The following is a 57671-nucleotide window of genomic DNA, read 5'->3' on the forward strand; positions in this document are numbered from 1 at the left end:
AATTACTTTTTCCTGCAGACTTAATTTCCTTTCAATAAGCGCTTTCTGACTGATAATTTCTTAGTTTGTCTTTTTATTTTTATTTAGCTGTTCCTGGGTTTCTTCCAGTTCCCTTCTCAGTTGCTGACGCTCTTTTTCCAGTTCCTGCTGCTCTTTGGAAGCCTGGGCCTGCGCTGTTACCGCCGCACTGAAAATAAAAATGGAGAAAAGGATTACAACAAATCTGATCATGAGCTAAGTTTACTTGGATAAACAAAATTACAATACAGCGGTGCAAATGGTACGTTAACAAAGCTAACTATTGCATCGCTGTAAATAACGCCTAATTGCGCTTATAATTTTTAGGTATGTTGAAAATAATAGACAAATCTTTGTTAAACTCCCACTGCTTATAATTTAACTGGATGTCCAGTTTATTCTTTTCTGATACCGTTATTTCCCTGTAGGTAGAAAAATTGATACCGTTGTTATTTTCAAAATTACTGTAGGTGATATCCGCTGTTCTGTTCCGGTTGATATTTACATCATCAAGTTTGCTATGCGTTAAATAGTGATTGCTTTTATCAATTGTCAGCAGGTTTTTAAAAAATTTACCCAGCGTGGCAAGTAATATTTTTGATTCCGTTTCTTTATAGGAAATGACGCTGTCTTCAAAAAAAACAGGATTACCAATCAGCAGGTCCTGCAACGTTTTATAATCAAAAGGGATGGCGGTAACTTCCTGCAGGTAGTCTATCGACCGGTACTGTACCTGCTTGTTTATTTTATCTATCAAAAAAACACTGTCTTTATTGATTAACACCCTGAAGGCCTCTATATTGAAAACTGTGGCATAACCCGACACCCAAATCAGGCTGTCTTTTAAAATTCTTACGTAAGCAGTTATATTGGGTTGATTGCCTTTATTATTCTGGTAATCAACTTTTACTTTGGCAGAAAAAGTCTTAAAGTCCATTTTATGACTTTTTACTTCACTCATGGCGGCTCTAATTACTTTCAGTGAATCATCTGCCGAAGTATTGGTTATAATAACAGATACGGTATCTTTTTTTGCTACGGCTGTTTGTATCTTCTTTGCTGTTTTGCAACTGCTGACTGACACCACCGCAATCAGTGCATAAAAAAACAACTGCACCCGGATATCTTTGATTAGAAATTTCATTCTTTTTATTTTTTATTGTTTGCCGGTGTGACCAAAACCACCTTCGCCCCTTGCTGTAATGTTCAATTGCTGTACCAATATAAGATCTGCTTTGGTAACCGAAGCGACCACCATCTGCGCTATGCGATCGCCATGATGAATAGTTTGCGGCTCAGTGCTCAGGTTAATTAATATTACTTTTAATTCTCCCCTGTAATCGCTATCGATAGTACCGGGCGTATTTAAACAGGTAATACCCTGTTTAATTGCCAGGCCGCTTCTGGGTCTTACCTGTGCTTCAAAACCTTCGGGCAATTCAATAAATAATCCGGTGGGTATTAGTGCCCTTTCAAGAGATTGCAGAGTGACTGATTGCTGAAGATTGGCCCGGAGGTCCATGCCAGCCGATCCGGTGGTGGCATAAGCCGGCAACTCATTGCCAGATTGATTAATAATGTTTACAGGTATATTTTGCATGGGCGCAAAGGTAATGATGAGATGTGATTTTTATTTAACAACTACTAAAATGAAATAATAGCGGATCATTTTTGCAATAAGATAGTAGCATAAGCTATTAAACCTTCTTCCCTGCCAACGAAGCCCATCTTTTCTGTTGTGGTTGCTTTTATTGAAACATCTGTTACCTGCAATGACAAAATACCTGCAATTGTTTTTTGCATCTCCGGTATATAAGTTTTTATTTTGGGGGCTTCCAAACAAAGGCTGCTATCAATATTTACAATATTATAGCCTGCCTGCTGAATCAAAGCAAAGCTGTTGCGCAGCAAAATTTTACTGTCAATATTTTTAAAAGCTAAATCGGTATCAGGAAAGTGCACGCCAATGTCTCCCAGGCAGGCAGCGCCCAGCATTGCATCGCAAATGGCATGCAACAATACATCCGCATCACTGTGCCCTAAAGCCCCTTTGGTATGAGGTATTTTAACACCTCCAAGCCAAAACTCCCTGTCCGTTACCAATTGATGAAAGTCAATACCAAAGCCGATTCTTAAATTCATGTGCATTTATTTAAGCATTTATGAAGTGCGCAAATGTACGATTAAGCCAAAACAAAAAGCGTTCTGCTTTTTTGCAGAACGCTGATATAAAAGAGGTAATTAATTTAATTTATTTTTTTTCCTGTGTATCTGCAAAATCAAATACCAGGCTAAAACGCAAAGTGTTTGACAAAGGATTACGGTTAACACCATTACCGGATGGCAGCAGGTACGAAAAGTTTAAGCCAAACATTTCATATTTTAAACCGGCGCCCAATGTAAAATATTTCCTGTTTCCCTTCGCCGGATTTTCATAAAAATAGCCTGCACGCAAAGCAAATTGGTTTTGATACCAGAACTCGGCTCCTAAAGATGCCTGCACTTCTTTTAATTCTTCTGAAAAACCACCAGGCGCATCACCAAATGAGTTAAACCAGCTTCCTACAACTCCCTGGTTGCGGTACTTTTGAAGACCAGCGCTGTCTCCCAATGCCGGCGGCGTAGGTACCAATAGCTTATGAAGATCCAGTCCAAAAGTCATTTTACTATCCTGGTCAAATACCGTGGTGTAAGCAACCCCCAATCCAAGGTTGGCAGGTATATAATCTTTTTGAGTGGCATCGTTGGTATAGCTGATTTTAGAACCAAGATTACTCAACGTTACGCCGTAATTTAATCCGGAACCATCTTCCTTCAACCCGGTATGAAATATACTTATATCAGCGGCAATGGCTGTACCCGGCTTGTAAATAGTACCGCTGTTGTTTGGGTCCCCGCTTGCCAGGCTGGAATTAATGTAACGCATCGCAATACCTACACCCAGTTTATCTGATAACTTACGGGAATATCCCAAATCAAGTGCAAATTCACGTGGACGATACTGACCTAACTCAGAGCCATTATTATCTGTAAACTGAATATTACCCAAACTAAAATACCTTAATGAACCGGATATGGCAGAAAGCTCATCCAATTTATAAAAACCCGACAATGATGCTAAATAAACGTCATTTATATCAAGCCCCTTAAGCCAGGGCGTGTACGTTAAAGACATACCCCCTTTGTTAGTATTAAAAGGCGTTTTGGCCAGGTTCCAGAAAGCCGCATTTGCATCAGGGGAGGTGGCTACACCAAGATCTCCCATACCGCCGGCACGTGCGTCGGGGGAAATGCGTAAAAAAGGCACAGCAGAAGTGACTACATTTATAGGATCAGTTTGCTGGGCATTTACCAGACTGGAGGCAGTTCCCAGTAATAAAACCAAGGCAGTTAATTTAATAGTTGCTTTTTTCATTCGTAATTTTTGTCTTGTTTAAGTAGACATACACTCAATAAGCGCAGAGTTTTGGGGGTGTAAAATTATAAATTAACAAATAGTGTGCACAATTATATTAACTAATTTGTGAAATTAGAAGATTTTTGCCAATCGACCGCATAACCGTTATGGTAATAATTAATTTTTACAATTTTTATTTCCGCTTAACAGCCAATTTTTAAAGAACGGGTTTCAACGGTGTTTATTGTTTTAAAACAGTACTATCTATATAACGGGTAATATATTTCCACCTGGATTTCCACGTTAAAAAAAGATAAGGGACACGCCATATATGGCTGGAATTTTGCTTGTCATTTTTAGTAAATAAAATTTACACCACCCACATATACAATAAGTACAATATTTTTCGTTCCGGTAAATGGAAAAAGGGATGCTAACATTTTGATAAAATCCTTAAACCGGCATCCCGGTAAATTGTATATGGGGTAAAATATTTATATTCGCATTGAATTCCCCAAAACAATATTAAAGAAAACCTTTCGTTAAATAATTTGCAAAACGAACGCACATGCAAAAAACATTTTCAGTAAAAAATTTAATTATCCTGGCAGCAGTAGTCTTCTCGCTGGGAGCCTGTAAAAGTGGCGGCTCTTCCGGAAAGAAGAAGTCTAAATCGTCTGTAACCGGATGGAACTATGATGACAAGAACATGGGTAACTACCATGTATCTAAGATGAAGTATCCAAAAGCAGGGCCCGGATTGGTTTTTGTTCAGGGTGGTACTTTTGTTATGGGAGCTAAAGATGAAGATGTAATGGGAGACTGGAATAATATTCCCCGCCGTATTACAGTACCATCATTTTTTATCGATGAAACAGAAGTAGCCAATGTGCATTATCGTGAATATATCTATTGGCTTGAAAATACCTTTGCCGGTGATACAACAGTAATGGCGAAAGCATTGCCGGACACACTGTGCTGGCGTGAAGAGCTTGCCTATAATGAACCTTATGTTGAATACTATTTCAGGTATCCTGCTTATAATTATTATCCCGTTGTTGGTGTTTCCTGGCAACAGGCACATGATTTCTGTATCTGGAGAACAGACAGGGTAAATGAACTAACCTTGTTACAGAAAGGATATTTGAAAAAGGATTTTGCTAAAAAAGAAATGCGTGGCGGTGGCGCTGAAGGGTCATTTAATACAGAAACCTATTTGATGAATCCAGAATTGATACAGGGTAGAACCAAACCCAAAAAATCGGAATTGAAAGATGTAAGCGGTAAGCCAAGAGCCAATGTAAAAATGGAAGATGGTTTACTGAATATGGGTTACCGGTTACCAACTGAAGCAGAGTGGGAATATGCTGCTTACGGTTTATTGGATCAAAACCCAAATCCGCGTAAGAAAGAAGGAAAAAGTGGTGAAGAGTTAATATCAAACCAGCAGATTTATTCATGGAGCAAAAATCCAAATGGTCTTCGTGACAACCGCAGAGGCAGCTGGCAGGGTAAGTTTTTAGCTAACTTCAAACGTGGTAGTGGTGATAACATGGGCGTTGCCGGCGGTTTGAATGACCGTTCTGCGATTCCTGGTAATATCAAAGCTTTCTATCCTAATTCATTCGGTATATACAACATGAGTGGTAATGTGGCTGAATGGGTTCAGGACGTTTACCGACCATCTACTCCAACAGACGGTGAAGACTTCAACTATTTCAGGGGCAACAAGTTTGATAAGTATTATAAAAACAGCAGCGGTGAGTTCGAAAGAGATTCTTTAGGACATTTGAAGAAAACTGCTGTGAGCGATGAAGAAGTAAAAAATCGCCGTAACTACCAGCACAACAGCCTTTCCGGATACCTGGACGGAGATTCAACCAGCGGAGCTTTTTACCAATATGGTGTTACCACACTGGTAAGTGATAAATCAAGGGTATTTAAAGGCGGTAGCTGGAATGACAGGCCTTACTGGTTATCTCCCGGTGCACGCAGATTTTTGGAAGAAGATCAGTCTTCCAGTACGATTGGTTTCCGTTGTGCACAAACTTATATGGGCTCTCCTGAAGGTGCCGGATTTAAAGAAGGTAATATCTTTGGAAAACGCAAGCAGAACAGTAGAAAAAAACAATAAATTATTTGCAATAAATTAATCGAGCCCTTCACTAAAAAAGTGGAGGGCTTTTTTTATCTGTCCATTTTATACTATATAACAATCACTTCTCCTATTTTTGACAAATGGAAATACAAGATTTATACACTCTCTTTTTGAAGCATCCGTCCATCCAAACCGATACAAGAAAATTACAGGAAGGCGATCTCTTTTTTGCATTAAAAGGGCCGAATTTTAACGGCAATAAATTCGCACGCCAGGCTTTTGACAGCGGTGCTGCATTTGTGGTAATGGATGAGCCTGCGGACTTTGCAGATGAAAGATTAATCCATTCGAATGATGCGCTTGAAACACTGCAACAACTGGCCAAATATCACCGTCAGCAATTTACCATTCCCTTTATTGCTATTACCGGAAGCAATGGCAAAACAACCACTAAGGAATTAATACACAAAGTACTTTCCACGACATACAAAACCTACACTACCAAAGGAAATTTAAACAACCACATTGGTATACCGTTGACAATTTTATCCGTTAGGAAAGATGCGGAAATTGCTGTAGTAGAAATGGGTGCTAATCATCAGAAAGAGATAGAAAGTTATTGTGAATATACACTGCCTACTCACGGCCTTATCACCAATTGCGGCAAGGCGCATCTGGAAGGCTTTGGCGGAATTGAAGGTGTAAGAAAAGGCAAAGGTGAGTTGTTTGATTACCTGAAAAAAAATAATGGAACCGCCTTTATTATGGCTGATTACGACTATCTGAAGGAGATGAGTGCCGGCATCCCCGAAATTAAGACTTACGGCACCAGTCGTGCGGAAATTACAGGGGTTGCTGCAGCTGGTCACAATGAATTTTTAAAGATGAGGATGATTAGTGGAACAGGATTAGGCGACATTCAAACTCATTTGGTTGGCGATTACAATTTACCCAATGTTTTGGCAGCAATTACTATAGGCAAATATTTTAAGGTAGATGAACAAAAAATAAAAACTGCTTTAGAGCAATACTTGCCTACCAACAGCCGCTCTCAAATGATGGAAAAAAATGGCAATAAAATAATTCTTGATGCTTACAACGCCAATCCCAGCAGCATGAAGGCTGCTATAGAAAACTTTGCAGCCATGGAAGGAAATAACAAAATATTACTGCTGGGAGGAATGATGGAACTGGGACAAGAGAGCGTGGACGAACACAAAGCGTTAATAGAACTGATAAAAAAATATCACTGGCAACAGGTAGTTTTGGTAGGCGGGGATTTCAACATCATTCCTCACCCTTACCTCAATTTTGCTACATCCGTTCAGGCACGCGAATGGTTGCAGCAACAGCGGCTTAGCAACGCAACCTTACTGATTAAAGGATCACGCAGTATGCAAATGGAAAAGATACTTGACTGAAATATTAAAGAGAGTTATCGAGATACATTTGCAGATCGGCTTCCGTCTTAATCAACACATCTCTTACTTTACTTCCCTGGTTGGGACCGACTACGCCAGCCGCTTCCAGCTGGTCCATTAAACGGCCTGCACGGTTGTATCCAAGTTTCATTCTGCGTTGCAATAAAGACGTACTTCCGCTTTGGCTGGCAACTATCAGCCTTGCCGCATCTTCAAACAAAGCGTCCTTATCGTTCAGGTCAAAATCCTTTCCTTCCATTTCCTTTTCATCCACATATTCCGGTAATAAAAATGCCTGCGCATAACCACGCTGATCGCCGATGAAGTCAACAATTTTATCTACCTCCGGTGTGTCAACAAAAGCGCACTGCAAACGTACCAGCTCTCCGTTGTAGCTGATCAGCATGTCTCCTTTTCCAATTAATTGTTCTGCACCGCCCGCATCTAATATAGTCCGGCTATCTATCTTGCTACTCACTTTGAATGCAATCCTTGCAGGAAAGTTCGCCTTTATGGTTCCTGTTATAATATTTACACTGGGGCGCTGCGTTGCTATAATTAAATGCACCCCTACCGCCCTGGCAAGCTGCGCCAGCCTTGCAATTGGCATTTCTACTTCCTTGCCGGCCGTCATTATCAAATCAGCAAATTCATCTACCACCAAAACAATAAACGGTAAAAACTGGTGCCCTTTTTCAGGATTTAGTTTACGGGCAACAAATTTTTCATTGTACTCCCTGATATTCCGGCAGCCTGCTTCTTTCAGCAAATCATACCGGTTATCCATTTCAATACAAAGGGCATTTAGAGTATGTACTACTTTCTTTGTATCGGTTATAATAGCATCTTCTTCACCCGGCAATTTTGCCAGAAAGTGTTTTTCAATGGTTTTATAAATACTCAATTCCACCTTCTTGGGATCTACCAAAACAAATTTTAATTGTGATGGATGTTTGCTGTAAAGCAACGATACCAGTATGGCATTTAAGCCTACCGATTTACCCTGGCCAGTTGCTCCTGCCATCAGCAAATGCGGCATACTGGCAAGATCAACTATAAAGTTTTCATTGTTGATTTTCTTACCAATGGCAATAGGTAAAGAAAAATTATTTTGCCGGAACTTATCTGTATCCAGCAAAGTACGCATGCTTACGATTGTTTTTTTCGCATTGGGCACTTCTATGCCTATGGTGCCTTTTCCCGGAATGGGTGCGATGATGCGGATTCCAAGGGCCGCAAGGCTCAATGCGATATCGTCTTCCAGATTTTTTATTCTTGATATCCGCACACCAGCTGCAGGAATAATTTCATACAAGGTAACTGTAGGTCCTACAGTTGCATAAATTTTCTGAATATTGATATCATAATTTTTCAGGGTATTGATGATCTGGTTTTTATTGGTTTCCAGTTCAGCAGGATCCTGTACTATTTTTTCGCTGCCATGCGCATCCAACAAATCAAGCTGTGGATATTTGTAATCCCGCAAATCCAGCACCGGATCATAAGGTGTATTTATACCCGAAGACTTTGTTTGAGTGGCTACAGCATTGCCTCCTTCAAAAATGGGTTCCGGAACTGTTTTAATTTCCAGTTCAAGCAAAGGGTCATTTTCAATTTTTGGCTCCTTTTTTAAATTACTGGCTTTATCGACAGCGGCATCCTGTATAAATAGTTTGGCTTCTGCAAAACGGTCTTCTTCATTTACCGGATTTATTGCTGGCTTAGTGACTATGGGCAGATCCTTTTCAACAATGTGTAAATCGTGATTCAGGCCATTATTGACTTCCATAGGAATATTCAGCATTCCGGCATCACCTTTTACTTTATTTCCCCTGTTTGTTTTGACAACCTCTTCCGGCGCCTCTGTTACGGCCGGATCAATATCTACCAAGGCATCCTCTGTTTCTTCATCATCAGTGGCAGCTGTATACATTTTTTTGGATGGCAGCGCAAAAACCGGGTTAAACCGCCAGATAACATATACAAGTACTGAAACTGCCAACACGGCCAGTGTTCCTACTTTACCAATGGTTTTATACATCCAGTCCCTTACCATATTACCTACCGCCCCGCCCCATGGAAAACCTTTTCCATTCATAATAACGGCTGCTGTCACGCTCAGAATAACCAGGCCGGTAATAACGTATTTGACATTGCGTCTTACAGAAAATATTTTCTTTCCAAAAAACAAATTACATCCTGCTACAAAAAATAAACTGCAGATAAAATAAGACGCGATTCCAAAACCCTTGTAAATAAAAAGGTGAGAAATAAAAGCTCCGAAAGTGCCTAACAAGTTGCTCACTTTGGCATCGGTACCCAACAGTAACTTGTAGCCGTGCAGAAAAACTTTATCCTGGTCTTCCTGCCATGTAAACAGGTAAGAAGTAAATGCTATAAAAAAAAGAAATGCCAGCAACAACAATACTGTACCCGTTATTTTACGTGTACGATCATCCTTAAGCAGTTCTTTCATCACTACTTTTTCCTCTGTTTCTGCTTTTAACCCTTCCTTGCCAGAGGCTTTGGATTTACCTGATTTAACTTTACTTGCCATTACTGACAAAGATATATAAATCCCTTACTGTAACATTACAGAATTTGATTGCCGGAGTATAAAAAGATATCAACGAAAAGCTGTACGTTTGGTAAAACCTACGCAATTGAGGAGACTAATTTGCATTTTTGTATTTACATTTTCTTATGGTTGCATGATGGGCCAATCCCTTGCTGATAGCTTTGCGATAGATGTTTCATCCTTTAAAGACGCTTGTTCCATCAAGGATAAATGTGATATACTTATTGATTCTGATAATACGGCACATTCCGGAAATATTTTGCAACGGCAATGGAAAAGTATGGCCGATTTCAAAGGCCTTAAATTGATCCCTGCTACCTGGATCAATGGAACTGTTTATGTAAAGTTTACGTTGCAAAATAGTTCGGCTTTAAACGATACAGTTTATTTATATCCCGGCAATTCTTTTCGCAGTATTAAACTAAGCAAAATATCGCCTGCAGGTAATTTTATCACTTTAAAAGATGAAAGTGAGGAGGATGGATTTCAACCAATCTTTCTTTCCCCTCTTGAAAAAACTACTTACCTGGCGGAGTTGCATTTTTCAAAAAGAAAATTCAACTCGCTGGCGCTTCAGATTATCCAGAAAAGCTATCTCACCAAATACCAGAAAATATTGTATACATCAAGTTACAATGAAATGGTAATTGGTTATTTGCTGAGCGGGTTATTGCTGATGATGATATTCTTTAACGGCGCCAATTTTAGTGTAAACGGGAAAAAGGAATTTTTGTACAATTGTTTTTACGCAATTTGTATGTTTATACTGATCTATTTTAATACCTACACAGAAAGAAGAAGTGGCGTTTTCTCCAGTTTTTTTATGGGATATCTTGGGTTTGCTGTGCTGGTTATAGGCACCGTTTTCTATATTGCTTTTACCAGGAAATTCTTAAACACAAGTATCAACTATCCCCTGTTAAATAAGATTTTTTACTACGAAGAAAGAGTTTTGCTGGTATTGTTAGCCATATACAGCTATACCTATTTTTTTTCAGGTAACTTCCGGTTGACATCTTTATTGGAGAACGGTACAAAAATGATTTGTCTCGGTATAGGAATATTGTATGTCATTATTGGTATCAAACAAAAAAACAGGCTGATCAATTACCTGGCAATTGGCAATGCCATTTTGATCTTTTTTTCTATCATCTCATTTCTGCTGATTATATTTCCTGTAAGGCCGGCGATCAGTATTTTTACAAGCGCATTGTTGTATTATGAACTTGGCATTGTATGTGAGCTAATCTTTTTTCTCCTGGGGTTAACTTATAAAAACCGCATAGAACTCATTGAAAAAATTAAAGAGCAGGAAGCGCTGAAACTGGAGGCTGAAAAACAAATTTTTGAGTCAAAGCTAGCTATACTGAATGCGCAACAGGATGAGCGAAACCGTATCAGTACAGACATGCATGATGACCTTGGCGCGGGTGTTACCGCTATTCGTCTTTTCAGCGAACTGGCAAAAAGCAGGCTGGGAAAAAACACCATTCCTGAAATAGAAAAAATTTCTTTCTCTGCCAATGAGCTGCTGAACAACATGAACACCATCATCTGGACGATGAATAGCAGCAATGATTCATTTGGAAATATGGTGGCTTATATACGTAGCTATGCACTTGAATATTTCGAAAACACAGGTATCAACTGTTCAGTGAATATTGATACCAATTTACCCGAGTTTGTAGTGAACGGCGAGATAAGACGCAATGTTTTTTTAGTGGTTAAAGAAGCGCTGAATAATATTTTAAAACATGCTAATGCAACGGAGGTTTGGCTCACATTGAAACGGGAGACAGATGGCATCTCGTTTTATATACAGGATAATGGGGTGGGAATTGATTTCGAAAATCTGAGACGTTTTGGCAACGGATTAAAAAACATGAAGCAAAGAATGACAAAATCTGGAATCAATTTTTCTATTGAAAATAAAAACGGTACCCTCGTAACATTATATGCAAAACTTACTGCTTAAGTGTTTTAGCAGCGCCCACTGCCAGTAAAAGCCAGCCTGCAATAAAACAAAGTCCCCCAAAAGGTGTAACTGCCCCTATCGCTTTTAGTCCCGGGTGGGCCGAAAGGTCAACAATAGCCAAAAAATACAATGATCCGCAAAATAGCAACGTGCCGATACCATATAACCGTCCTGCCCACAATAAAGATTTATTTGTAAACTCCTTATACAACATACCTGTTAGCATAAGCGCTACAGCATGATAGAACTGATACCGCACACCGGTTTCAAAAATAGCCAGGCTTTTTTCGCTGATCATTTCTTTAAGGGCGTGTGCACCAAATGCACCTAAAATAACTGATAGTGCACCCAATAAGGCAGCGGCTTGAATAAATTTTTTCTGCATTAAATATATTTTTTAAGAAGCCTTTAATGTACCCAATAATTTTCCAAAGGTTTGTTCCGAAAGAGTTTCAGCTGTCAGTATTTGTTTTGCCGCATTGTAAAAGGGGGCTCTTTCTTTTAATTTTTGTTCAATAAAAAACAACAGCTCTGCCGGGTTCATTTTTTTTAGCAGGGGCCTTTTTTCCTGTTCAAGTAATACTCTTTCTAAAATTTTCGGGCCGGTAGTTTTAAGGTAGATGGTCATTCCATGTTCATTCATCCATTGCATGTTTTCAAAAAAGCAGGGTGTTCCTCCACCGCATGCTACAATCGTATTCGTTAAGCTTCCAAAATTGCGGAGTGCCTTTGCTTCTATCTTTCTGAAATACTTTTCACCCTTGCGTTCAAAAATATCCGCAATTGATTTTCCTTCCTGCTTTTCAATTGCTTCATCCAGATCTATAAAATTAAAGCCGCAAACACCGGCCCATATTTTACCCCAATGCGTTTTACCGCTTCCCATAAAACCAATTAAAAAACAAATCATGCTAAATTTATAATTGCCTTGCTTGGTGACAACAGTTGCAAAATTACCGGAATAAATGGTAAAAGACAGTGGAATGAAATAAGCGGAAAAAATTAAATAGAATGACTTCTAAATCGTGCCGGTTGTTGAATAGAGGAATCACAAAAATAAAAAACAGCAATATAAAACAGAAATATAGCCAGCCTAATTTTTCTTTTTAAAATCACCCCTCTTCCACGCCTTTATAAAGTCTGCCCAGGCAAATGGATTAAAAATATTTTGTGGAGGAGCCTGGCCTGCGTAATAATATTTTGCAGATTGCTGACTGAGGTATTTATTGGCCGCTTCCCTGCCATCTCTCGGTAATGATGCCATCAGCACACGTCGTCTGTTTTCATCATTGTTTTGCCGGGCGACTTCCAGGTCATCGGCCGGCACATTTGTCTTTAAAAAATCTCTTTCAAACTGTTCCCTTGTAGGCCTGGACTTAATAATGGTTGCCGCCAGGTAAACAGTATCTGTAACCATCAATTGCAATACACTGTACTGATTGCCTTCTATATCCCTGGGAATAGTAATGGTTTTAGGTTTAAACCCAACACTTGTAAATTCTACCTTCTCGCCCTTTAATACCACCAGGCTAAATACACCCTGGTTATTGGTTACGGTGCCCCTTCCCTGTAATTTTTCTACCACGCTTACAGAGGGCAATGCCTGCAGGCTGTCAGCCGTCATCACAACGCCATACAACTGCACTACTGAATCCTTAAAATTTTCAAATTGAGCTTTTGCAGCAACCGGAATAAACAAAGCACAAATAAAAATGTATCGTAAAAATATTTTCATTCAATAAAATTCAGTTACTGCATATCTAAGCGGTTATCTGGCGAAGCGGTTACAGTTGGTTAAAAATCTTCTCTTTTCAAAAATAACAACATTCCTTAATTAATAAACAAAGTAAGGGTATCAATAGCTAATTTTGCCGCAGATCCTGCTTTTTAACAAAAAATTGAACTGATGACAAATGAAGATATCCTGAAGGCCCTGAGCAATGTACAGGAACCCGATCTTGGAAAAGACCTGGTAACCCTTAACATGGTTAAAGATATAGTAATCAATGGAAATGATGTATCCTTTACGGTAGTACTTACTACCCCCGCCTGCCCCCTGAAAGACCTGATAATGAATGCGTGCATCAACGCCGTGAAACTGCTCGTTAACAAGCAGGCCATTGTAAAAGTAAACTTCACCAGCAATACCACCACCAACCGTAAAGATGCCAAAACGGTTTTAAGCGGTGTAAAAAATATCATAGCAGTCGTCAGCGGAAAAGGTGGCGTAGGCAAAAGCACCGTAGCCAGCAACTTTGCCCTGGCACTCGCCCAGAGCGGCGCCCGCGTAGGATTAATGGATGCGGATATTTACGGACCAAGTCAGCACATCATGTTTGGCGTTCGCGGCGACCGGCCTTTAATGAAAGATGTTGATGGTAAAGGCATGATTGTACCCATCGAAAAATATGGCATTAAAATGATGAGCATTGGTTTACTGGTAGATGAAAAGCAGGCGGTAGTTTGGCGGGGACCAATGGTGAGCAGCGCCATCCGCCAGTTTGTAAGCGATGTGGACTGGGGCGAACTGGATTACCTTGTAATAGACATGCCGCCAGGCACGGGCGACATCCACTTAACTGTGGTGCAGACCGTACCCGTAACCGGCGTTATTGTAGTCACCACGCCGCAAACCGTGGCTCTTGCCGATGCAAAAAAAGGCATCGCCATGTTTGGGCAGGCACAATTAAAAGTGCCCATTATTGGCCTGGTAGAAAACATGAGCTACTTTACCCCGGCAGAATTGCCAGAGAATAAATATTACCTGTTTGGAAAAAATGGCGGTAAAAACCTGGCCGAAGAATTTGATCTTCCTTTCCTTGGGCAAATTCCTATCGTGCAATCCATTCGTGAAGGCGGGGATGCCGGTGTACCGGTTATGGTAAGCGATGATGAGCTGACGAAGAAAGCCTTCATTGATTTTGCGGCCATTGCCACCCGTGGTATTGCCATGCGAAATGCTAATATGGAGCCGACCAAAATAGTTGAAATGACAGAGTAGGAAAAGGAACAATATTTGTCCGGGCCAGGAAGCTTTGTGGTACATCGTTGCGTCGCCCTCTTATACTGCATACCATTGTGGATCATTGGCGTTCAATCCGAAATAGCTTTATAATAAAAAATAGTTTGCTAATTCAATGTTATCAACAATAAAAACAGCCGCAACATTTATTTTATTGATGTGCGGTGCCTGTTCGTCCAATAAAAAAATGTCCGTTCAAAATAAGATATCATCAACACACTCTTCAGCAGAGATTGTGACGTTCGATAAACAGGGCCATCGAGGCTGTCGTGGATTGATGCCTGAGAATACGATCCCGGCCATGCTGAAGGCATTAGACCTTGGAGTAACCACGCTCGAAATGGACGCCAGCATCAGTAAGGACAAACAGGTAATCCTCAGTCATGATCCCTTCCTTAACCACGACATTACAACCAAACCAGACGGCAGTTTTATAGCAGCAAAAGATGAACACAGTTACGTTCTGTACCAGATGAATTATGACTCCATCAAAACATATGATGTTGGGTTAAAGCAGCACCCTTTTTTTCCGCAGCAGCAAAAAATGGCGGTTGCAAAACCGCTGTTAAGTGATGTGTTTGACAGCGTGAAGAAATACATGACGACCAGCAAACGACCTTACCCGTTTTTTAATATTGAAACTAAGTGCATGCCGGCAACGGATAATATCAATCACCCCGCACCGCCGGAGTTTGTTGAGTTGCTGATGAAAGTCATCAATGAAAAAAAGATGGAAGAGCAGGTTATCATTCAATCCTTCGATTTCAGGAGCCTGCAATATTTACATGAGCATTATCCGGCAATAAAAACAGCCATGCTCATAGAGCGGTTTGATAAAAGAACTTTAGAGGAACAAATAAAAGCACTTGGATTTACTCCCACTATTTACAGCCCGGAAAATACACTGGTGAATGCGGAGCTGATTGAAAAATGTCATCAGCAAAACATAAAAGTAATTCCCTGGACGGTGAATGATGCAAAGAAAATAAATGACTTAAAAGCAATGGGCGTTGACGGAATTATTTCTGATTATCCTAATCTTTTTAATTAGCATACTTAGTGGTAAGACGTATGGCTTGTAGCTACCTGGGCCCAAAATCTTTTGAGTGAAACACCAAAAACGTCTTAACGCCTTAACGGCAAAAACTTCTCCTAATGCAGCATGAATTTACGCTGGAATATGCACAGGCACTGGATAGCCAAGATACACTAAGTCATTTCAGGGCACAATTTTATATGCCTTATTTCCAGGGTAAACATGCCATCTATTTTTTAGGCAATTCTTTGGGGCTGCAACCAAAAAAAACACAGGATGAAGTAACCAACATCATGGAAAACTGGGCCAATTTTGGGGTGGAAGGATTTTTTTTAGGCAAGGATCCATGGCTGCAGTATTCAAAAAAAATAACGCCGCTGCTTTGTGATATCATTGGCGCAAAAGAAGAAGAGCTGGTAACGATGAATCACCTGACGGTGAACCTGCATTTGCTAATGATTAGTTTTTATCAGCCAACTGTCACCCGCTTTAAAATCATCTGCGAAGCAAAAGCCTTTCCTTCTGATCAATATGCCTTTCAGTCACAGGTAAAATTGCATGGTCTTGATCCTGCTGATGCTATCATAGAAGTATTTCCCAAAGAAGGAACAGAACTGATCACTACCGAAGACATCACTGCTGTTATTGAACAACACAAGGACAGCATTGCACTGGTTTTATTCAGCGGTATTAATTATTACACAGGCCAGGTTTTCGATATAAAAGCCATTACAAAAGCGGCGCACGAAGCCGGCGCTTACGCAGGCTTCGACCTTGCACATGCGGCCGGTAATATTAAACTGCAACTGCACGACTGGCAGGTTGATTTTGCATGCTGGTGTAATTATAAATATTTAAACAGCGGTCCTGGGGCAGTTGCAGGTGCTTTTATACATCAAAAGCATCTCAACAACCATAACCTGAAAAGGCTCGAAGGATGGTGGGGCAATGATGCCGGCAACCGTTTTAAAATGGCTAGTACGTTTACACCTGCAACAACAGCAGAAAGCTGGGCCATGAGTACACCGCCTGTGATGTTACTAGCTGCGCACAAAGCATCGCTGGAAATATTTGCTGCAGCGGGTTTTGATAACTTGCTGCAAAAAAGCAAAGCACTGAGTGACTATTTATTTTTTGTGTTAAACCATATCAATCAACCAATAGAAAAATTTAAAATCATCACGCCATCCAATCCGGACGAACGCGGCTGCCAGGTATCACTTTCAGTACATAAAAATGCAAAAGCTGTTTTTGACAGTTTACTGCCCAATGGCGTTTTTGCAGACTGGAGAGAACCCAACGTAATAAGGGTAGCACCAGTGCCTTTATACAATAGCTTCGAAGAAATCTATATTTTTGCCGAACTGTTACAACACATTTTAAATGTCGCTTAATGTATAGCCTTCCTTATTTTACCGAAAAAGATGGAGCCAAAGTAATTGCGTTTATGAAGAAAAATTCATTTGCAATAATTACCGGGATGGGAGAAGAATATCCGGCGGCCACACAGATTCCTTTAGAAGTGGTGGCAGACAATAATGGAAAAATTATTCTATCCGGCCACCTCATGAAAAATACTGATCATCACCGGGCCTTTGTAAAAAATGGCAACGTGCTCGTAATTTTCAACGGACCGCATTGTTATGTTAGTGCAAGCTGGTACAACAATCCGCAATCTGCCTCTACCTGGAATTACATGACTGTACATGCAAAAGGTACCATTAGTTTTTCAGATGATATTGGAACCTATGAAGCGATTAAAGCCATAACCAATAAGTATGAAGATGCCCAAAGCGCAGCCGCCTTCAATAATATGTCACAAGCCTATATCGGCAAGATGCTGAAAGCGATTGTGGGTTTTACTATTGAAGTAAAAACCGTTGAAAATATTTTTAAACTTAGTCAGAATAAAACCAGCGAGGAGCAGCTCAACATTATTGATAAGCTAAAAAAACGGGGTGACGAAAACTCAATACTGATTGCAGCAGAAATGAAAAAACTAATTAGTACAACCCAGGCATAAGTTCATTTTATAATCATGACAAGACAACAACTCATCCACCAAATACAATTAAAAAAATCATTTCTCTGCGTTGGTCTGGATACGGACTTTAACAAAATACCAAAGCACCTTCAAAGCCATGCGGATGCCATATTTGAATTCAATAAACAGATCATTGATGCTACTAAAGATTTGTGTGTAGCCTATAAAATCAATACTGCTTTTTATGAAGTGCTGGGCTCCAACGGATGGGATATTATGGAAAGAACAGTGAACTATATTCCTAAAGAACACTTTACCATCGCTGATGCCAAACGAGGCGATATCGGCAACACGTCCACACAATATGCTAAAGCCTTTTTTGAAACAATGGAATTTGATTCTGTAACCGTTGCGCCTTACATGGGCGAAGACAGCGTGAAACCTTTCCTCGAATTTGATAATAAGTGGGCCATCGTATTGGGTTTAACCAGCAACTCCGGCAGCAAAGATTTTGAGCAACAAAAAGTGGGTGATGAATTTTTATATGAAACAGTTTTAAAAACAGTCAGCAGTTGGGGCAATACCGGTAACCTGATGTTTGTAGTAGGTGCAACGAAAGCAAATATTTTAGCTGATATCCGCAAAATTATTCCGGATCATTTTTTACTGGTACCCGGTGTAGGTTTCCAGGGGGGCAGCCTTGAAGAAGTAAGTAAATATGGATTGAACAACGATTGTGGCTTGCTGGTAAATGCCAGCCGGGCTATTATTTACGCCAGCGAAAAAGAAGATTTTGCCGCAGAAGCAAGGGCTGTCGCATTGCAGTACCAAACTGAAATGGCAGGCTATTTAGCCAAACTTTGATCTTCTAATTGCTTTATCCATCTTCTGCAAATCAACAGTGGTACTAATCCCACCACTCCAAAACTGCAATCAATTAAAATATGAAACAGCGGGATATACCGGATAGGCCCCGCAATAAACGCCAGCGGAATTACTGCAAGGCACGCAAGTATCGCCCAATCAATAATCCATTTATTTTTTATGGGGTCCTTTAAAGGCCCGATAAAAGCCATCGCAATTACAATGTGCGCAAAAGCCAGCCAGTCAAAACCATACGCCAGCATTGGGTATTTGGCATTGGTTTCTACCAGCGCCGTGTATACATTTTGTAACCAGTCTTTCGCAAATGCGGGCACCATTGAAGGATGATGTTGTAACCACAGCAATTCTGTTTCCACAGGAAAAGCAGTAACACCACTAAGTATTAAGGCAACTATAAAAAATACAATCAGCAGGCGGATTTTTTTCAGAAGGGTCATATAAATTTTAAGGTACGTTTCAGATTATAAGGCTAATCACATTAAAGCTAAAATATATTTCTCTATGGCTTCTTCTCAGGCTTGCCGGGCGTAAAGCTTCCCATCGAAGCAGTCCACCAGGGATGCACTTCATAGGACAGTCTTCCTGCTGCAATTGCCGGGTCCGTCTTCAACAATGCTTCCACTTCTTCCTTTGTTTTACAATCGAAAATAAAAATGCCCCGCCAGTTGCCATCATCACCAAAGGGACCCGCAACCTTTAACTTGCCATCGTAATATAGACGATTGATATTGGCCATATGGCCTTCCTGTATTTTGGCTGCAGTAGCCGAATCATGCGTGCGGTTACTACCTGTGGTGAGCATCACAAAAAAGTATTGCCTGATTTTATCTTCGGGTCTTGAAGCAGCGGCTGGTTTTTGATCCTGTGCATCAACCTCACTGATGATGGCCAGGCAACTTAAAGCAACTAACAAGTATTTTATAAGATGTCTCATAAAAAATAATTTCTATGAAAATACAAAAGGTCTGCAAATAATTACAGACCTTTTATAGTTCACAACCGCGTAACGCCGTTATGAGGTAGTCCTGGTTTTTGATTTAGCTTTTTCTTTATCCTTCATATCATCTTCTGTGGCTTCGCCTAAAATTATTTTACCAAAACTGGTATTTAACTTAATTGGAATAGCGCCATTGCCGGACTTTCCATTGTAATGATAATCGAATTTTGGTCCCTTATCTTCTTTATCGTCTTCATCACTATCAAACTTTATACTGCTGCGGTTTTTAAAACTGCCAAAGCTGGTAGAGATGGAGTAAGATGCAGATAAATCCCCTACCGGCCTGATGTTGACGGTAGAGTACGACACTTTTGCATCCAGGCTGGTAAGACTGTTATCAACGTTTATTTTTGTTGCGCTGCTAAATTCCAGGTCCAATTTAATCTTGCCAGACAACTTACCAATTTCTGCAGAAGAATATTTTATGCTGACTGGTCCATCAAAAATACTTTCAATATTGGCATGCCCGAATTCTACATTTACTGATTTCACATTGCTTAAACTGCCGGTGGTTAAAGACCCAAATTTACTGGACAATTCTACCTCGCCTTTATAGTCTGGTAGTACTGTGGCGCCAAATTCATTGCTAATGTGCAGCGGGTTGGATGCAGGCATGGAAATATCATAATTCACTTTCATGGTGCTTTTTTCATTCTTTGAATTATTGACTCCCTTGATTGAAGTTTTGAATGAAATATCGCTACTGTTTTTTGACTCATTTACCTCAATGCGATCGATTATTTTTTGCGCGAGCGCCTCTGAGTTGGCTGATACTTCTACTGTTACATCAATCTTTATTTCATTCTTATTCCAGGTATGTACTTCAACAGTACCGAAAGAATTTTGAATGTCCAGTTTGTCTGATGAAGAAACATTGTAAGTTTTATTCACCGCTTTGTTCTTTACAAACTCATACTTTTTATTGTTATCGTTTTGTGCAAACAACTGGTGCTGCAGAAAGAAAAACGGGAACCATATGCTAAATAGTTGGAGTGCTTTTTTCATGGTCATCTTTTTTTGATTGTTTAATTTGATTGATAATGTTTAATTGCTGATTCAACACATTCAGCTGCAGCTGCAGGTTTTGAATCATTGCCTGTATCAGCATTTCACGGTTGGGTGTAATGCTCAACTGGCTTTTGAGGGATTTATATGAACTATCCAATTGGTTAATGTCTGTGGTGAACTGGTGGTACAACTCCGGGTGTTCCGGCGCCAATGCTTTTAACTCCTCTTGTTTAAGCAGCACCAGTTTTGCAAATTCATTTACTTCCGGTGTATTTTCAGAAACCATGGCATTGACTTCTACGGAAGAGTCTTTTTTTGTTACGCCAATCTCTCTTCCTATTTTATTTGTATTCGTTACAAAAAATACAATCAGTCCGGCTGTGATGATGATTGCAGCGGCGACGGTCCATTTAAGTATGGGTGTCAGTATATTTTTTTTTGGTTGCTTTTCAACCAGCGATGTTGCAATGTTTTCCCAAACCTTAACCGATGGCATTTTATCGTCAAATTCGTTCCGGTTATCGCCTATAAACTTTTCTAATTTCCTGCTCATATTCCTTCTTTTAAAAGCTGTAATAATTTTTGCTTCGCCCGCATGTACTGCGTTCGGGTAGTTGATTCCGCTACGTTCAATATTTCTGATATTTCCTGGTGATCGTATCCTTCCAGCAAATACAAACTCAGCACGGTGCGGTAGCCATCCGGCAGCGATAGGATGGACTTTTTTACCTGTTCTACCTTGAATGCAATCTCATTTTCATCAATAAAAGTCTCTTCTGCAATATTGTACACATTGATTGTTTCAATGTCTTCCCATCGGAATTTTCTTTTTTTAAGCTGGTTGATGCTTCGATGAATGCAGATCTGTTTTAACCAGCCTCCAAAGCTGGTGCGGTATTCAAAAGCGTGCAGGTTTTTGAATGCCTCTGTAAAACTTTCCTGCAGTACATCTTCTGCCTCGTCAAAACTGTTTAAAATTCTATGGCAGGTATTGAACATGGCTTTAGCATACCGTTGGTACAGTTCTTTATAGCCCGCAGCTTCGCCTTTTTTGCAGCGCTCTACCAGTTCATCCCGATGTATCGATACCGTTAGTTCCAAAAAGATTGTTTTAATTAATAGAGACAAGCGCCTTTGAATAATGTTGCATCAAAGGTAAACACAACCATTTTTGTAGTGCCGTACATATTATCTTTGTGCGTAGGATAGAACACTGATGACGCTGATGGAACGGATTAAAAACAGATTTAAAATCAATGCCAATCCGCAATATCCCTTTCAGCCGTGTTCCATCCTACGCTTCAGTAAAAGTTCAAAAATGGCGGTACAAGGGAGCCGATCGCTATCGGATGGTCAACAGAATTACAAATGCTTGTTCAAAAAAATATTCATCATCTTTTAAACAATTGCTCAATTTACTATGGCAGCTAAAACAGATAATTTTCAAAGCCCGGATTATTTTAATGTAGATGAATTATTAACGGAAGAACATAAGTTGGTAAGAGAAAGTGTACGCAATTATGTAAAAAAAGAAATCAGCCCGATTATAGAGGACTATGCACAACGTGCCGAGTTTCCGCAGCAAATTGTAAAACAACTGGGCGACATGGGTTGCTTCGGTCCGACCGTGCCGGAACAATATGGGGGTGGCGGACTTGATTATATCAGCTACGGTTTAATGATGCAGGAACTGGAGAGAGGTGACAGTGGTGTTCGCTCTACAGCGAGTGTACAGGGGAGTTTGGTAATGTTTCCTATTTATCAATATGGCAGTGAAGACCAGCGAAATAAATATTTACCCAAACTGGCCAGCGGCGAATGGCTGGGTTGTTTTGGATTAACGGAACCAAATCACGGCAGCGACCCCAGCAGTATGCTGACGAATATAAAAGATGGGGGCGACCACGTGATTTTAAATGGCGCAAAAATGTGGATCAGCAATGCGCCTTTTGCGCAGGTAGCGGTGGTGTGGGCACGCAATGAAAAAGATGAAATTCAGGGTGTGATTGTGGAAAGAGGTATGGAAGGTTTTAGTACGCCTACCACGCATGGCAAATGGAGCCTGCGGGCAAGTGCGACTGGCGAGCTGGTGTTTGACAATGTAAAAGTACCAAAGGAAAATATATTGCCCAATGTAAAAGGATTGAAAGGTCCGCTGGGTTGTTTAACCAAGGCCCGCTATGGTATTGCCTGGGGCGCCATTGGGGCAGCCATGGATTGCTACCATATTGCGCTCGAATACAGCAAAGAAAGAATTCAGTTTGGCAGGCCCATCGGCGGCTTTCAGTTGCAGCAAAAAAAGCTGGCCGAAATGGTAACAGAAATTACCAAAGCGCAGCTATTAAACTGGCGCCTGGGTGTACTGATGAATGAAGGAAAAGTGACCCCGCAGCAGGTAAGTATGGCCAAAAGAAATGCCTGCGAAGTGGCGACCAATATTGCAAGAGACGCCCGCCAGATGCTGGGCGGCATGGGCATTACAGGCGAATACCCGGTAATGCGCCACATGATGAACCTGGAAAGTGTAATCACCTATGAAGGCACGCACGATATTCATTTGCTGATTACGGGTATGGATGTTACGGGGTTAAATGCGTTTAAGTAAAAACCGCCCCGATGGAGGAATGAGTGCATGTTCTGTTATTTTTTGATATCAGCAATGGTAACGGTATTCAACTTCATTGGCGTCGCACACTTGTACTGATATTACTTTATTGTGCTCCTCTTCAATTTGATATATCTTTTAATTTAGGAGGCTTACAAAATCCGGAACCAGTGAAAAATTTAGAATAGTCGTAAGGGAATTGATTTTTATTCAATAATTGCATTAACTACTAACCGCATAATTCACCTTCCTATAAATGCTTATCTCGAATTATGGAAATGAGACTTCTTGAAACATTGATAAAATGAATGTATGATAAAAGACATTGCTGTTATCGGCGCCGGCACCATGGGCAATGGTATTGCGCATGTATTTGCGCAACATGGATTTGCTGTAACATTAATTGATGTAAATGCAACTCAGTTAGAAAAAGCTATTGCGACCATTGGCAAAAACCTCGACCGCCAGGTGGCAAGAGCAACCATAACTGAAGAACAAAAAAAAGCAGCGCTTGAAAATATCACCACTGCAACTGAAATAGCAACGGGTATACAAAATGCACGACTGGTAATTGAAGCCGCAACAGAAAATACAGAACTCAAAGTAAAAATATTTAAGCAAGTGGATGAAGCCGCCCCGGCGGGTTGCATCCTCGCTACCAATACGTCTTCCATATCCATCACCAAAATAGCGGCTGCCACCAAACGCCCCGAACTGGTAATTGGTATGCATTTTATGAATCCCGTGCCGGTGATGAAGCTCGTGGAAATTATCAATGGCTACCAAACCACAAAGGAAGTAACGGATACCATTGCCGCACTTAGTAAACAATTAGGCAAAATCCCTTGCGTGGTCAATGATTATCCTGGTTTTATTGCCAACCGCATTTTGATGCCCATGATTAATGAAGCTATTTATAGTTTGTATGAAGGCGTAGCTGGTGTAGAAGAAATTGATACTGTTATGAAACTCGGAATGGCCCACCCGATGGGTCCGCTGCAACTGGCGGATTTTATTGGCCTGGATGTTTGCCTGAGTATTTTAAAAGTATTGCAGGATGGGTTTGGCAATCCAAAATATGCGCCCTGTCCGTTGCTGGTAAATATGGTGATGGCTGGAAAGCTGGGCGTTAAAAGTGGTGAGGGATTTTATGTTTATACTCCGGGGAGCAAAGAGTTAGTATTGAGCAAAAGCTTCATTTAATTAGCAGTAATTAATTGTACATAAACAAGCCGGTAAACTACAGTGCTTAAGCATTCGCATAGCAGGCCATCGAAATGATGGCAGAAGGCAAAAGCAGGAACTGGAAATATGCCCCGAAATAATTTTGGTCACCAGTTAAATCCCGGCATGATGAAACAAAAAATATCCCAGTAATTATTTTCCATTTGCATGTATAATTTGTATGGCCCCTGGTAATGTACCTGCTCGCCTTTTTCCAACAGCGCATCATATTTCAACATGCCTTCTGCAAATCCCAGCCCGATGAATGTTTCGGGATTTATTTCAAAACTGACTTCATCAATAGTATAGCCATCATTTTTAAAGCCCTGGAAAGCATCAAAGAAAAGCCGCAGTTTTTCAAGCACGTCTTCCTTGTCCATTTGCCTGCCGTCGGGAATTACAATCTGCCCACTTAATTCAGTTGCGTATTCATCAAAACTGCAGGTGAACCAATGATTCAGAAACCCGTGCGTTCGCCTTGTTATTTCCGCTTTGTGATTTGGGTGAAATTCTTCATAAATAAAACGGTACCGTATTTCTTTATCACCCGTGTTTTTTGCTTCTTCCGAAAATAATTCCTCCGTAATAAAAGTGTAAATAAGCCTGTCAGGGTAGGGACCGTCACAAATATCAAGGGCAATATTATGTTCATTCAGGACTGCATTAATTCTTTGCAATTCGACCATGATTTCGATGTCATTTAATTCTTCTGCAGACTTATAAGCCGGCCGGCCGATGCATTCATATACTGTAGAAACCACCGCATCGGCATGACTGTCTTCAAAAGCGATCATTCTCTTTAAAAACTCGTTCTCTATTTCCGGCGACAGGCCTGCATTGCTTTCCATATGAAAGGCATCCCCATATTGCGCCTTTAATTTCATCTTTAAAAATTCATTTTCCATCCGCATATTTTCAGCGGGATCATCAGAAAATTTTTCTTCGTCTTGCATGGTTGTTATGTTTAGGATTAAAAAATAGATGAACGGGTATCCGGGGGAACAGGCCACGGCCTGTTTCTACCAATTTAAAATAACGTTGTAATTATATTTTCTTGCGGGGTAATTTCGAAGGTGTTTTTTTTGCAACCAAATTGTAGGAATCATCCACCATCTGTAACAATTGCTTGTTCGATAGGGTGCCATCCGCAATAACTGTATTCCAATGTTTCTTGTTCATATGAAAGCCGGGCAGCACAGCGTCTGGATATTCGTCTCGCCATTCAATGGCCTTATCAGGATCACACTTGGCATTAAACTGCAACTGACCAGCTTCTAACGGCACCAGTAAAAATATTTTATCGTTCACTTTAAACACAAGGGTGGTTTCGCCGAATGGAAAGCCTTCTGTTACAGATGGCTTCTGCAAAACATATTCCCGAAGTGTTTCGATGTTCATGAAGATTTATTATTAACTGAATAAACCAGTCGGACAGAGGTCGGCCAGGCTGGATTTTAATGTAGAAAAGTACAAATATTTATTTAATTTTTTCTGCGTCTACCTGTAATTCCTTCAACCGGTATAATACTTCCGACAGACGGCTTTTAGCAAAGCCTGCTTTTATGTGGCAAAACAATTGCATTTCCTGGCTGATGATGGTACAGTTATATTGTTTCATCACCATCATCACGTCATTCATTTGTGTATAGTCAAAGTGGATGCTGTAATTAACTTCAACCTGTTTCTGAACAACCGGCACTACCTGCAAAGCCAGTGTGGCAGCCGTTTTATAGGCATTGATTAAACCCGGAACACCGAGCAATGTGCCACCAAAATAACGCACGACTATGATGGCCGTATTGGTAATAGATTTACTGTCTATCTGCCCTAAAATAGGCCGGCCGGCTGTTCCGGAAGGTTCTCCATCATCGCTCACCCTGAAATTATTTCCATCCGTTCCCAGGCGGTATGCAAAGCAATGATGCACAGCTTTCGGATGATCTTTCTTTAATTGCTGCAACAGTTTTTTGAAATCATCCACCGATTCTATCGGGTAAGCAAAAGCAATAAACCTACTCCCGCGGTCTTTAAATTCTTCTACCGAAGGCTTTTCAATTGTATAATAAAATGTTGGTTCGTTCGTCGTTGTCAAGATTGTTGGTTTTGTATTTGCTTCTATTTATTGCGGCTCTGTGCTTTCATAATAAGCCACACTGTCATTGTTTATTTTTTCGGTACTTGGCAACCGATGACCTTTTAACTTCGGCGCTTCTATTCCATTTTCAATAATCAGCGATTCATTGGTGATAACTCTTGCTTCATCCCAGCAACCTGCATTGATAAATGATTGTAATAATTGGGTACCTCCTTCTATCAAAACACTTTGAATTTTTAATTTGTACAATGCGTCCAGTAAACCGGGAATAATATTTTCTTCTGCCGGCAATTGGTAAAACAGAAGGCCTTCCTTTTCCTCATTCTTCAAATAATTAAATACAATTGTTTTTACGGAACCGTCAAAAATATGCAAGTTGCCGGGTAATTTTAGTTGCTTGTCAATAACCAGCCTTATCGGGTTATTGCCGTTCCACAAACGGTTGGTAAGCGAAGGATTATCATGCAAGGCAGTATTGGTTCCTACCAGGATGGCTGCTTCTTTACTGCGCCATTTATGCACGAGCCTGTTGGTAATATCATTGCTGATTTTTATCGCGGAATAATTGGCATTGGCAATGATATGATCTTTACTTTGCGCCCATTTTAAAATAATATAGGGCCGTTGTTTGGTGTGAAAAGTAAAGAACCGTTTGTTCAGTTCAAGCGCTTCTCTCTCCAACACACCGGTGATCACTTCAATACCTGCCTGCTCTAATTTTTGAATGCCCTTTCCATCTACTTCTTCATAACTGTCCCTGCAACCAATTACTACCAGCGGAATTTTATTTTGGATGATCAGATCGGCACAGGGAGGCGTTTTACCATAATGTGCACAAGGCTCCAGTGACACATACAATGTACTTTTTTGTATGAGTGAATAATTGGATGCAAGCACGCTGTTGATGCAATTTACTTCGGCATGCGCCTGGCCATATTGCTGGTGATAGCCTTCGCCGATGATGCGATCCTGGTATACAAGTACCGCCCCTACCATTGGGTTGGGCGCTACATTACCTGCTCCCAGTCTGGCGAGCTGCAGGCACCGTTGTATATATGTTTCATGATTTGTCAGGCGGCAAATTTAAGAATAGAAAAATAAACTATGTTTGCTAAGATGGTGGTTCAACAACAATATCGCTTTTTTTTACAGCAGCTGCAAACTATTTATACCATTCGTGAAGCTACGGTAATTACGGATTGGGTGTTTGAAAGCCTTGCCGGCACTGAACGTTTTGACGTAATAAAAAATCCAGCGCTTCTTTTATCGCCATTAGTAGAAGGACAGTTAGACAAAGCACTAGTTGCCCTATTGCAACATACGCCAGTGCAATATGTTTTAGGCGAAGCGTGGTTTTACAAGATGAAATTAACCGTAAATGAACATGTCTTAATTCCACGGCCGGAGACAGAAGAACTGGTTCAGCTGGTGTTGGATCAGGTTAAGATTTACAATACAACACCATTTATTTTAGACATTGGTACCGGCAGTGGTTGCATTGCTATTGCCATTAAAAAGAATATGCCTGCAGCAAGCGTTACCGCAATAGATATCAGTATGGATGCTTTAGAAATTGCCAAAGGAAACGCTGCGGCACAACAAACTGATATTGATTTTCTGGCAGTTGATTTTTTAGATGAAAATCAATGGGATCATTTACCGAAGTTTGATTGTATCGTCAGCAACCCTCCCTACATTCCATTAAACGAAAAAGATAAACTGGATATCAATGTAACGGCCTTTGAGCCACACCAGGCTTTATTTGTGCCGGATAATTTACCCTTATTATTTTATGAAAAGATAGCGGCTTTTGGTAAAACCCATCTTAACCCAAACGGCACTATTTTTATGGAAACGCATGAAGATTTTGCAAAAGAAACTGCATCACTTTTTGAAAGGGATTACAAAACTGTATTGATTAAAAAAGATCTTTTTGGAAAAGAAAGAATGGTAACTGCTTCTTTTGCCTAGCTAATATTTCTGCTGGGAAGACGTTAAGATATGCCATGTAAAGCACTACCAGATATCTAAAATAACAAGGCGTATGTCTTAATAAAAACAAAGGTCTTAAAGCCTTGGCGGAAATCAACATATTATTGATTGGAAACCGAAGCTGATGTAGTAGCACCTAGTCTTTTAGCCACACTCATTATTTTTACAATATCTTTCCAGGCTACCAATGAATCGGCATTGATTACCACGGCAGGCTTAATGCTGTCGCCAACATGAATATGCAACTTCAACTGCGATTCCAGCGAATCAAAAATTATTTTTTGCTGGCCAACATGTACAACACGGTTTTTATCTATGCTTACAATCACGCTTTGCTTGGCCTTCGTATCGCTTTTTGCTTTGGGGTTGCTCAGCTTTATCACATTGGGATTCGCCAATGTAGAAATGATTAAAAAGAAGAACATCAGGATAAATAAAATATCGTTTAACGGACCGGTATCTACTTCCGCGCCTTCCCCTTTAAATTTTTTTCTTAAGCTCATACTTATATCGTGAATTGTGAATGGTCAATTTTGAATTGTCTGCAGTAAATTGTCGCGGTAAATCTGGATAGTAAACTATAAAGTTTTCACCATTGCCCATTCACCATTGACATCTCTATCTTGTTGGTTCCTGCAAAATATCTACAAACTCAGCACTTGCTGCATCAATTTTATTTTCTATCCTTGCAATTTGCGCCTGCAAAAAACTATGACCGAGATAAGCCAGGATACCAATAATTAAACCGGTAGCCGAAGTAATCATCTTAATGTAAATACCATCCGCAATAGTATTGGGCGTATACTCTGATGTGGCGGCTATACCTTTGAAAAGCGCCAGCATACCAATGATGGTTCCTAAAAATCCAAACAGCGGCGCAATGCGTGCGATAATAGAGATGATAGATAAATTTTTCTCCAGTTTATACATTTCCAGTACACCCACATTGTCCATACTTTTTTCAATGGCATCAATGGGTTTACCAATGCGTTGCATGCCTTTATCAATTACCCTGGCTACCGGGTTGTTGGTATTTTTAGCCAGGTTCCTCGCGGCTGTTACATTGCCCGAAACAATATTGTCCCGGATAATGCTCATGAAATTATCCTCAATTTTAGCCGCCTTGGTAATGGTCAGCAACCTTTCAATAAAAAAGAAAATCGCTACTACCAGCAGGGTCATCAAAGGGATCATCAGCAAGCCGCCTTTGGCCAGTACACCCCAAACATTTTCTGATTTTTGCGACAACAATTCTGTGGCCACTTTAGTAGTATCTACCTGTAAAAGAATATCAAACATGTTTAACTGATTTTGGGCAAAAGTAATTGTTTATGGTGTGTTTATTTTACGATAATTATGCCAATAGGTTTTGACTGCTCTTTGTAACGCAAACAAACATCAATTGCACTACAAAAAAATGTTAAAGTAAACTTACAACAAGAGCCGGATAAATCCGGCTCCCATTATAAAATATTTTATTGCTGCAATCATTTCTTTCCGTCCATCTGTTGCATGGCCATAATCTGCCGCATTGTCTTTTCCATGCCTTCGCTGCTGCCATCCAAAAAAATCACATTGCCTTTTCCGTACTCCGCAAAATTCTTAATGGCTTCCGTCCACATACTGAATAAAATTACATTGGTATCCAGGTTGGCCTGCTTCATTTGCTCTGCTGCCTGGCTCATACCTTTGGCCACTTCTTCCCGGAACAATGCCACACCCTGTCCGCGTAGTTGTGCCGCCTGTCTCTCTGCTTCTGCAGCAATCTTAATGGCGTTACCTTCTGCTTCTGCCGCTTTTGTTTTGGTGATCAGCAAAGCCTGACCTTCGTTTTCAGCTGCTGCTTTCAAGTTATTACTGGCCACTACCTTGCTCATACTGGTAATAATGGCTTCATCAAATGTAATGTCATTGATCTGCAGATCCTGCAGGTGATAGCCCCAGCTTTCGAGCTGCACATCCACCTGCTCTTTTACATTCTCTACGATATCCCTGCGCACGTTCAACACTTCCGCCTGTTTTTTTGTAGATACAAATGCACGGATGCTTCCTTCCACCGTGCGTATCAATGCCTGCATTAAATCTTTTTCGCTGATAAATTTAAAGGCCACATTCTTGATCGTGTCTTCATCAATATTCAATACCGAATACAGCAGCATTGATTTAAAATATACATTGGCCTGGTCAATCGTTACGGCCTGGAACTCCAGTTCAACCGAACGGTTTTGAATGCTGACTCTTTTGTACAGCTGATCTAAAAAAGGTACTTTAAAATTTAAGCCGGGTCTTTTAATACTGTGATATTTTCCCAGCCGGGTAACCACACCGATGGTTCCCTGATTGATGGTAAACAGCCCACCTGCAATCAGCATAAAAATGGGTATCAACCACCAGAAATCTTTTAGTAATTCCATTGTTAAAAATTTTAGGGACGAAAGGTAGCAATGTTTTAAATGCAGTGCAGAAAATCTTTATTGCAGGAACGGGCCGCGACCTGTTCCTGCAATTTCCGAAATTTCTATCCCCGCTCTTCCCAAATCATACTCAAATGCACAATCGTTTCCGCAGCCTTCGCCATGTCTTTGGTACCAACCCATTCCAGCTTGCTGTGAATATTTTGCATACCTGTAAATATATTGGCACAGGGCATGCCGATATAACTAAAGCGGCTGCCATCTGTACCACCACGAATGCTTTCTTTCTTTACGGTTAAGCCTGCACGCCCTATCGCTTCTTCTGCATAAGCCACCACTTCCGGATGCTGGTCCAGCACTTCCTTCATATTGCGGTATTGTTCGGTTATGCCATATTCCATGGTTGCACCGGCAAAGCCTGACACAACTTCTTCAGCAATTTTTTTCAGCCGGCTATGATGCTGCTGTAGACCGGCTACAGTAAAATCTCTTACAATAAATTGAAGGGTCGCTGTCTCCGCAATACCGTTCACAGCTACCGGGTGCACAAAACCTTCCTTACCGGAAGTTGTCTCCGGGCTCCATTCATTTTTGGGCAACGCATCCAGCACAGCACCGGCAATTTTTAATGCGTTTACCAGTTTATCTTTTGCATAACCCGGATGAACAATTACCCCTTGGATGGTAATGATTGCGGCATCCGCACTAAAGGTTTCATCTTCCAGGCAACCCGATTCACCGCCGTCCATTGTATAGCCATATTGGGCACCCAATTTTTGCATATCTACTTTTGCTGTTCCCTGCCCAACTTCCTCATCCGGTGTAAATAAAATTTTGATATCGCCGTGTTTCACCGCGGGGTTTTGCTTAAAAAAAAGCGCCGCTTCCATAATGGCAGCCACACCACTTTTATCATCCGCACCAAGCAACGTTAAGCCACTTGCCGTTATAATTCCATGATTCAAATGTTCTTTTAAATAGGGTGATGTAGTCACCGAAAGCACCTGCGTTGCGTCATCTGGCAATACAATATCCGCCCCGTCATAGTAGCGGTGATGAATAGGTTTTATATTGGTACCACTGCAATCCGGAGCCGTATCTACATGCGCACAAAAGCAAATGGCAGGAATATTTTTCTTCTCACTGTTGCCGGGTATCGTTGCATATACATAGCCAAATTCATCCGTCGAGGCATCTGTAATGCCCATGCCCAATAATTCCCGGTGCAATAATCTGCTCAGGTCTTTTTGCTTTTCCGTACTTGGATGCGCCGAACTGGTGGGGTCACTTTGCGTATCAATTTGCACATACCGCATGAAGCGTTCGGCCATGTTATCAGGACTTATTTGTATCATGGTGTAAATTCAGGCAATAGGGAATAGTAAGTAAGCAATAATTCATTTCGTGTTATCAATCATTGCTGAAAGCAGTCTGAAAATTTGCTCGACCAAATCTTCAGCTACCGAAATGTCTTCTTTATTTAAATACGCAGACGTTAAGATTACTTCAAAACAATTATCTACTTCTACATCGGAAGAACGTGCGACTTCATAAAACCGCTTTCTTTCTGCAGCAGATTTTCTTGCTGCACCTTCGGCAATATTGTTAGTTATAGAAAGTGCTGCTCTTTTTATTTGTGAGGTTAAATTAAATATTTCTTCTTTCGGCAATTTTCTTACAAGCAATAGTATTTCTCTGTATAATTGAATCGCAAGTTGCCAAGCCTTCAGCTTTTTATGATTAAGGTTCAGCATTATTGCCTATTTATTATTGCTTATTGCTTTCTACACGATCTCCACCAATTCAATATCAAACACCAGTTCCTGCCCTGCTAAAAAATGATTGGCATCTAAAATGATCACGTCATCTTTTACTTCCACCACAATCACCGGTACAGGCTGACCTTCCTGGTTGCTCAGTGTTAGCGGCATACCTGCTTCAAGCTTCATATCAGCAGGCACATGTTCCTTTGGAAACTCTATGATTGCTTCTTCACTTTTTTCGCCGTAACCATCCTGCGGTGCAATGTTGATGGTCTTCTTTTCACCCACATTCATACCCGGCATGGCCGCGTCAAAGCCTTTAATCATTTGCCCTGCGCCCACGGTAAATTCCAATGGTTCCCTGCCCACCGAAGAATCAAATTGTTCCCCGTTTACCAACTTACCCGTGTAGTGTACTTTTACAACATCCCCTTCTTTAACTTGTGCCATTTTTAATTTTTTTAATAATTTATAATTTATTTTTTTGGCCAAACAGTTGTACTACCATCTGGCTTCATTAGCGTCGCACTCTTATACTTTTTAAGTTCTGTTGAACATCTGTTCGAGTACCCTGAAAAGCAGTAATGCTCCGTTTTTTGGCAATTTATTAATTAAAAACTACACCTCCCAATTAAAAAACTTTATAGACCTTTGAAAGATGAATTATAACAAAGTTTTTCTTTTAATAACCGCCCTGGCCTTATTTTCATTCGCCAACGCACAGACAACAAACAAACCAGCAAAAAGTTTACGCATCATCCCCGGCGCCGAGCGCATGGAAGTTTACCTGCCCCTGCTGAAAGGCAAGTCCGTAGCGGTTTTTGCTAACCAAACCAGCATGGTAGGCAGCATGCATTTGGTAGATACATTAGTAAAAAGCGGTATTAAAGTAGTAAAAATATTCGGACCCGAACATGGCTTTCGGGGCACGGCAAGCGCAGGTGAAGAGCTGGGCAATGCAGTAGACAAAAAAACAGGTATCCCTATCATCAGCCTTTACGGCGACCATAGAAAACCTACAGCAGAAGACTGCAAAGGCGTGGACGTTTTATTGTTTGACATACAGGATATCGGCACCCGTTTTTACACCTACATCTCCTCCCTGCAATATTACCTGGAAGCAGCCCTGGAAAATCATGTACCACTGTTGATACTGGACAGGCCAAATCCCAACGGCTTTTATGTAGACGGCCCGGTGCTGGAACCGAAATTTAAAAGTTTCATCGGTTTGCAACCCGTGCCCGTTGTCTATGGCCTTACCATTGGCGAATATGCGTTACTGTTAGCCGGTGAAAAATGGCTAACGCCGGAAGCCAACAAAATCAACAGTTATAACATTACTACCAAACCAACCAAGGACACGCCTTTTCATGTACTGGTTATAAAATGTGCCAACTACGATCACAACAGCAAATATGTTTTGCCGGTTGCGCCTTCGCCAAACATCAGGGACATTCAAAGTATTTACCTCTATCCTTCTACCTGTTTTATTGAAGGCACGGTATTGAGCGAAGGCCGCGGGACAGACAAACCTTTCCAATTGATTGGCCACCCAACGTTACCCAACACCATGTACGCCTTTACGCCCAAACCCAATGAGGGCGCTAAAAGCAGCAAGTGTTATTACCAGCAATGCTACGGCTGGGACCTGGGCGGATCGCCTGAAAAAATCCTCAAAGAACTTAACAAAAAAATTCAGCTAAAATATTTACTGAATGCATATAAACTCTTTCCCGGCAAGGATAGTTTCTTTTTAAAAAATAATTTCATCAACAGGCTGGCGGGTAATGATATGCTGGCGCAGCAAGTAAGGCAGGGTAAAACTGAAGCCGAAATAAGAAAGAGCTGGGAACCGGCATTAAGTAATTATAAAAAAATAAGGAAGAAATATTTGCTGTATAGAGACTTTGAATAGGACGAAATTTACCAACAAAATTTTAAAAATTTTGAATGCCTGTCTACAACGTAATAAAAGCCCAATAGAAAAATAAAATTTGAACGGAGCGTCGCCAATGCAGCTTCAGAGAGCTTCTTAGCTGGTAACAAAAACTTCCTATCCTTTTTTTATCAATGGCAGCGTGGCAAAATTCTTTTGTAAAATATCAGGAATATTGGATGGTTTTACACCCAGCCAGTCTTCTAGTAGCGTAGCATACACCGCCCTGAAATCATGCTGCATAGTGATGTTATCATTTACTGTCGCATTCTCCGGGATGACAGGATTACTACCTATTATCCCTGACCGCACCGGCTGGCCAAAAACAAACACCGGCGCTGCTATACCGTGATCGGTACCACCGCTCGCATTGGATTTTATTCGCCGGCCAAATTCGGAAAATGTCATGCCCACTACCCTGTCGGCAACTTGCTGCAGAGCAAGATCATCCATAAAAGCCGCAATGGCTTCGGATAGTCTTTGCAGTTGGTTGGCGTGTGTTCCCTTGCTGGTATCAGCGGCATCTGTTTGTTTGGCATGATTATCAAAACCGCCCATACTTACCATGTAAATTTTTGTCTGCAGCCCTCCTGCAATCAGCCTTGAAACAATTTTTAACTGGTCGCTTAACGGGTTCTTTTTATTATCGTCATATTTGGTTGACTGACGGGTAATTTTCTTTGCTGCGGCTTTTATCACATCTCCATAGGCATCTGTTTTTTCAGCTACCTGGCGTATATAATCCAGCTGATCCTGCGCCGGCGATGCAGACAGCTGGCCTTGTTTTTCATTGAGCATATTATAAAAACTATCCGGGTTACTGATGGCCATTCCCATGGGGAAAGCAGGGCCCTGCAAGCCCGTTGAAACCACCGAGCCAATCTGTATGGCCAACGGATGGGGCATGATGCTGTTAGGATAATGGTCCGGAAAATCCGGGTATTGCCGGTTGAGGTATCGGCCCATCCACCCAGTGTTTAATACCTGGTTGCTTTCTTCGCCGGTTAGCCAGATGTCGGTGGCCCTGAAATGTGAAAAGCTTGGCTGGGGATAGCTTACAGCCTGCACAATTGCTAACCTATCCTGGTTAAATAATTGTTGCAACGGAGCCATGGCAGGGTTTAAACCTGTGGCATTACAGCCGTTGAGTGGCAATATTTTTTCCTGCGCAATGGCGATATTCGGCCTCGCATTTTTGTAAGCTCCATAAAATTCTATAGGTATTACCGTGTTTAAGCCATCGTTGCCTCCCGCAAGTTGTATCACTACGAGCACCCTGCCATTGGTATCCGCATGCAATAAATTTTGCAGCAGCGGATTGCCCGCAAACGCATTTATTTTAAATCCGCCCAGTAGCGCCGGCATCACCACTGAAGGAAGCGTATATTTAAAAAAGGTTCTTCTTTTCATGCTGAGATTTTTTACTTGTAATGGCTCCTACAATTTCGGTTACGCGTCGCTGTTAGGTTACATCATGTTATTCTTTCGTTTACTGAACCACTGACTGGATTAAAAACGGCCGTCAGGGTTTTAATACACCTGGTACTCTGGTCGGTTCAACAGATATTTATACAGGTTCTTTAATTTATTCAACACTTCTTTTTTATTCACTGCATCATCCGGCTTTTCAATTAAGGTATGCCAGGCATTGGTCCAGTAATGATTGGCTGCTTCTCCCTGCAGGTTGGATAATAAAATGTTGCTTTTGATATGCGACTTTTCAGCATCTGCTAGTGTTACGGTATACAACATCTGAATGCTGTCGCTGATCAATGCATCCGGGTCTTCCGGGTGTGGAAGTGCCATGGCATAAGCGATGGGATCAATATTTATTTTGCTGCCGTTTTTTGCGGTAAAGCCATAGCTCAATAACCTGTCAGTAAGTTGGTTGCGCCGTGGCAATGTATCTGAGTTGATCCATAATTTGTAGTATTGCGGTTGCTGATAATAAGCGGGCCAGCCGGCCACATTGGGCGGGTCGCCAATATTTTGCTGCATGGCGGATGCCTGGTTGTGCACAAACTCCCACATGGAATATTCGGCAAACATATCGCCGGGCGGTAAAAGCGCCACATTAAATTCCCTCATCAGTCCTACACAGAAATCAGCGGGGCTTTTAATGGTTGTTCCATGGAAAGCCATATCAAAAAAATGCTGGCTGTTCAGTAAGGCTTGCAATACCGGTTTTATTTCAAAATTTTTTTTCCGCAAAATTTCAGACAGCGGTATTATTATCTCCTGTTCTGTGGCATCATCTATTGTGTAAAAAACAAAAAAGCGGTACAGCTTTCTGCAAATGAACCTGGCGGTTTCGTCCTGTGCAAAAATCATTTCTATCAAATCATCCAGTTCATGGGCACCATCTTCCCCGGCCCGGCCTTTAATAATAGTGTTGCTATAAAAGGCTGAAAACTGTTTGTCAGTCTCGTCATGCCTGTTGGGTTCAAAGGAATAAGTGAATATCTTATTGTCAATTTTGTAACCTGTTAAAACCCTTGCTGCTGCTTTTACATCCGCTTCCGTATAGTGTGAACCCGGCCCCTTCCCCACGGTAAATAATTCCTGCAACTCTCTTCCATAATTTTCATCAGGAGCCTTCGCTGTATTGGCATATCCATTCAGATAGCGCAGCATACAGAGGTCGGTTGTCATTGCTTTTGCCAGGGCTTTAAAATTACCCAAAGCATGCTGCCGGAGCAACAAATTGTAGCGGTAACAATACACGGGATTTTCTGCTATATTTGTTTCGGTGGCAAAATGATTGTGCCAGAACAACACCATCTTTTCTGTGATGCTGCGATCCTGGTTGATCATTAAACCCATCCACCATTGCTTGTAGGAATTGCGGCGCCTGAAGTTGATCTTTCCGTTTACATTAGTGGCATTCACCCAAGAATTTCCCAGCGGTACCTGTTCATCTACTATCTTATCATTTGCATAATTATTGATGGGTGATGTGGTTGGTAAAGCTGCATCGTTTAACATTATTGCAACTGACTTTTTTAAGTTCTTCTTTTTAAAAAAAGCCACATCGGCAGGCCTTGCACCAAACATCGTATGCTTTAAAAAATATACAACCGCCTGCTCATCCCATTTGCCTTTATATCTCTTTAAAGTGCTGGTGAGTGCGGCTGTTGGCGATGCCCCGGGTTTTGCTTCCTGCTTAGACAAAAGGATTTTAAAAAAGTCTTTTCGTTCCATACTGTAACTTACTTTCATTAATAATAGTTCATTGTAGTAAGATGCCTAGTTTTCAAAACCTTAACAAATGTTACGTGTAAATAAACCCGCGTTTAAAAATCTACTGGTGAGGTCATGTACAGACTGATTATTGCGAAGGAAGTTTAACTTTGCGACGATGAAAAATTTGAAAGATTTACAGATTGTTTTTATGGGCACGCCCGAATTCGCAGTGGCATCTTTGGATAAACTGGTACAGGCCGGCTGTAATATTGTTGGCGTGATAACTGCACCGGATAAACCAGGCGGCCGGGGTATGGACTTGCAGCAAAGCGATGTTAAAAAATATGCGGTTCAGCATGGTCTGAATGTACTGCAACCGGAAAAATTAAAGAACCCTGAATTCCTGGAAACACTGAAAGCATTGCACGCTGATGTGCAGGTAGTAGTGGCCTTCAGGATGTTGCCCGAAGTGGTTTGGAACATGCCGCCCATGGGCACCATCAATGTACACGGGTCGTTGCTGCCGCAATACCGCGGTGCTGCTCCTATTAACTGGGCTATCATCAACGGTGAAAAAGAAACGGGTGTCACCACATTTAAATTACAGCAGGAGATTGATACTGGTAATATTTTAATGCAGCAAAGTCTTGCCATTGGCGAAGATGAATCCGTCGGCGAAGTGCACGACCGGATGAAGATAGCGGGCGCCGATCTTTTACTAAAAACAATGGAAGCATTGGTTGCCGGCAACCTTACGGAACAGGTTCAGGATTCAACAGAAAGTAGTGAAATCGAAAAAGCAGCTGCGGAAAAATTATTGAAACATGCTCCCAAAATTTTCACTGAAACCTGCCTTATCAACTGGACTAAACCGATGGAGGATGTATATAATCTCATACGTGGTTTATCGCCTTATCCTGCCGCTTTTACTTTTTTAGACGGAAAGAAAATGAAAGTGTATAAAGCAGTCAAAATCTTTACAACTCCTTCCATAAAGCCAGGTGAGTTTGAAACGGATAAAAAAACATTTTTACAATTTGCCTGCACCGATGGCTACATTTCCATCAAAGAATTACAACTGGAAGGTAAAAAGAAAATGATGGTGGAGGATTTTCTGAGGGGTTACCGCTGGCCTGCCTAGACAGCCGGCACTGGCATACCAGTATAATGGTCTGTACAACATTGATGTAAAACACCCGCTTCAATATCCCGCACTCAAAAAGTTTCAAACAAAAAAACACAATGCCGAATTTTAATACTATTTAAAAATAGTAAACTCCAATATCTTTGTTCCATGTTAAGCATCAGTAACCGCGGGCATTTAATGCCCCCATCACCCATTCGAAAATTAGTGCCTTTTGCAGAGGCTGCTAAAAAAAGAGGCATCAAGGTACATCATCTCAATATTGGTCAGCCAGATATTGAAACGCCGCCACAAATTTTGGCAGCAGTACGCAACAGCAATTTTAAAATACTGGAATACAGCCATAGTGCGGGCAATGAAAGCTACCGTAAAAAATTAGCTGACTACTACAGCAGGGTTGGTATTTATGTAACTGCAGAACAAATTATTGTAACTACCGGGGGAAGCGAAGCGATTATTTTTGCCATGATGGCCTGTATGGATGCAGGTGATGAAGTGATTATACCTGAGCCTTTTTATGCCAATTACAATGCCTTTGCGATAGAAGCCGGCGTTATAGTCAGGCCCATTACTGCTTCCATTGAAAACGGTTTTGCTTTGCCGCCAATGGTGGAACTTGAAAAAGCAATTACCTCCAGAACAAAAGCCATACTTATTTGTAGTCCCAATAACCCGACTGGCTATTTATACAGTAAAGAGGAAATGGAACTGCTGAAACAAATTATTGTAAAGCATAAGCTCTTTTTATTTTCGGATGAGGCGTACCGGGAATTTTGCTATGAAGGTACTCATACCAGTGCGATGCATTTAAAAGGTGCGGATGACAATGTGATCATAATGGATACCATCAGCAAGCGATACAGTGCCTGCGGCGGCAGAATTGGTGCATTGGTTACAAAAAACCAGGAGGTATTGAATGCCGTTTTAAAATTTGCCCAGGCACGATTAAGCCCACCCGGCTTTGCACAAATACTGGCAGAAGCTGCTGTAGACTTGCCGGCCAATTATTTTGACGCCACAAAAGCGGAGTATAAAAAAAGACGAGATATTCTTATACAAAGACTGAACGCCATCCCTGGTGTTTTTTGTCCCAACCCGGGCGGTGCATTTTATGCTGTTGCTAAATTGCCCGTACCGGATGCGGAATTATTTTGCCAGTGGCTGCTGGAATCATTTAATTATAACGGGCAAACACTCATGTTAGCGCCTGCCAGCGGTTTTTATAGCACACTTGGTTTAGGCAAGCAGGAAGTACGACTGGCCTACGTTTTAAATACCGACGATATTAATGCGGCAATGGATTGCCTTGAAAATGCGCTGGAAACCTACAACCAATAAATACCCGGTTGCTATTTACTGATAAAAACCTGCATGGCATAATCATACGTATCCAAAGGAGTGAAATGTATTTTTTCGGGGGATACAAAATAAAGATATTGCTGCAATTTTTCCTTGGTAAAACGCTGACTCCAGAAGCCTTCTTTAGTTGCGGTAAAACTATCTGCTTCGCTGGTGAGGACTGTCATACCCATTTTTTTATATGACTCTTCCTGTTTTAAACGGGTACTGTCATTGTCAATATAACAGGCGCCAATCAGCAATGCGCCATCCTCATTCAAAAGTTCATACGCATTTTTAAAGATGGTTGTAAATTTTTCGTTGGTTGAAAGATCTAATATTTTGCCGGAGGAGTGGTAGGTTTCAAAAGAAAAATCATCCGGGTAAAAATTGCCTGCGGTAAACCAGGTAGTTATTATAAGATCATATTTTTTTGACCATTCATCCAGTTTGGTGCCATCAAACAAATAAGCGTTTACCTTATCGGCAATATTTAAGTCAGCGATGTTTTTTGATGCTATGTCAACGCAGGCCTGCGCATTATCTGTTCCGTCGTACATGGCAACCATATCCCATATCTCTTTTACGCCGCTTAAATGTTTCGGAATGCGGGCATTGCCGATACCGATATCCAGTATGGATACAGGCCTGCCCTGCCGCTTGTACAAGGCAGTTAGTACTTTCTTAAGCTCAATAAATTCCGCCCACTGTGCCTGTTGTAAATGTTCAGAGATATAGGTAAGATCAAAAGATTTTACGACCGTATTCTCATTATCATACATTGCCATGTTGCAGTTTTTTTTTGATGTTTATTTCAAACAGACTGAGGGAAATACAATCATAATGTTTGGGTAGGCTTACATCATTCATTTTTGCTGATATGCCCATAAAAGTAAAGCCACAACCCTGGTAGTGGTCAATCAGTTTCTGGTTATCTCCCCAGGTGTCCATCCGCACATAATCAATCCCGTTTTTTACGCAATAATCAATCGCCCACTTCACTATATGCTTCACATAATTATTGCCATGAAACGCGGGATGGGTAACAATTCTGTGAATGTAGATGGCTTTGTCTTTATCTTTTTCGCCCCATATGGCGGGATCATTGAAGGTGATGGCAAATATGCAAACCACTTTTTCATCCTGTACAATTTTAAACTGCCTGTTTTCTTTTATCTCCTTTTCGATAACCGGTAAATCAAATCCCTGCCAGTGTTTATTGAACTTAGTTTTTTGATAGGCAATGGCGTGATCGTAAAATTCAAATATGGTATTGACGTCGTGTTCGTTGCTGTTGATTATTTGCATCATCGGTGTTTTGTTTAATTGTATCCGGGGTAAAACTGGTTGCCCAAATGGTATGCTTGTGCTCTGCAAAAATAGCGGAAGTATCGAAACTAGGGTAACCGGGCAAACGCTCACTGACCAATCCTGGATTCAACTAAAGCACTATTAACTGTTTTTAGCATTGCGCTCTACCAACATAAAAATAAGCCCGCTATTATTAAATTAGTACAAAAAATAATGTAAGATTTAAACTATTGTTTAAATAAAACTTTTGTGTGTTTTACTTATTGAATGAATTTTATCTTTTTTAATTTTTTATTAAGACCTTTGAAAGAACCAAAACAACACATAATGAAAAAGCCAATCCTCTCATTAATTATTCTTTTTTGTGCACACGTAGTTTTTGCCCAACAAACCTACACGGTGAAGGTTACAGATGCAAAGACTGGTAATCCGCTATCCGGCGTTTCTGCTAAGATAAAGTCAACCAAGAAAGGTGTTATTTCAAATACGGATGGAATTATAAAAATTGAAGGCAATAGCAATGACGTATTGGAGATAAGTTCAGTTGGTTATGCAAGCCAGTCGGTTGTTCTAAAAAGTGAATCAAATATTTCAATTGCCCTGGCAGCTGCTTTGGTGGAGTTGGGCGACGTTGCCATATTAGGTACCCGCGGTGCACCGAGAGCAAAAACTGAAACCGCTGTTCCGGTAGACATCATTAAAATAAACCAGGTTGGTTTACCCACCGCCAAAATGGATTTAACTTCTATCTTGAATATGGCTGCTCCTTCGTTTAACTATAATAAACAAAGTGGTGCTGATGGTGCTGATCATATAGATATAGGTACGCTTCGCGGGCTCGGTGCCGATCATACATTGGTATTAATAAATGGAAAAAGAAGGCATTCTACGGCCTTTGTAGGTCTATTTGGCACCCGTGGGCGTGCAGGTTCAGGTGTAGACCTGAATGGATTTCCACAAGCCGAGGTTGACAGGATAGAAATTCTCCGGGATGGTTCCTCTGCACAATACGGCTCAGATGCCATTGCTGGTGTAATCAACATTATTTTAAAGAAAGACATCAATCACTTATCAGTCAATGCCGGATGGAGCGGCTATTATGACACAAAAAATAATTCCCGGAAATTTAATGGAAATAACGATTATTATACAGGCGGTGCAATTGATGGCGGTACTTTTTCAGCTTCATTAAATCACGGACTAGCAATTGGAAAAAATGGTGGATTTATTAATTATTCTTTCGATTACCGCACGCAAGGCAAAACCTACCGGGCGGCACCCGTATCTGCGAACTACGCAACTGACAAAGATGCCCTACCTTATGTAAATACCGGAAGAAGAGCATTTGGTGACGGATCTATTGCTGCCGGTGGTGTTATGTATAATATGGAAATACCTACAAGCGCAAGTAAGAAAACTACGTTTTATTCTTTTGGTGGCTACAACTATAAAGCATCGGATGCATTTGCTTATACCAGGGAATGGAGCGCAAAGCCTGAACGTTTTCCTGTAACGGAAAATGCCACTTTAATAAATGTTCCCTCAATAATGCGTTCTACAAAAGACGGAAGTATTTATTACAATCCTCATATTCAAACGCACATCCGGGATGCCTCGCTGGCCATGGGAATTAAAGGGAGTGCGGGAAATGACTGGAGCTGGGATGTAAGTAACAATACCGGAAGTAACAACTTTCATTATTATGGTGATAAAACTTTCAATGCTTCTGTGATAGGCAACACTTCTCAAACACATTTTGATGATGGAGGCTTTAGCTTTTTGCAAAACACTACCAATCTTGATTTCAGCAAGTCCATTAATACTGTTGCACAAGGCCTTAATATAGCTTTCGGCAGCGAGTTCAGGTATGAACAATATAAAATCTTTAAAGGAGAAGACAGATCGTATAAAGGTTATCATCCAGCGGCTATGCTTTACCCCAATTTGCTTCCTGCAAATGCTACAGCAGATGATACAACAAACGCTACCAGAACACCTGCCTCGGGTTCGCAGGGCTTTCCGGGCTTTAGTAACACAGATGAAGTAAACGCACATCGCACTAATATCGGTTTCTACGCTGATGCGGAACTGAATGTTACAAAAAAATGGCTGGTAGATGGAGCTGCCCGTTTTGAAAATTATTCTGACTTTGGATCAGTACTAACCGGCAAGCTGGCAACACGTTACAAACTCGCTGATAACTTTAATATTCGCGGTTCTGTAAGCACAGGTTTCCGGGCGCCTTCACTTGCGCAGATAAATTTTAGTAATACACTTACGTCTTTCAGTAGTGGTGCATTGGTTCAGTCCCTGATAGCACCCAATACAAGTCCAATTGCAAGGGCAGCTGGTGTACCCAAGTTGAAACAGGAAAAGTCAATAAACGCCAGCTTAGGTTTTACATATAAACCGGCAAGAGCCTTTACTATAACAGTGGATGGGTATGTAGTTAAAATGAAAGATCGTGTTGTATTATCAGGCCTGTTTAACAAAAACGACAATACGTTGCCTGTGGCGTTTACGTCGCAGTTTCCAAGCGAAGTAAGTACAGCGCAATTTTTTGCAAATGCTGTAAACACAACTAACTATGGTTTGGATATTGTGGGCGATTATACAAAAAAATGGGGTGTAAACACGCTACATTTTTTACTGGCAGGAAATTTTCAAAAGATAAATATTGATAAGATTAATGTTCCATTAGCATTAAACGGAACACAACTGAATCGTAAAACATTTTATAGCGACCGTGAGGAAGCCTTCCTGAAAGCTTCTGCGCCCAATAGTAAAGTTTCTTTGGGTATTGATTACACAACTGGTGCCCTTGGATTTAAAGCCCAGTTCACTTCTTTTGGTAAAATAGTGCTGCTTGGTTTTGGAGACGGCGAATCACCGGCAGGAGACAATCCCAACTATTCCGGTATCAATCCACAGGTTCCGGCTGATGACGGATCTGGTTATGTTCCGGAAGTATTTAATTACAACGGAAAAATAACTACCGATGTTGCCGTATCATATAAATTCTGCAAAAGGGTAACGTTGTTTTTAGGCGCAGACAATGTGTTTAACCTGCATCCTGATTTAGGTGTAAATCAAAAAGCAAAAACTTGGTTTGTCGGCGATAACGAATCTGGAGGCCCATGGGATTCCGTTCAAATGGGTTTTAATGGCAGAAGATTATTTACCAAACTGGCTTTTAATTTTTAGACCTCAGTTAATTATTAAAAATAAAAATGGGTTGGCAATGCCAACCCATTTTTATTAACGTCAGCATTGATACAATGCTATTGTATGTAATGATATGCGGGAAAAAGAACGAAGCTTCAAAACATCTTCTCTGAATCTTACTCTTACAACTTTTCTTATCAGCGGACAATCATAACAGTTCCTTTTAAAATTCCCGGAAACTGGTGCAGGTTAATATAATATACGTACGATCCTGCTGCAACAGGTGCTCCTTTAAACATACCATCCCAGGGTGTATTGGTATTTTTATTTTGAAATACTTTTTGGCCAAACCGGTTAAATACGGTTAACTCAAATACGGGAAAAGCCGCCAATGCGGGAATCTTCCAGGTATCATTTAAACCGTCACCATTGGGTGAAAAAGCAGTTGGTATATAAATATCATTAAAAACAAATACATGCATTGCATCTGTGGCTGTGCCGCAACCGTTGGCAGAGCTTACGGTTACGGTATAATCAATATCCGCCGTTGGGTTCGCCATTGGCTGCAGCAACTGCGGATTATCCAGATTAACAGCCGGCTGCCAGGAATAACTTACTGACTGGCCGGTAGCACTGCCTTCAAGTAAAACCGTGCGTCCTTTTATGATGGTTTTATCCGGCCCAGCATTAGCAGTGGGTCTTTCATTCACGGTAACCTGCACCGTTGCAGTATCTGTGCAGGCAAACTGGTTACTGACGGTTACCAGGTATTGTGTGGTGTTCACCGGTGATGCAACAGGATTTGAAATGCTGGCAGATGATAAGGCTGTGGGTGGTGACCATGCATAACCTGTACCACCCCCGGCATTCAGCTGAACAGCATCGCCGGCGCAAATTATTTTTGAAGAGAAGCTGACCGTAGCGGTTGGCACAGGGTTTACTTGTACAACGGTTGAATCAAGTTGAGAACAGCCGCTGCTATTGGTTACCAGCACAAAATACTTACCTGCCTGCGCCTGCTGAACAGCATTGATGTTAACAGATGTACCACTATCTGAATAATTACCCGGCCCTGTCCATGCATATTGGGTGCCGTCTGTAGCAGCCAGCACAAGGTTACTGCCTTCACAGACAGGTCCATTGTTATTGGCATCCGGTACCGGATTCGCTACTATGTTCACAAATAAAGGATCAGCCACCACCCTGCATTGTAACGATGCCGCATTCCCGATTTCTGATGCTGTTAATCTGTACCCATAATTACCTGGCGCGGCATTGGCCGCAAAGTTTTTTGAAAGTACAGTTGTATTGGCTCCCGGAATATCCGTCCACGTGCCGCTATTTAGATTTTGCTGCCACTGAAATACAGGGCTATTGAAGCCCGGCGATACATTGCAGGTAAATACAAATGCCTTTGCCTGCCCTTCGCAAACCACCACCGTTGTATTGGCATTGCCGGTAATGGAAGGCGTAAGTTTAGGGCCACAGGCACGGAAAGTAATATCATCCAAGGCAAGGTCGTTGCCACATCCGCCGGGAGCATTGTTGAATATTCGCAGCACAACATCTGATACGCTTGCCGGTGTAGTAAAGAAGAAACCGAACTGCTGCCACACCGGGCTGCTTTGAGAAGGAATGTCACCGCTGTTATAGGTTTGCAAAATGGTGCCGTCTGTTTTTTCGATAGAGAAAGTAAGATTGGGTTTATTGCCGTTGTTATTGCATGCTGATTGAAGCAATACGTTTACCACCCAGGCAGCAAATTCGTAGGTAGTATTGCCACACAAACCCTTCACCGTGTCCAGGTAAAACGCACTGGGATCGATAGACGCATTCACCAGCATAAAATACCCGTTTCCATTACCTGTATGATCGGATGTAAGGCTATGCCAGGTGTTACCGAAGCAGGCTATGGTATTATTTCTTACTGTATAAAAGCCGTCGCCCGGACAATCGTTGCCGAAGTACTTATAGGCAGTAGTTGCAGCAGATAAACTGGGACCAGGATTGGATCCAGATCCAAAAGTGATATTAACGATGGGATCTCCCAAACTACCCTGGCAAAGCTGTGCATCTAGAGAGAGGCTGGTAATAAATAACAAAACAAATACAATCAAGAAAAAATTAAATCCTTTTCTCACAAGTCTCTTTTTGTGAAGTTAATAATATTGGGTCGCCGTAAAACTCACGGGGGGGAAAGGTAAATAATTTACCGGCGTTTATTTAGCAATAGCCACTCCGATAAATGAATCTGCCGTACCATAATACAAATACCATTTGTCTTTAAAATAAACAAGCCCTTCAGAAAAGGTAGTTCCGGCCGCATACTGACCTGTTATTTCATGGGGCAGCGATGGCCTTAACAGACAGGTATCCGTTCTGAAAACAACTTTTTCCATATCGTTGATATCAAATACTGCTTCACCGACGGAATAGGTTCCTTTGGGCAAGGATGGATCTGCTTTTTCGTTCTCAGCATTTTTACCATTGTACAATAATAATATGCCTTTATCTGTCACCAATGCCGGAGGGCCGCATTCGGTAAGATCACTGTCGAACTTACCCGGCCGGGTAATCATTGCTTGTCTTAATTTGCCATCGTTATCAACCAATGGATACCAGTCGGATAAATTGGTTGACCATGCCAGGTTTACAAAATGTTCGCCCCAGTACATCCAGTATTTATTATTAATCTTTGCCAGTATCGGTCGTCCATTTCTCATTTTAGTAACCATCGAAGCAGACTTCGATGCCATATTTAAAAATTTACCTTTATAAGCAACGGCAAAAGCAGGTCCTTTTTTCGTCCAGTGAAAAAGATCTTTTGACATAGCGATGGATAAACGGGGCACATCATAATTCCAGGCAGTAAACGCCATTACATAACGGCCATCTTCAGTTTCTACAACTCTTGGATCTTCGCAGCCGCCGGGATAATCGTACTGCTTAAACGGGCTGTTATCCGGGAATAAAACCGGCCTGGGGAAATGTTTGAAATGAATGCCATCGCTACTAACGGCAAGGCCTATACGCGAAGTTCGCCCACCCAGGATGGCTGCGGGATTATCTTCGCTTCGGGTAAACAAATATACCTTGCCATTTTTTACAACAGCCGCGGGATTAAATACATCGGCCTTCTGCCATTTAACCATTGCCTTTTTTAGCGAATCATAAAACACCAATGAAGAGTCGGCTTTTAAAATGGGTGTTGATACTGGTTTGTAAAACGCAGACAAATCAGCCAGTTTTGCCTTTTGAGCCAATAAGAAAACAGGCCATAAAAATATACTAAGGCAATAAATTATTTTTTTCATATGCAAAGGTTGTTTCTTACAACAACGCTCAATTTACTCTTTACTGCTGATATCAGGTCTTGTTGTAAAAGATTTTCATTTCATCAATATTGTCTGCCGGGCATAAAAAAGCCCGCAGCCGATACAACTGCGGGCGGGTATTTTTAAAAATTGAATACAGTTATTGTCCAAAGACCAATACCTGAAAAGTGCCGGCAATCATTTTAGGCCTGCCACCGCCTGCAGGTGCAGCTTCAAGGTCTGCAGCAGGCAAATATATTTTGTGTGTTGCTTCATCTACTGCAATTGTTCTGGCAGATCTTTTTGTTGTGATGGTAGCCACCGTTTCAAATTTACCGCCAGCAACTTGTTTCACTACTGTCATAGTTCCTTCACCATTGCTGGTGTAAATCAACTGCTGCGCCGCATCATATCCCACACCATCGCAACCTGCACCAATTGCTATTTTATCCACAACCTTTCCATTAGCTGCATTGATGATCATCAATAATTTATTATCACCACAGCCGGCAAAAAGCATGTTGGCTTTTGCATCGTATACCAGTCCTGTTGGCGCTTCACCCGGTAAAATTGACCAATGCTTTTCGACTGTATTTTTCGTAATATCAACCATTATTATTTCATTCTTATCCTCAATGTTTACAAATATTTTGCCCTTGTTATTACTTACTGCTGTTTCCGGCTTTCCGCCTACCGCAATGGTGGCAACCACTTTTTCTGTTAATGGATCAATTACAGAAAGATCCTTGCTCCGGCCATTGCAGGTAATAATTTTTTTGGAGAACTCGTCATAAAAAATAGCATCCGGATTTTCGCCTGTTGCAATTTGAGACAGCACAGCATTGGTATTTAAATCAAACACAGTCACATTATTTAACCTTCCATTGCTTGTGTACCCTTTATTTAAAGAAGGAATAAATGCAATGCCATGAACCCCTGTGGTATTGGGTATAACACCTACGGAATCACCTGTTGTTTTATCCAGGATATTTACTTGTCCGCCATGCGAAACGAATAACTTATTTGAGTTGGGTAGTAAGGCAAGATAATCCCAGCCCCCCTCGCTTTTTATGTGAAAAGTATTTAGCAAATGGATTTTATCAGGTTGTGCCGTAGCTATCGTGGCAGTTCCAACCATCAGTACTGTAGAAATAATTAATCTGGCAAGTTGCATACTATTAAGTTTACAATAAAGTTAATTACAGATTCTGAAGTAATACTGAAGATATTTGCTTCCACCCGATGAATGACTGTTGCCCGGCAGTTTACACTGGTTAGTTATACTGTTTTTAACCAGGGCCAACTTACCTTCCGTTTGTCAACCGGTGTAATTTTTTTTGAATTGTTTGTATAAACAGATTTACCACAGAATTATCTTTTATTTTTAAGGATGAAGCTGCTGATAATAGAAGATGAACAAGCATTGAGAGATGCCATACAACAATACATGGAAACCCAGGGCTACCTGTGCGAAATTGCAGGCAACTTTGAGGAAGCCATGGATAAGATTGATTACTATGAATACGATTGCATTGTTGTTGACATTGGCCTGCCTATGGGCAGTGGATTGGATATAGTAAAAGAATTAAAATCAATAAAATCAAAAGCGGGCATCATTATCATTTCTGCAAGGGATGCCGTGGATGATAAAGTAATGGGCTTGCAGCTGGGCAGCGATGATTACCTGACCAAACCTTTCCATTTATCGGAGTTGAATGCAAGGGTGGCAGCCATTATACGGCGCAGGAATTTTGGTGGAGAAGAAAAGATATTGTTTAACGAAATTGAAATACATCCTGCGGCAAAATCTGTAAAGATGAATGATAAATACCTTGATTTAACGCAAAAGGAATATGACCTGCTGGTTTATTTTATCAGCAACAGGGGCAGGCTAATCACTAAAAGCGCGTTGGCACAACATATTTGGGGAGACCAGTATGATCAGGCAGAGAGTTACGATTTTTTATATACCCACATAAAAAATTTGAGAAAAAAAATGATGGAATCGGGTACGGCAGATTACATTAAAAACATTTATGGCACCGGTTATAAGTTTACCGATAATTAATGAGTTGTTAAGATGAAATTACTTACAAGAACCACTACTTATTATTTACTTTTTAGCCTGCCGCTATTGCTTTTGAGTGGTTTGTTTTTATACTACAGTATTGAAAGGGCACTGCAGCATGAAGTTGATGAAGAATTAGAAAACAGCAAAGTGATATGGATACAACACTTAAACAATTTGCCGGCAGATAAAGATATACTGGAATTAAATAACCCCTACGTACAAATAGAAAAAACCAATATAGCTCCGGCCAGCAATTATTATTCTGATACACTGGTATACGAGCCGCTGGAAAATGGAAAAGACCCGTACAGAAATCTTACTGTTTTTATTAATCATAACAATCAACATTATAAACTCTCTTTTCAACGCTCAGTACTGGAACACAAAGCAGTTTTTAAAAAATTGATTCTATTGATGATTTATGTTTTTGGTGGCTTACTGCTGCTATTTTTAATGATCAATTTTTATATCAATAAAAAGTTATGGAAACCTTTCAATACCTCGCTGCAAAAAATAACTACACTCAACATGCAACAACTGCAGCAGGTACATTTTGATGCAGTAGCTATCAGTGAATTTAATGCACTGAATAATTCCCTCAATGCCATGACAAAAAAAATGCAGGGTGATTACCTTTCGATGAAAACCTTCACCCAAAATGCAAGTCATGAAATACAGACACCGCTGGCCATCATTCAGTCGAAACTGGAATTACTGATGCAGGATAATTTGCTTACGGAACAGCAAATTGTTGCTATCTCATCTGCCTTTGAAGCTACACAACGATTGAGTAAACTAAACCAGGCTTTATTGCTGATTACAAAAATTGAAAATAATCAATTTGAAGCCAGCGAAGCGCTGAGTGTAAAAGGTGTTGTAGAAAAATACCGCTCATTTTTTGCAGAATTACTGGATCAAAAAAAGATAACGGTTAGTGTAAACGTACATGGTGACTGGCTATTAAGCATTCATCCTTTGCTGGCAGATATGTTGATATCAAATTTGTTTAGCAACGCCATCAGGTATAGCAGCCAGGGAAGCAATATTACCGTTGAAATTAATCAGGATAGCTTTGAAATTATTAATACCAGTACGTTGCCGTCAATTGACGCAACACGGTTATTTCAGCGCTTTGTAAAACACGATAGTACAACAGGCAATGGGCTGGGCCTTGCCATTGTAAAAGAAATTTGTGATACAAACGCTATTAATATCCGCTATACACATAACAATACAACTCACCGCTTTAAACTCACTGCTTCCTGAAAATTTTTACGCAATGAAAAAAAGGCTACAGCTTTTAGCAAATCAACTTACACAGAAATCGCTTTTGATAGCATGTTTACTTATCATCTTTCTTTTTCTTTTTGCATTGATCACGCATGAAGTGGTTTTTGAAAATGAAGCATCGTTTGATAGCAAGACGATTCATTTCCTTTCAATGCACTCGTCCCCTGCTATCATCAAGATAATGCGAGGTGTTACTTTTTTAGGCTCTTTTTACTTTCTGGCACCAGCCTATTCACTGCTGATAGCATATCTTTTGTTGCACAAAAAAACAACGTATGGAATCAGTATATTGGCGATTGCAGTTAGCAGTACCCTGGTACTGTTTGGGTTAAAACTTCTTTTTCGCCGTCATCGGCCGGCCTTGCCTTTAATACAGGATATAGCCGGTTATAGCTTCCCCAGCGGGCATGCCCTTTCTGCGTTTATCTTTTGCAGTATTTTAAGTTACCAGGTGTCATTAACCTCTTTGCGGATAATATGGAAATGGATATTGATAGCACTGTTCATGTCTGTAGCTATTGCTATTGGCATTAGCAGGATTGTATTGAATGTGCATTACGCCACAGATGTATTGGCAAGCTTTTGCCTGGGAATCGTATGGGTTTTACTGTCGTTTGAAATATTTAAAAAATGGCACCGTCAACCGTAATATGGCAATAATTCTTTAAGAAGACAGAATGCAATAAGCCAGCACCGTTTTATTCCTGTTTAAAAAATCATCACAACTGTTCCGGCAATAATCAGCAACGCCCCTATAGCGGTTTTTATAGTTAAAGCTTCGCCTAAAAATATTACCGAAAGAATGATGGTAAGGGCAACACTTAATTTATCTACCGGTGCTACCTGAGACACTTTTCCTATCTGTAGCGCCTTAAAATAAAATATCCACGAGAGGCCGGTTGCAACGCCGGAAATAATTAAAAAAATAAGGTTGTGTTTGGATAAAGTGGCCAATCCTTTTGCCTCACCCCTTGCCAGCACAATACCCCAGGCCACCAATAAAATAATAATGGTACGTATAGCCGTAGCCAGGTTAGAGTTTACATTGGTAATACCCACCTTGGCAAAAATAGCGGTAAGTGATGCAAACAAAGCAGACAACAATGCATAAATCCACCACATAAGTATAGTTTTTTGATAAGAAAATAGCCTTTTTCCAACTGCAAAAATCACCATCAATTTTTACGGTGTATCAGTCTTAAAAATGAGGGCAACACTATCAGTAACAAAGGCAGTGCCACACATAAACCGCCAATAACGGCAATGGCTAAAGGTTGGTGCAATTGAGCACCTGCACCCAGCCCCAATGCCAGCGGTAATAAGGCTATAATGGCTGCACTGGCAGTCATTAATTTGGGCCTGAGCCTGGCCGCAATGGCGAAAACAATGCTTTGCTCTGTGTTCATAGTAAGCCTCGCCTGTGCAAATTGCTGGTAGGTAAAAATGGAGTTTTCTCCGATAATCCCCAAAATCATGATGATGCCGGTGTAACTGCCGACGTTTAATGGTGTGTGGGTGAGATAGAGTGCCAGCAAGCATCCTGCCACGCCCAACACCGCTAAAACAATAATAACAAAGGACACAATAAAATCGCGAAATAAAACCAACAATACAATAAATACCAATAGACAAGCCGTTAATAAAATAATCAGCAATTCGCTGAAAGCTTTTTGCTGCTCAGCGTAAGAACCGCCATATTCAACATGGTAGCCTTGCGGCAGCGATAATTTTTGCTGCATGTTTTGCTGAATCTCTTTCAAGGTACTACCCAAATCGCGGTTCTCCAGCCTGGCTGTTACTACACCAATCATTTTTTGATTTTCTCTTTCTATTTCGGCTACACCTTTTTCCAGGCGAATGGTGGCTACTGTGCTGATGGGCTTTAGTGACCCATTGGGCAATAAAATATTACCCGCATTTAAGGAGCTTACGGTGGTACGCAATGCATTGGGATAGATCATACGGATGTTCACCAACTGCTCCCTTTCCATCACGGTACTGATCACATTGCCTTCCAGCTGCGTTTGCAACTGAAACTGAAAATCGGTCGGCGTAATTCCAAATTGCGCAAGTCTCGCTACATTCGGCTGAACCATTACCTGCGGACCGGCAATTACAATTCCATCAAAAACATCTGCAGTGCCATTTACACCCCGTACAATATCTGCAACTTGCTTAGACAGTGCCTCCAGTGTTTGCCGGTTATCGCCGTACACTTTTATTTCAACAGGTTGTACACTGGTCATCAGGTCTCCCAGCATATCACCAATCACCTGCCCAAAATCAACTTTTAATTGAGGCAGGGTGGCTTCAATTTTTGCCCGCAAGTCTGCCGATACATCATCTGTAGTTTTACTCCGTTTCTTTTTTAATTGTATCAGGTAATCGCCGCGATTGGGTTCCGTAATAAAAAATCCCATTTGAGTACCAAGGCGACGGCTGTAACTTGCTACCTCAGGCTGCTGCTGAATGATTTGGTCCACCTCTTTCAGCATGCGGTCTGTCTCGTCCAATGTGGTACCTGGCGGGCTGCTGAAGTCAAGCACAATCCCGCCTTCATCCATTTCGGGTAAAAAGCCGGACGGCAGTTTGCCGGGCAATAGATAAACTACTGCAGCACATGCCACGGCAAATAGAACACCTATCCATGCATGCCTCACAAAGAAGCGTATCCATCTTCCCCGCTCCTGCTGCTTTATTGCTGCAACTGGATTATTTAGTATTTTGACAGGCTTATCCTTTGGACTAAATAATAAAAACAATGCGGGCAGTACCAACCAGGTAATAAAGAAAGAAACTGTTAAAGTGATGATCATTGTAAAAGCCAGCACCTTAAAATAAGCACCGGCAACTCCGCTCATTAAAATGAAAGGAATAAAAATCACGATTGTGCTAAGCGATGATCCTACCATTGCAGGCAACAAATAATGAATGGCCTTGCCCACAATTACAGACATGGTTTCCTCCGGATGTTCTTCGTGACTGCGATGTATTTGCTCTACTACAATTACGGCGTCGTCAATCATCAGCCCGATGGCAGCAGCAATGGCGCCGAGTGTCATAATATTAAACGTATAACCAACTGCGTTCAGCACCACCAGCGTTAAAGCAAGTGTGGAGGGTATTGTAAGCAATAAAACCAAACTGGATTTAAGTGATCGCAAAAAAACAACCACCACAACAATAGCCAGTACAATACCAATCCACAAAACATCTTTAATACTCTGCACACTGTCCTGTACAAAATCTGCCTGCAAATAGTAAGGCCTTATTTTTACATCTTTCGGCAAAATTCTTTCCAACTCTTTTACCTTTTGCAATACGCCATTGTTCACATCAATCAGGTTGGCAGAGGGTTGTTTTATCACCGCAATCAATGGCACATCCTTTCCGTTGGCATTGATCTTAATGTATTCTTTCATCTCCGCTATCTGCACTGTTGCAACATCTTTCAGCAGCACAATTCTTTTGGCTGAATTCAACACAATTAAATTTTCCAGCTCGCCTTTTCCATTTACGGCATTGTCAGTAAGCGTTAGGTATAACCTGTTATAATCGCTGATATAACCGTTGGACTGCAATACATTTGACTGACCCACCACCGTGGCAATCTGCTGCGGCGTTATGCCTGCCTGGGTCAGTTTATCGGGGTTTAATATTAACTGGTATTCCTTTGTTTTGCCGCCAATGACTGCTACATCCGCAACGCCAGGGGTTGCCGCAAGAAAAGGCTTTATTTGCAGTTGTGCTATTTTTTTTAACTCCACCTGGCTTCGGTTACTCTCAACCGAAAATCCCATCACCGGCAAAATTGAAGGATTCATTTTTTCTACCGTAATCTGCGTACCGGTCAACAGGTTTCCTCTTATTTCATTGATAAGCGATTCCATTTGCAGTTTTGCCAAATCAACATTGGCGTTCCACTTTAAAAACACAGAAATTTCACAACTGCCTCTTGATGTAGTACTGCGGATATAGTCAAGGCCCTCCGTTCGTTTGATGACATTTTCCAGCGGAATGGTAACTGTTGTCATCATCTTATCAACCGGCTGCTGGCCTGCGTCTGCAATTACTTTTAATTTAGGAAAAGTAATATCAGGAAAAAGCCCCGTCTTTAAAGTGGAGTAGCTATAAATACCCGCCAGTATCAGCAATACAGCCAATCCAAGCAAAGGCTTTTTATAATGCGTGTGAAATTGTTTCATTCAATTTGTATAACCTGCTATACCGGCTTTTTATAAAATATTATTGTTGTCCCAACGAAAGCACCATGTTGATCATTGGAGGCGTCGCACTCGTGTACATGCTATCCTTGCTGAACTTCCTGCTTACGCCAGCTTATTTATCACAGATAAAAGCAAAAAATCAGTAAGACATTTTACGATCAGTTATTTTTCTATATTGACCAATGCAGAATCAGCCAACCCATATCCTCCTTTTACAATTATTTTATCATTGATACTAATGCCCGACTCCACTTCTTTTAAAGAATCATTTTGCGAACCAACCGTGATGGGCACCCGAACCGCCATTGAATCATTGGCCAGTTTCATCACCCAAAATTCATCCTGTGTTTCATTGGTTTGAATCGCTGTCAATGGCAGACAAAGCACATTTGTTTTTTGTTTCATTGGTATCCGTACCAGCAGGTTCATATTCTCCGGTAATTTTTCGCTGGCAGGTAACTGAATAAAATACTGTTGTGTTTGTGATGCGGGATCAATTACAGGAACACTCAGTGTGATGGCGGTATTTATTTTTTTCCCATCTGGCAATACTACCTGGCAACTACGACCATTATAAACATACGCGTGGTATTCATAGGGCACGTTAACAGAAAGCACCAGGGAAGAAGGAATTGTAATAGTGGCCAGCACATCACCTTCATTTACAAAATCACCGTTAATATAATTCACCGCGGTAATAAAACCGGCAGCACTGGTTACAATCTTAATAGGTTGCTGAAATTGTTTGAGCGAAGGCTCCCGTTGGTCGATATTTTTTAACGCATCCTGTTCCTTTGTTTTAATGTTACAAAAAACTGAACCCGAAGAAATACGGTCACCAACCTTCCAGGGAATATTAATAATGTACCCGGCAATATTAGCCCGTACAACTACCTTTTTTTGAAAAACCGTATTTCCATTTAATTCCAGAAAATCTGTAAGTGATTGCTTCACCGGCTTCACAACCGTAACATTGGTTTTTATGGCAGCTGGTGTCTCTTCTGTGGTATTTTCCTTTTGCTTACATGTAACAACCCCGGCTGTTATTACAAAGAGGATGATTAAAGATCGGCGTAATTGCATCAGCAAAATAGTTTACCAGTTATAATAATTGTATTGATTGGTGTACAATAAAACATTGGTAGAGGCCAGCGCTTTATTTTTTTGTGTTACAGCATAATCCTGCAAAGCGTTGATATAATCCATCACAGAAACCTGGCCCCTTATCACTTTATCTTTAATAATATCGAGTAGCAGTTCCTGCTTGTGTATCTGCTGATCAAGCAAGGTGATTGTTTGCTGCCATTGTATTATTTGCTGTTTTGCATTGCGTAAATTATTTTGCTGCAATAGCGATGCATTATTGCGGTAAGCCTGCAGGTTAGTCAGCAACACACTATTTTGGCGCTCATTTAATTTCTTTTGTTTGCCATCATAAATAGGCACCAGCAAATGCACACCAGCACTCAACCCGGCATTGCGAGGCAGGTTACTGATATCAGAGGAATAAACGCCGGTGGAACCCATGGCACTTACCTGCGTTTTGTATTTTATATTAAACACATTTTGCTGTGCCACCAGGTTCAGACTGTCAAGACGGAATTTTTGAGCGTAATAATATTCATCTGGTGCAGGCTGTAACCTTATTTGCGGAGGTGCCAGTTCAAAAATTGCAGTATCAGCAATTGCTGCTAGACTTTTCAGTAACCCGATGCCATTAATGTATGCAAACTGTAGTTGCAGCAAATCGTTGAGACTGGTGGTTTGCTGAATATCAAGCAAGAGATAATCATTTTGTTGCAACAGGCCCTGTTTCACCAATGCGGTTACAAAAGGTTTACGGGATTCAAGCTGATCGATAATTTTTTGCAGGTAATCCGTTTGCTGTTTAAACTGGTAAGTGATAATGTACTGATCAATGATAGATTTTTTTAAATCCTGCTCCAGCTGCCTGCGGCTAAAAGCAGTTATATCGCTCTGTATTTTATTTTGATCGTACAAAGGCTTTATAAGTGCTTTATTAAAAATGGGGATTGACACGTTGAGTTGGCCTGCATACAAACCTCCATTAGTTAAAGCAGCATCATACCCTATTGCCTTGGGCGATGGATTGGGTGTAACAGCGATAACACGCCCATTGTTAAAAAAGAGAGGTGCAAAAATATAATCGGCGGTAAAATT

53 protein-coding genes (1 of these 53 running past the window's edge) are annotated in these 57671 nt (G+C 41.0%); 18 read left to right on the forward strand and 35 right to left on the reverse strand.

The window, feature by feature from the left end:
* Positions 1-60 precede the first annotated feature (60 nt).
* From JWR61_RS01940 to porV, 5 genes are all read right to left on the reverse strand, one after another.
* Entirely contained in the window at positions 61-231 is a 171-nt protein-coding gene (locus JWR61_RS01940) for a hypothetical protein (RefSeq protein ID WP_301926178.1), read from the reverse strand.
* 91 nt (positions 232-322) lie between these two features.
* A complete protein-coding gene (locus JWR61_RS01945; RefSeq protein ID WP_301926179.1) occupies positions 323-1162 on the reverse strand; it encodes a DUF4292 domain-containing protein in 840 nt (279 codons plus the stop codon).
* Between the two features lie 12 nt (positions 1163-1174).
* Positions 1175-1618: a dUTP diphosphatase gene (dut, locus tag JWR61_RS01950; protein ID WP_301926180.1), complete on the reverse strand. Its 444-nt coding sequence runs from the start codon at positions 1616-1618 to the stop codon at positions 1175-1177.
* Between the two features lie 65 nt (positions 1619-1683).
* Positions 1684-2160 (reverse strand): 2-C-methyl-D-erythritol 2,4-cyclodiphosphate synthase, encoded by a 477-nt coding sequence (ispF, locus tag JWR61_RS01955; protein WP_301926181.1) that lies wholly within the window; start codon positions 2158-2160, stop codon positions 1684-1686.
* A 109-nt stretch (positions 2161-2269) separates the two neighbouring features.
* The gene (porV, locus tag JWR61_RS01960) at positions 2270-3433 is read right to left on the reverse strand and encodes a type IX secretion system outer membrane channel protein PorV (RefSeq protein ID WP_290340242.1); all 1164 of its coding nucleotides are present in this window, start codon (positions 3431-3433) and stop codon (positions 2270-2272) included.
* A 550-nt stretch (positions 3434-3983) separates the two neighbouring features.
* On the opposite strand from porV, the gene JWR61_RS01965 reads away from it, so the two are divergent.
* A complete protein-coding gene (locus JWR61_RS01965) occupies positions 3984-5549 on the forward strand; it encodes an SUMF1/EgtB/PvdO family nonheme iron enzyme (RefSeq protein ID WP_301926182.1) in 1566 nt (521 codons plus the stop codon).
* Positions 5550-5653: 104 nt separating this feature from the next.
* Entirely contained in the window at positions 5654-6934 is a 1281-nt protein-coding gene (murF, locus tag JWR61_RS01970) for a UDP-N-acetylmuramoyl-tripeptide--D-alanyl-D-alanine ligase (protein ID WP_301926183.1), read from the forward strand.
* Positions 6935-6938: 4 nt separating this feature from the next.
* Here the strand turns inward: murF and JWR61_RS01975 are convergent, their stop codons facing one another.
* Complete coding sequence (locus JWR61_RS01975; protein WP_301926184.1) at positions 6939-9491, reverse strand: DNA translocase FtsK; 2553 nt, start codon at positions 9489-9491, stop codon at positions 6939-6941.
* Positions 9492-9597: 106 nt separating this feature from the next.
* Here JWR61_RS01975 and JWR61_RS01980 point away from each other — a divergent pair, with 106 nt between their 5' ends.
* A complete protein-coding gene (locus tag JWR61_RS01980) occupies positions 9598-11487 on the forward strand; it encodes an ATP-binding protein (protein WP_301926185.1) in 1890 nt (629 codons plus the stop codon).
* Here the strand turns inward: JWR61_RS01980 and JWR61_RS01985 are convergent.
* The 3 genes from JWR61_RS01985 to JWR61_RS01995 all read right to left on the reverse strand — a co-directional run bounded on the left by JWR61_RS01985 (position 11477) and on the right by JWR61_RS01995 (position 13222).
* Positions 11477-11872 (reverse strand): DUF423 domain-containing protein, encoded by a 396-nt coding sequence (locus JWR61_RS01985; RefSeq protein ID WP_301926186.1) that lies wholly within the window; start codon positions 11870-11872, stop codon positions 11477-11479. The genes JWR61_RS01980 and JWR61_RS01985 overlap by 11 nt on opposite strands.
* Positions 11873-11884: 12 nt before the next feature.
* On the reverse strand, positions 11885-12397 hold the full coding sequence (locus JWR61_RS01990; RefSeq protein WP_301926187.1) for a shikimate kinase: 513 nt from the start codon (positions 12395-12397) through the stop codon (positions 11885-11887).
* A 183-nt stretch (positions 12398-12580) separates the two neighbouring features.
* Entirely contained in the window at positions 12581-13222 is a 642-nt protein-coding gene (locus JWR61_RS01995; RefSeq protein WP_301926188.1) for a carboxypeptidase-like regulatory domain-containing protein, read from the reverse strand.
* Between the two features lie 171 nt (positions 13223-13393).
* On the opposite strand from JWR61_RS01995, the gene JWR61_RS02000 reads away from it, so the two are divergent.
* The 5 genes from JWR61_RS02000 to pyrF all read left to right on the forward strand — a co-directional run bounded on the left by JWR61_RS02000 (position 13394) and on the right by pyrF (position 18393).
* Positions 13394-14488 carry an Mrp/NBP35 family ATP-binding protein gene (locus JWR61_RS02000; protein ID WP_301926189.1) on the forward strand — a complete coding sequence of 365 codons (1095 nt, stop codon included), beginning with the start codon at positions 13394-13396 and terminating at the stop codon, positions 14486-14488.
* 136 nt (positions 14489-14624) lie between these two features.
* Complete coding sequence (locus tag JWR61_RS02005) at positions 14625-15560, forward strand: glycerophosphodiester phosphodiesterase (protein WP_301926190.1); 936 nt, start codon at positions 14625-14627, stop codon at positions 15558-15560.
* Positions 15561-15664: 104 nt separating this feature from the next.
* Entirely contained in the window at positions 15665-16939 is a 1275-nt protein-coding gene (kynU, locus tag JWR61_RS02010) for a kynureninase (RefSeq protein ID WP_301926191.1), read from the forward strand.
* On the forward strand, positions 16939-17568 hold the full coding sequence (locus tag JWR61_RS02015; protein ID WP_301926192.1) for an FMN-binding negative transcriptional regulator: 630 nt from the start codon (positions 16939-16941) through the stop codon (positions 17566-17568). Before kynU ends, JWR61_RS02015 begins: the two co-directional genes overlap by 1 nt.
* A gap of 15 nt (positions 17569-17583) precedes the next feature.
* Positions 17584-18393 (forward strand): orotidine-5'-phosphate decarboxylase, encoded by an 810-nt coding sequence (pyrF, locus tag JWR61_RS02020; RefSeq protein ID WP_301926193.1) that lies wholly within the window; start codon positions 17584-17586, stop codon positions 18391-18393.
* On the opposite strand, the gene JWR61_RS02025 is transcribed toward pyrF, so the two are convergent.
* From JWR61_RS02025 to JWR61_RS02045, 5 genes are all read right to left on the reverse strand, one after another.
* Positions 18375-18851 carry a hypothetical protein gene (locus JWR61_RS02025; protein WP_301926194.1) on the reverse strand — a complete coding sequence of 159 codons (477 nt, stop codon included), beginning with the start codon at positions 18849-18851 and terminating at the stop codon, positions 18375-18377. The two genes, pyrF and JWR61_RS02025, sit on opposite strands and share 19 nt — an antisense overlap.
* Before the next feature lie 62 nt (positions 18852-18913).
* Complete coding sequence (locus JWR61_RS02030) at positions 18914-19348, reverse strand: YciI family protein (RefSeq protein WP_301926195.1); 435 nt, start codon at positions 19346-19348, stop codon at positions 18914-18916.
* A 78-nt stretch (positions 19349-19426) separates the two neighbouring features.
* On the reverse strand, positions 19427-20416 hold the full coding sequence (locus JWR61_RS02035; RefSeq protein ID WP_301926196.1) for a hypothetical protein: 990 nt from the start codon (positions 20414-20416) through the stop codon (positions 19427-19429).
* Positions 20391-20972, reverse strand: coding sequence for a hypothetical protein (locus JWR61_RS02040; protein ID WP_301926197.1), 582 nt, complete (start codon positions 20970-20972; stop codon positions 20391-20393). The genes JWR61_RS02035 and JWR61_RS02040 overlap by 26 nt, the downstream gene beginning before the upstream one ends.
* On the reverse strand, positions 20969-21520 hold the full coding sequence (locus JWR61_RS02045) for an RNA polymerase sigma factor (protein WP_301926198.1): 552 nt from the start codon (positions 21518-21520) through the stop codon (positions 20969-20971). The genes JWR61_RS02040 and JWR61_RS02045 overlap by 4 nt, the downstream gene beginning before the upstream one ends.
* A 319-nt stretch (positions 21521-21839) precedes the next feature.
* Between JWR61_RS02045 and JWR61_RS02050 the strand changes: the two genes are divergently transcribed.
* Positions 21840-23024 (forward strand): acyl-CoA dehydrogenase family protein, encoded by a 1185-nt coding sequence (locus JWR61_RS02050; protein WP_301926199.1) that lies wholly within the window; start codon positions 21840-21842, stop codon positions 23022-23024.
* 312 nt (positions 23025-23336) lie between these two features.
* The gene (locus JWR61_RS02055) at positions 23337-24227 is read left to right on the forward strand and encodes a 3-hydroxyacyl-CoA dehydrogenase family protein (protein WP_301926200.1); all 891 of its coding nucleotides are present in this window, start codon (positions 23337-23339) and stop codon (positions 24225-24227) included.
* Positions 24228-24355: 128 nt separating this feature from the next.
* On the opposite strand, the gene JWR61_RS02060 is transcribed toward JWR61_RS02055, so the two are convergent.
* From JWR61_RS02060 to ribD, 4 genes are all read right to left on the reverse strand, one after another.
* Positions 24356-25201 carry a hypothetical protein gene (locus JWR61_RS02060; protein ID WP_301926201.1) on the reverse strand — a complete coding sequence of 282 codons (846 nt, stop codon included), beginning with the start codon at positions 25199-25201 and terminating at the stop codon, positions 24356-24358.
* Between the two features lie 91 nt (positions 25202-25292).
* On the reverse strand, positions 25293-25646 hold the full coding sequence (locus tag JWR61_RS02065) for an MmcQ/YjbR family DNA-binding protein (protein WP_290340267.1): 354 nt from the start codon (positions 25644-25646) through the stop codon (positions 25293-25295).
* Between the two features lie 79 nt (positions 25647-25725).
* A complete protein-coding gene (locus JWR61_RS02070) occupies positions 25726-26340 on the reverse strand; it encodes a YigZ family protein (RefSeq protein ID WP_301926202.1) in 615 nt (204 codons plus the stop codon).
* 27 nt (positions 26341-26367) lie between these two features.
* The gene (gene ribD / locus JWR61_RS02075) at positions 26368-27426 is read right to left on the reverse strand and encodes a bifunctional diaminohydroxyphosphoribosylaminopyrimidine deaminase/5-amino-6-(5-phosphoribosylamino)uracil reductase RibD (RefSeq protein ID WP_367881786.1); all 1059 of its coding nucleotides are present in this window, start codon (positions 27424-27426) and stop codon (positions 26368-26370) included.
* Positions 27427-27447: 21 nt separating this feature from the next.
* Between ribD and prmC the strand changes: the two genes are divergently transcribed.
* Positions 27448-28314 (forward strand): peptide chain release factor N(5)-glutamine methyltransferase, encoded by an 867-nt coding sequence (prmC, locus tag JWR61_RS02080; RefSeq protein WP_301926203.1) that lies wholly within the window; start codon positions 27448-27450, stop codon positions 28312-28314.
* A 122-nt stretch (positions 28315-28436) separates the two neighbouring features.
* On the opposite strand, the gene JWR61_RS02085 is transcribed toward prmC, so the two are convergent.
* The 6 genes from JWR61_RS02085 to JWR61_RS02110 all read right to left on the reverse strand — a co-directional run bounded on the left by JWR61_RS02085 (position 28437) and on the right by JWR61_RS02110 (position 32962).
* Complete coding sequence (locus JWR61_RS02085; protein WP_301926204.1) at positions 28437-28838, reverse strand: biopolymer transporter ExbD; 402 nt, start codon at positions 28836-28838, stop codon at positions 28437-28439.
* A gap of 115 nt (positions 28839-28953) precedes the next feature.
* Entirely contained in the window at positions 28954-29634 is a 681-nt protein-coding gene (locus JWR61_RS02090) for a MotA/TolQ/ExbB proton channel family protein (protein ID WP_290340273.1), read from the reverse strand.
* A 188-nt stretch (positions 29635-29822) separates the two neighbouring features.
* Positions 29823-30749, reverse strand: a complete 927-nt coding sequence (locus JWR61_RS02095; protein WP_290340274.1) for an SPFH domain-containing protein — start codon at positions 30747-30749, stop codon at positions 29823-29825.
* 104 nt (positions 30750-30853) lie between these two features.
* The gene (pepT, locus tag JWR61_RS02100; RefSeq protein WP_301926205.1) at positions 30854-32104 is read right to left on the reverse strand and encodes a peptidase T; all 1251 of its coding nucleotides are present in this window, start codon (positions 32102-32104) and stop codon (positions 30854-30856) included.
* A gap of 42 nt (positions 32105-32146) precedes the next feature.
* Positions 32147-32503, reverse strand: coding sequence for a four helix bundle protein (locus JWR61_RS02105; protein ID WP_301926206.1), 357 nt, complete (start codon positions 32501-32503; stop codon positions 32147-32149).
* Positions 32504-32533: 30 nt separating this feature from the next.
* The gene (locus tag JWR61_RS02110; protein WP_290340277.1) at positions 32534-32962 is read right to left on the reverse strand and encodes a peptidylprolyl isomerase; all 429 of its coding nucleotides are present in this window, start codon (positions 32960-32962) and stop codon (positions 32534-32536) included.
* Between the two features lie 208 nt (positions 32963-33170).
* Here JWR61_RS02110 and JWR61_RS02115 point away from each other — a divergent pair, with 208 nt between their 5' ends.
* Complete coding sequence (locus JWR61_RS02115) at positions 33171-34427, forward strand: DUF1343 domain-containing protein (protein WP_301926207.1); 1257 nt, start codon at positions 33171-33173, stop codon at positions 34425-34427.
* A gap of 138 nt (positions 34428-34565) precedes the next feature.
* Here JWR61_RS02115 and JWR61_RS02120 read toward each other — a convergent pair whose 3' ends face one another.
* Both JWR61_RS02120 and JWR61_RS02125 read right to left on the reverse strand, forming a co-directional pair.
* On the reverse strand, positions 34566-35858 hold the full coding sequence (locus tag JWR61_RS02120; protein ID WP_301926208.1) for a DUF1501 domain-containing protein: 1293 nt from the start codon (positions 35856-35858) through the stop codon (positions 34566-34568).
* A gap of 120 nt (positions 35859-35978) precedes the next feature.
* The gene (locus JWR61_RS02125; RefSeq protein ID WP_301926209.1) at positions 35979-37667 is read right to left on the reverse strand and encodes a DUF1800 family protein; all 1689 of its coding nucleotides are present in this window, start codon (positions 37665-37667) and stop codon (positions 35979-35981) included.
* A 139-nt stretch (positions 37668-37806) separates the two neighbouring features.
* On the opposite strand from JWR61_RS02125, the gene fmt reads away from it, so the two are divergent.
* Both fmt and JWR61_RS02135 read left to right on the forward strand, forming a co-directional pair.
* Complete coding sequence (fmt, locus tag JWR61_RS02130; protein WP_301926210.1) at positions 37807-38772, forward strand: methionyl-tRNA formyltransferase; 966 nt, start codon at positions 37807-37809, stop codon at positions 38770-38772.
* 153 nt (positions 38773-38925) lie between these two features.
* Positions 38926-40113 (forward strand): pyridoxal phosphate-dependent aminotransferase, encoded by a 1188-nt coding sequence (locus JWR61_RS02135; RefSeq protein WP_290340282.1) that lies wholly within the window; start codon positions 38926-38928, stop codon positions 40111-40113.
* An 11-nt stretch (positions 40114-40124) separates the two neighbouring features.
* Here the strand turns inward: JWR61_RS02135 and JWR61_RS02140 are convergent, their stop codons facing one another.
* Positions 40125-40901, reverse strand: coding sequence for a hypothetical protein (locus JWR61_RS02140; RefSeq protein WP_301926211.1), 777 nt, complete (start codon positions 40899-40901; stop codon positions 40125-40127).
* Positions 40888-41424, reverse strand: coding sequence for an N-acetyltransferase (locus JWR61_RS02145; RefSeq protein ID WP_301926212.1), 537 nt, complete (start codon positions 41422-41424; stop codon positions 40888-40890). The genes JWR61_RS02140 and JWR61_RS02145 overlap by 14 nt, the downstream gene beginning before the upstream one ends.
* A 327-nt stretch (positions 41425-41751) precedes the next feature.
* Between JWR61_RS02145 and JWR61_RS02150 the strand changes: the two genes are divergently transcribed.
* Complete coding sequence (locus tag JWR61_RS02150; RefSeq protein WP_301926213.1) at positions 41752-44628, forward strand: TonB-dependent receptor; 2877 nt, start codon at positions 41752-41754, stop codon at positions 44626-44628.
* Between the two features lie 158 nt (positions 44629-44786).
* Here JWR61_RS02150 and JWR61_RS02155 read toward each other — a convergent pair whose 3' ends face one another.
* The 3 genes from JWR61_RS02155 to JWR61_RS02165 form a co-directional block, all read right to left on the reverse strand.
* Positions 44787-46730 carry a gliding motility-associated C-terminal domain-containing protein gene (locus JWR61_RS02155; RefSeq protein WP_301926214.1) on the reverse strand — a complete coding sequence of 648 codons (1944 nt, stop codon included), beginning with the start codon at positions 46728-46730 and terminating at the stop codon, positions 44787-44789.
* Positions 46731-46808: 78 nt separating this feature from the next.
* Entirely contained in the window at positions 46809-47903 is a 1095-nt protein-coding gene (locus JWR61_RS02160; RefSeq protein WP_301926215.1) for a glycoside hydrolase family 130 protein, read from the reverse strand.
* A 160-nt stretch (positions 47904-48063) separates the two neighbouring features.
* Complete coding sequence (locus tag JWR61_RS02165) at positions 48064-49077, reverse strand: YncE family protein (protein WP_301926216.1); 1014 nt, start codon at positions 49075-49077, stop codon at positions 48064-48066.
* A gap of 216 nt (positions 49078-49293) precedes the next feature.
* On the opposite strand from JWR61_RS02165, the gene JWR61_RS02170 reads away from it, so the two are divergent.
* Genes JWR61_RS02170 through JWR61_RS02180 form a run of 3 tightly spaced genes read left to right on the forward strand, consistent with a single transcriptional unit; the run spans position 49294 to position 51913 of the window.
* On the forward strand, positions 49294-49971 hold the full coding sequence (locus JWR61_RS02170) for a response regulator transcription factor (RefSeq protein WP_301926217.1): 678 nt from the start codon (positions 49294-49296) through the stop codon (positions 49969-49971).
* A gap of 12 nt (positions 49972-49983) precedes the next feature.
* Positions 49984-51240 carry a HAMP domain-containing sensor histidine kinase gene (locus JWR61_RS02175; RefSeq protein WP_301926218.1) on the forward strand — a complete coding sequence of 419 codons (1257 nt, stop codon included), beginning with the start codon at positions 49984-49986 and terminating at the stop codon, positions 51238-51240.
* Positions 51241-51253: 13 nt separating this feature from the next.
* Positions 51254-51913 (forward strand): phosphatase PAP2 family protein, encoded by a 660-nt coding sequence (locus tag JWR61_RS02180; RefSeq protein WP_301926219.1) that lies wholly within the window; start codon positions 51254-51256, stop codon positions 51911-51913.
* Positions 51914-51972: 59 nt separating this feature from the next.
* Here JWR61_RS02180 and JWR61_RS02185 read toward each other — a convergent pair whose 3' ends face one another.
* The 4 genes from JWR61_RS02185 to JWR61_RS02200 all read right to left on the reverse strand — a co-directional run.
* Positions 51973-52386: an EamA family transporter gene (locus tag JWR61_RS02185; protein ID WP_290340292.1), complete on the reverse strand. Its 414-nt coding sequence runs from the start codon at positions 52384-52386 to the stop codon at positions 51973-51975.
* Between the two features lie 53 nt (positions 52387-52439).
* Entirely contained in the window at positions 52440-55469 is a 3030-nt protein-coding gene (locus tag JWR61_RS02190; protein ID WP_301926220.1) for an efflux RND transporter permease subunit, read from the reverse strand.
* Positions 55470-55652: 183 nt separating this feature from the next.
* Positions 55653-56573, reverse strand: a complete 921-nt coding sequence (locus JWR61_RS02195) for an efflux RND transporter periplasmic adaptor subunit (protein WP_301926221.1) — start codon at positions 56571-56573, stop codon at positions 55653-55655.
* A gap of 12 nt (positions 56574-56585) precedes the next feature.
* A protein-coding gene (locus JWR61_RS02200) for a TolC family protein (protein ID WP_301926222.1) crosses the window boundary here: on the reverse strand, positions 56586-57671 show its 3' portion. It continues 192 nt past the right edge of the window; the window shows 1086 of its 1278 coding nt (coding positions 193-1278); the start codon falls outside the window, past its right edge — the gene reads right to left on this strand; the stop codon is at positions 56586-56588.

It is taken from the genome of Ferruginibacter sp. (genome assembly GCF_028288465.1).
In the GTDB taxonomy this organism is placed as follows: Bacteria; Bacteroidota; Bacteroidia; order Chitinophagales; family Chitinophagaceae; genus Ferruginibacter.

Bases quoted from the DNA above. Each gene is read 5' to 3' on its own strand.
- JWR61_RS01945 (WP_301926179.1), bottom strand. From the start codon at position 1,162: ATGAAATTTCTAATCAAAGATATCCGGGTGCAGTTGTTTTTTTATGCA.
- JWR61_RS01985 (WP_301926186.1), bottom strand. From the start codon at position 11,872: ATGCAGAAAAAATTTATTCAAGCCGCTGCCTTATTGGGTGCACTATCA.
- JWR61_RS01965 (WP_301926182.1), top strand. From the start codon at position 3,984: ATGCAAAAAACATTTTCAGTAAAAAATTTAATTATCCTGGCAGCAGTA.
- JWR61_RS01995 (WP_301926188.1), bottom strand. From the start codon at position 13,222: ATGAAAATATTTTTACGATACATTTTTATTTGTGCTTTGTTTATTCCG.
- JWR61_RS02055 (WP_301926200.1), top strand. From the start codon at position 23,337: ATGATAAAAGACATTGCTGTTATCGGCGCCGGCACCATGGGCAATGGT.
- JWR61_RS02135 (WP_290340282.1), top strand. From the start codon at position 38,926: ATGTTAAGCATCAGTAACCGCGGGCATTTAATGCCCCCATCACCCATT.
- JWR61_RS02030 (WP_301926195.1), bottom strand. From the start codon at position 19,348: ATGAGACATCTTATAAAATACTTGTTAGTTGCTTTAAGTTGCCTGGCC.
- JWR61_RS02015 (WP_301926192.1), top strand. From the start codon at position 16,939: ATGTATAGCCTTCCTTATTTTACCGAAAAAGATGGAGCCAAAGTAATT.
- pyrF (WP_301926193.1), top strand. From the start codon at position 17,584: ATGACAAGACAACAACTCATCCACCAAATACAATTAAAAAAATCATTT.
- JWR61_RS02150 (WP_301926213.1), top strand. From the start codon at position 41,752: ATGAAAAAGCCAATCCTCTCATTAATTATTCTTTTTTGTGCACACGTA.
- JWR61_RS02105 (WP_301926206.1), bottom strand. From the start codon at position 32,503: ATGCTGAACCTTAATCATAAAAAGCTGAAGGCTTGGCAACTTGCGATT.
- JWR61_RS02110 (WP_290340277.1), bottom strand. From the start codon at position 32,962: ATGGCACAAGTTAAAGAAGGGGATGTTGTAAAAGTACACTACACGGGT.
- prmC (WP_301926203.1), top strand. From the start codon at position 27,448: ATGTTTGCTAAGATGGTGGTTCAACAACAATATCGCTTTTTTTTACAG.
- JWR61_RS02060 (WP_301926201.1), bottom strand. From the start codon at position 25,201: ATGCAAGACGAAGAAAAATTTTCTGATGATCCCGCTGAAAATATGCGG.
- JWR61_RS02125 (WP_301926209.1), bottom strand. From the start codon at position 37,667: ATGAAAGTAAGTTACAGTATGGAACGAAAAGACTTTTTTAAAATCCTT.
- JWR61_RS01975 (WP_301926184.1), bottom strand. From the start codon at position 9,491: ATGGCAAGTAAAGTTAAATCAGGTAAATCCAAAGCCTCTGGCAAGGAA.
- fmt (WP_301926210.1), top strand. From the start codon at position 37,807: ATGAAAAATTTGAAAGATTTACAGATTGTTTTTATGGGCACGCCCGAA.
- JWR61_RS02175 (WP_301926218.1), top strand. From the start codon at position 49,984: ATGAAATTACTTACAAGAACCACTACTTATTATTTACTTTTTAGCCTG.
- JWR61_RS02115 (WP_301926207.1), top strand. From the start codon at position 33,171: ATGAATTATAACAAAGTTTTTCTTTTAATAACCGCCCTGGCCTTATTT.
- murF (WP_301926183.1), top strand. From the start codon at position 5,654: ATGGAAATACAAGATTTATACACTCTCTTTTTGAAGCATCCGTCCATC.
- JWR61_RS02145 (WP_301926212.1), bottom strand. From the start codon at position 41,424: ATGATGCAAATAATCAACAGCAACGAACACGACGTCAATACCATATTT.
- JWR61_RS02000 (WP_301926189.1), top strand. From the start codon at position 13,394: ATGACAAATGAAGATATCCTGAAGGCCCTGAGCAATGTACAGGAACCC.
- JWR61_RS02120 (WP_301926208.1), bottom strand. From the start codon at position 35,858: ATGAAAAGAAGAACCTTTTTTAAATATACGCTTCCTTCAGTGGTGATG.
- JWR61_RS02025 (WP_301926194.1), bottom strand. From the start codon at position 18,851: ATGACCCTTCTGAAAAAAATCCGCCTGCTGATTGTATTTTTTATAGTT.
- JWR61_RS02040 (WP_301926197.1), bottom strand. From the start codon at position 20,972: ATGAGCAGGAAATTAGAAAAGTTTATAGGCGATAACCGGAACGAATTT.
- kynU (WP_301926191.1), top strand. From the start codon at position 15,665: ATGCAGCATGAATTTACGCTGGAATATGCACAGGCACTGGATAGCCAA.
- JWR61_RS02050 (WP_301926199.1), top strand. From the start codon at position 21,840: ATGGCAGCTAAAACAGATAATTTTCAAAGCCCGGATTATTTTAATGTA.
- JWR61_RS02085 (WP_301926204.1), bottom strand. From the start codon at position 28,838: ATGAGCTTAAGAAAAAAATTTAAAGGGGAAGGCGCGGAAGTAGATACC.
- JWR61_RS02165 (WP_301926216.1), bottom strand. From the start codon at position 49,077: ATGCAACTTGCCAGATTAATTATTTCTACAGTACTGATGGTTGGAACT.
- JWR61_RS01940 (WP_301926178.1), bottom strand. From the start codon at position 231: ATGATCAGATTTGTTGTAATCCTTTTCTCCATTTTTATTTTCAGTGCG.
- JWR61_RS02180 (WP_301926219.1), top strand. From the start codon at position 51,254: ATGAAAAAAAGGCTACAGCTTTTAGCAAATCAACTTACACAGAAATCG.
- pepT (WP_301926205.1), bottom strand. From the start codon at position 32,104: ATGATACAAATAAGTCCTGATAACATGGCCGAACGCTTCATGCGGTAT.
- JWR61_RS02065 (WP_290340267.1), bottom strand. From the start codon at position 25,646: ATGAACATCGAAACACTTCGGGAATATGTTTTGCAGAAGCCATCTGTA.
- JWR61_RS02090 (WP_290340273.1), bottom strand. From the start codon at position 29,634: ATGTTTGATATTCTTTTACAGGTAGATACTACTAAAGTGGCCACAGAA.
- JWR61_RS02190 (WP_301926220.1), bottom strand. From the start codon at position 55,469: ATGAAACAATTTCACACGCATTATAAAAAGCCTTTGCTTGGATTGGCT.
- JWR61_RS01990 (WP_301926187.1), bottom strand. From the start codon at position 12,397: ATGATTTGTTTTTTAATTGGTTTTATGGGAAGCGGTAAAACGCATTGG.
- JWR61_RS02095 (WP_290340274.1), bottom strand. From the start codon at position 30,749: ATGGAATTACTAAAAGATTTCTGGTGGTTGATACCCATTTTTATGCTG.
- JWR61_RS02170 (WP_301926217.1), top strand. From the start codon at position 49,294: ATGAAGCTGCTGATAATAGAAGATGAACAAGCATTGAGAGATGCCATA.
- dut (WP_301926180.1), bottom strand. From the start codon at position 1,618: ATGCAAAATATACCTGTAAACATTATTAATCAATCTGGCAATGAGTTG.
- JWR61_RS02160 (WP_301926215.1), bottom strand. From the start codon at position 47,903: ATGAAAAAAATAATTTATTGCCTTAGTATATTTTTATGGCCTGTTTTC.
- JWR61_RS02185 (WP_290340292.1), bottom strand. From the start codon at position 52,386: ATGTGGTGGATTTATGCATTGTTGTCTGCTTTGTTTGCATCACTTACC.
- JWR61_RS02005 (WP_301926190.1), top strand. From the start codon at position 14,625: ATGTTATCAACAATAAAAACAGCCGCAACATTTATTTTATTGATGTGC.
- JWR61_RS02195 (WP_301926221.1), bottom strand. From the start codon at position 56,573: ATGCAATTACGCCGATCTTTAATCATCCTCTTTGTAATAACAGCCGGG.
- JWR61_RS02035 (WP_301926196.1), bottom strand. From the start codon at position 20,416: ATGAAAAAAGCACTCCAACTATTTAGCATATGGTTCCCGTTTTTCTTT.
- ispF (WP_301926181.1), bottom strand. From the start codon at position 2,160: ATGAATTTAAGAATCGGCTTTGGTATTGACTTTCATCAATTGGTAACG.
- JWR61_RS02140 (WP_301926211.1), bottom strand. From the start codon at position 40,901: ATGGCAATGTATGATAATGAGAATACGGTCGTAAAATCTTTTGATCTT.
- porV (WP_290340242.1), bottom strand. From the start codon at position 3,433: ATGAAAAAAGCAACTATTAAATTAACTGCCTTGGTTTTATTACTGGGA.